This window comes from Hyphomonas oceanitis SCH89, from assembly GCF_000685295.1.
GTDB lineage: Bacteria > Pseudomonadota > Alphaproteobacteria > Caulobacterales > Hyphomonadaceae > Hyphomonas > Hyphomonas oceanitis.
The window spans coordinates 1-57,671 of the sequence record NZ_ARYL01000026.1; the positions used below are offsets into that span (position 1 = coordinate 1).

50 protein-coding genes are annotated in these 57,671 nt (G+C 59.0%); 32 read left to right on the forward strand and 18 right to left on the reverse strand.

All coding sequences use genetic code 11. From position 1 onward, the window contains the following. The first annotated feature begins 84 nt into the window (after positions 1 to 84). The 12 genes from HOC_RS14965 to HOC_RS15020 are packed head-to-tail and all read left to right on the forward strand — an operon-like array spanning position 85 to position 9,777. Complete coding sequence (locus tag HOC_RS14965) at positions 85 to 285, forward strand: hypothetical protein (protein ID WP_156950504.1); 201 nt, start codon at positions 85 to 87, stop codon at positions 283 to 285. Continuing rightward, positions 278 to 1,282 (forward strand): P-type conjugative transfer ATPase TrbB, encoded by a 1,005-nt coding sequence (gene trbB, locus HOC_RS14970; RefSeq protein WP_156950505.1) that lies wholly within the window; start codon positions 278 to 280, stop codon positions 1,280 to 1,282. The genes HOC_RS14965 and trbB overlap by 8 nt, the downstream gene beginning before the upstream one ends. A gap of 14 nt (positions 1,283 to 1,296) precedes the next feature. Next, entirely contained in the window at positions 1,297 to 1,608 is a 312-nt protein-coding gene (locus HOC_RS14975) for a TrbC/VirB2 family type IV secretion system protein (RefSeq protein ID WP_034744347.1), read from the forward strand. Continuing rightward, positions 1,608 to 1,880 (forward strand): VirB3 family type IV secretion system protein, encoded by a 273-nt coding sequence (locus tag HOC_RS14980; protein WP_035540046.1) that lies wholly within the window; start codon positions 1,608 to 1,610, stop codon positions 1,878 to 1,880. Before HOC_RS14975 ends, HOC_RS14980 begins: the two co-directional genes overlap by 1 nt. After that, positions 1,874 to 4,303 carry a conjugal transfer protein TrbE gene (gene trbE, locus HOC_RS14985; RefSeq protein ID WP_034744341.1) on the forward strand — a complete coding sequence of 810 codons (2,430 nt, stop codon included), beginning with the start codon at positions 1,874 to 1,876 and terminating at the stop codon, positions 4,301 to 4,303. The genes HOC_RS14980 and trbE overlap by 7 nt, the downstream gene beginning before the upstream one ends. Then, positions 4,288 to 5,010, forward strand: coding sequence for a P-type conjugative transfer protein TrbJ (gene trbJ, locus HOC_RS14990; RefSeq protein ID WP_035540049.1), 723 nt, complete (start codon positions 4,288 to 4,290; stop codon positions 5,008 to 5,010). Before trbE ends, trbJ begins: the two co-directional genes overlap by 16 nt. Positions 5,011 to 5,015: 5 nt before the next feature. Then, positions 5,016 to 6,344, forward strand: coding sequence for a P-type conjugative transfer protein TrbL (gene trbL / locus HOC_RS14995; RefSeq protein WP_035540113.1), 1,329 nt, complete (start codon positions 5,016 to 5,018; stop codon positions 6,342 to 6,344). A 6-nt stretch (positions 6,345 to 6,350) separates the two neighbouring features. Further along, the gene (gene trbF / locus HOC_RS15000; RefSeq protein WP_034744336.1) at positions 6,351 to 7,040 is read left to right on the forward strand and encodes a conjugal transfer protein TrbF; all 690 of its coding nucleotides are present in this window, start codon (positions 6,351 to 6,353) and stop codon (positions 7,038 to 7,040) included. Positions 7,041 to 7,046: 6 nt separating this feature from the next. After that, entirely contained in the window at positions 7,047 to 8,063 is a 1,017-nt protein-coding gene (gene trbG, locus HOC_RS15005; protein WP_034744333.1) for a P-type conjugative transfer protein TrbG, read from the forward strand. Next, entirely contained in the window at positions 8,060 to 9,322 is a 1,263-nt protein-coding gene (locus HOC_RS15010; RefSeq protein WP_035540052.1) for a TraB/TrbI/VirB10 family type IV secretion system protein, read from the forward strand. The genes trbG and HOC_RS15010 overlap by 4 nt, the downstream gene beginning before the upstream one ends. Then, positions 9,319 to 9,546 (forward strand): DUF2274 domain-containing protein, encoded by a 228-nt coding sequence (locus tag HOC_RS15015; protein ID WP_035540054.1) that lies wholly within the window; start codon positions 9,319 to 9,321, stop codon positions 9,544 to 9,546. The genes HOC_RS15010 and HOC_RS15015 overlap by 4 nt, the downstream gene beginning before the upstream one ends. 36 nt (positions 9,547 to 9,582) lie before the next feature. Further along, entirely contained in the window at positions 9,583 to 9,777 is a 195-nt protein-coding gene (locus HOC_RS15020; protein WP_034744326.1) for a helix-turn-helix transcriptional regulator, read from the forward strand. Positions 9,778 to 9,893: 116 nt separating this feature from the next. Here HOC_RS15020 and HOC_RS15025 read toward each other — a convergent pair whose 3' ends face one another. The 3 genes from HOC_RS15025 to HOC_RS15035 all read right to left on the reverse strand — a co-directional run bounded on the left by HOC_RS15025 (position 9,894) and on the right by HOC_RS15035 (position 13,324). After that, entirely contained in the window at positions 9,894 to 11,126 is a 1,233-nt protein-coding gene (locus HOC_RS15025; protein WP_162174865.1) for a tyrosine-type recombinase/integrase, read from the reverse strand. 608 nt (positions 11,127 to 11,734) lie between these two features. Beyond that, positions 11,735 to 12,802 carry an alkene reductase gene (locus tag HOC_RS15030; RefSeq protein WP_035540056.1) on the reverse strand — a complete coding sequence of 356 codons (1,068 nt, stop codon included), beginning with the start codon at positions 12,800 to 12,802 and terminating at the stop codon, positions 11,735 to 11,737. Between the two features lie 114 nt (positions 12,803 to 12,916). Then, a complete protein-coding gene (locus tag HOC_RS15035; protein ID WP_035540058.1) occupies positions 12,917 to 13,324 on the reverse strand; it encodes a winged helix-turn-helix transcriptional regulator in 408 nt (135 codons plus the stop codon). Positions 13,325 to 13,967: 643 nt separating this feature from the next. On the opposite strand from HOC_RS15035, the gene HOC_RS15040 reads away from it, so the two are divergent. From HOC_RS15040 to HOC_RS15060, 5 genes are all read left to right on the forward strand, one after another. Then, positions 13,968 to 15,395 carry a circularly permuted type 2 ATP-grasp protein gene (locus HOC_RS15040; protein ID WP_035540061.1) on the forward strand — a complete coding sequence of 476 codons (1,428 nt, stop codon included), beginning with the start codon at positions 13,968 to 13,970 and terminating at the stop codon, positions 15,393 to 15,395. Between the two features lie 4 nt (positions 15,396 to 15,399). Then, positions 15,400 to 16,341 (forward strand): alpha-E domain-containing protein, encoded by a 942-nt coding sequence (locus tag HOC_RS15045; RefSeq protein ID WP_035540064.1) that lies wholly within the window; start codon positions 15,400 to 15,402, stop codon positions 16,339 to 16,341. 3 nt (positions 16,342 to 16,344) lie between these two features. Next, positions 16,345 to 17,142: a transglutaminase family protein gene (locus HOC_RS15050; protein WP_035540066.1), complete on the forward strand. Its 798-nt coding sequence runs from the start codon at positions 16,345 to 16,347 to the stop codon at positions 17,140 to 17,142. A 38-nt stretch (positions 17,143 to 17,180) separates the two neighbouring features. Further along, the gene (locus HOC_RS15055) at positions 17,181 to 17,912 is read left to right on the forward strand and encodes a proteasome-type protease (protein WP_035540068.1); all 732 of its coding nucleotides are present in this window, start codon (positions 17,181 to 17,183) and stop codon (positions 17,910 to 17,912) included. A gap of 130 nt (positions 17,913 to 18,042) precedes the next feature. Beyond that, the gene (locus HOC_RS15060; RefSeq protein WP_035540071.1) at positions 18,043 to 19,242 is read left to right on the forward strand and encodes a CaiB/BaiF CoA transferase family protein; all 1,200 of its coding nucleotides are present in this window, start codon (positions 18,043 to 18,045) and stop codon (positions 19,240 to 19,242) included. Between the two features lie 14 nt (positions 19,243 to 19,256). Here the strand turns inward: HOC_RS15060 and HOC_RS15065 are convergent, their stop codons facing one another. Next, positions 19,257 to 20,135, reverse strand: a complete 879-nt coding sequence (locus HOC_RS15065) for a LysR family transcriptional regulator (protein WP_035540073.1) — start codon at positions 20,133 to 20,135, stop codon at positions 19,257 to 19,259. A gap of 107 nt (positions 20,136 to 20,242) precedes the next feature. Between HOC_RS15065 and HOC_RS15070 the strand changes: the two genes are divergently transcribed. The 4 genes from HOC_RS15070 to mmsB are packed head-to-tail and all read left to right on the forward strand — an operon-like array spanning position 20,243 to position 23,942. After that, on the forward strand, positions 20,243 to 21,739 hold the full coding sequence (locus HOC_RS15070; RefSeq protein WP_035540076.1) for a CoA-acylating methylmalonate-semialdehyde dehydrogenase: 1,497 nt from the start codon (positions 20,243 to 20,245) through the stop codon (positions 21,737 to 21,739). A 5-nt stretch (positions 21,740 to 21,744) separates the two neighbouring features. Continuing rightward, positions 21,745 to 22,230 carry a hypothetical protein gene (locus HOC_RS15075; RefSeq protein WP_035540079.1) on the forward strand — a complete coding sequence of 162 codons (486 nt, stop codon included), beginning with the start codon at positions 21,745 to 21,747 and terminating at the stop codon, positions 22,228 to 22,230. A 36-nt stretch (positions 22,231 to 22,266) separates the two neighbouring features. Further along, positions 22,267 to 23,043: an enoyl-CoA hydratase-related protein gene (locus HOC_RS15080; RefSeq protein WP_035540081.1), complete on the forward strand. Its 777-nt coding sequence runs from the start codon at positions 22,267 to 22,269 to the stop codon at positions 23,041 to 23,043. A gap of 8 nt (positions 23,044 to 23,051) precedes the next feature. Further along, positions 23,052 to 23,942 (forward strand): 3-hydroxyisobutyrate dehydrogenase, encoded by an 891-nt coding sequence (mmsB, locus tag HOC_RS15085; protein WP_035540083.1) that lies wholly within the window; start codon positions 23,052 to 23,054, stop codon positions 23,940 to 23,942. Here the strand turns inward: mmsB and HOC_RS15090 are convergent. From HOC_RS15090 to HOC_RS15125, 8 genes are all read right to left on the reverse strand, one after another. Next, positions 23,939 to 24,736 carry a crotonase/enoyl-CoA hydratase family protein gene (locus tag HOC_RS15090; protein WP_034744287.1) on the reverse strand — a complete coding sequence of 266 codons (798 nt, stop codon included), beginning with the start codon at positions 24,734 to 24,736 and terminating at the stop codon, positions 23,939 to 23,941. The two genes, mmsB and HOC_RS15090, sit on opposite strands and share 4 nt — an antisense overlap. 62 nt (positions 24,737 to 24,798) lie before the next feature. Continuing rightward, complete coding sequence (locus tag HOC_RS15095; protein ID WP_241767050.1) at positions 24,799 to 25,626, reverse strand: TIGR03084 family metal-binding protein; 828 nt, start codon at positions 25,624 to 25,626, stop codon at positions 24,799 to 24,801. Beyond that, a complete protein-coding gene (locus HOC_RS15100; RefSeq protein ID WP_035540087.1) occupies positions 25,623 to 26,336 on the reverse strand; it encodes an SAM-dependent methyltransferase in 714 nt (237 codons plus the stop codon). Before HOC_RS15100 ends, HOC_RS15095 begins: the two co-directional genes overlap by 4 nt. A gap of 89 nt (positions 26,337 to 26,425) precedes the next feature. Further along, positions 26,426 to 26,875 carry a ribose 5-phosphate isomerase B gene (rpiB, locus tag HOC_RS15105; RefSeq protein WP_035540090.1) on the reverse strand — a complete coding sequence of 150 codons (450 nt, stop codon included), beginning with the start codon at positions 26,873 to 26,875 and terminating at the stop codon, positions 26,426 to 26,428. A 420-nt stretch (positions 26,876 to 27,295) separates the two neighbouring features. Continuing rightward, positions 27,296 to 28,171, reverse strand: coding sequence for a formylglycine-generating enzyme family protein (locus tag HOC_RS15110; RefSeq protein WP_241767052.1), 876 nt, complete (start codon positions 28,169 to 28,171; stop codon positions 27,296 to 27,298). A gap of 154 nt (positions 28,172 to 28,325) precedes the next feature. Next, positions 28,326 to 29,201: an alpha/beta hydrolase gene (locus tag HOC_RS15115; RefSeq protein ID WP_162174866.1), complete on the reverse strand. Its 876-nt coding sequence runs from the start codon at positions 29,199 to 29,201 to the stop codon at positions 28,326 to 28,328. Between the two features lie 40 nt (positions 29,202 to 29,241). Further along, the gene (locus tag HOC_RS15120) at positions 29,242 to 31,005 is read right to left on the reverse strand and encodes a sulfatase family protein (RefSeq protein ID WP_051624945.1); all 1,764 of its coding nucleotides are present in this window, start codon (positions 31,003 to 31,005) and stop codon (positions 29,242 to 29,244) included. Next, positions 31,002 to 32,363, reverse strand: coding sequence for a glycoside-pentoside-hexuronide (GPH):cation symporter (locus HOC_RS15125; RefSeq protein ID WP_084146354.1), 1,362 nt, complete (start codon positions 32,361 to 32,363; stop codon positions 31,002 to 31,004). Before HOC_RS15125 ends, HOC_RS15120 begins: the two co-directional genes overlap by 4 nt. A 142-nt stretch (positions 32,364 to 32,505) precedes the next feature. On the opposite strand from HOC_RS15125, the gene HOC_RS15130 reads away from it, so the two are divergent. The 4 genes from HOC_RS15130 to HOC_RS21405 all read left to right on the forward strand — a co-directional run bounded on the left by HOC_RS15130 (position 32,506) and on the right by HOC_RS21405 (position 39,488). Then, entirely contained in the window at positions 32,506 to 33,186 is a 681-nt protein-coding gene (locus HOC_RS15130) for a TetR/AcrR family transcriptional regulator (protein ID WP_051624946.1), read from the forward strand. Positions 33,187 to 33,284: 98 nt separating this feature from the next. Continuing rightward, entirely contained in the window at positions 33,285 to 35,576 is a 2,292-nt protein-coding gene (locus tag HOC_RS15135; protein WP_084146355.1) for a TonB-dependent receptor, read from the forward strand. Positions 35,577 to 35,677: 101 nt separating this feature from the next. Beyond that, a complete protein-coding gene (locus HOC_RS15140) occupies positions 35,678 to 37,771 on the forward strand; it encodes a beta-glucosidase family protein (RefSeq protein ID WP_035540098.1) in 2,094 nt (697 codons plus the stop codon). After that, positions 37,710 to 39,488, forward strand: a complete 1,779-nt coding sequence (locus HOC_RS21405; RefSeq protein ID WP_084146357.1) for a carboxylesterase family protein — start codon at positions 37,710 to 37,712, stop codon at positions 39,486 to 39,488. Before HOC_RS15140 ends, HOC_RS21405 begins: the two co-directional genes overlap by 62 nt. A 106-nt stretch (positions 39,489 to 39,594) precedes the next feature. On the opposite strand, the gene HOC_RS15160 is transcribed toward HOC_RS21405, so the two are convergent. Continuing rightward, positions 39,595 to 41,349 (reverse strand): carboxylesterase family protein, encoded by a 1,755-nt coding sequence (locus HOC_RS15160; protein ID WP_084146358.1) that lies wholly within the window; start codon positions 41,347 to 41,349, stop codon positions 39,595 to 39,597. A gap of 532 nt (positions 41,350 to 41,881) precedes the next feature. After that, positions 41,882 to 42,838 carry a LysR family transcriptional regulator gene (locus tag HOC_RS21410; RefSeq protein WP_162174869.1) on the reverse strand — a complete coding sequence of 319 codons (957 nt, stop codon included), beginning with the start codon at positions 42,836 to 42,838 and terminating at the stop codon, positions 41,882 to 41,884. A gap of 111 nt (positions 42,839 to 42,949) precedes the next feature. On the opposite strand from HOC_RS21410, the gene HOC_RS15170 reads away from it, so the two are divergent. The 3 genes from HOC_RS15170 (at position 42,950) to HOC_RS15180 (ending at position 48,054) form a co-directional block, all read left to right on the forward strand. Beyond that, the gene (locus HOC_RS15170) at positions 42,950 to 45,205 is read left to right on the forward strand and encodes a TonB-dependent receptor (RefSeq protein WP_162174870.1); all 2,256 of its coding nucleotides are present in this window, start codon (positions 42,950 to 42,952) and stop codon (positions 45,203 to 45,205) included. A gap of 69 nt (positions 45,206 to 45,274) precedes the next feature. After that, positions 45,275 to 46,534 carry a PA domain-containing protein gene (locus HOC_RS15175; RefSeq protein WP_051624949.1) on the forward strand — a complete coding sequence of 420 codons (1,260 nt, stop codon included), beginning with the start codon at positions 45,275 to 45,277 and terminating at the stop codon, positions 46,532 to 46,534. Next, complete coding sequence (locus HOC_RS15180) at positions 46,531 to 48,054, forward strand: carboxylesterase/lipase family protein (RefSeq protein ID WP_051624950.1); 1,524 nt, start codon at positions 46,531 to 46,533, stop codon at positions 48,052 to 48,054. Before HOC_RS15175 ends, HOC_RS15180 begins: the two co-directional genes overlap by 4 nt. Positions 48,055 to 48,059: 5 nt before the next feature. Here the strand turns inward: HOC_RS15180 and HOC_RS15185 are convergent, their stop codons facing one another. From HOC_RS15185 to HOC_RS15195, 3 genes are all read right to left on the reverse strand, one after another. After that, complete coding sequence (locus tag HOC_RS15185; protein WP_035540107.1) at positions 48,060 to 49,109, reverse strand: YeiH family protein; 1,050 nt, start codon at positions 49,107 to 49,109, stop codon at positions 48,060 to 48,062. A gap of 177 nt (positions 49,110 to 49,286) precedes the next feature. Beyond that, on the reverse strand, positions 49,287 to 51,560 hold the full coding sequence (locus HOC_RS15190; RefSeq protein WP_035540108.1) for a TonB-dependent receptor: 2,274 nt from the start codon (positions 51,558 to 51,560) through the stop codon (positions 49,287 to 49,289). A 183-nt stretch (positions 51,561 to 51,743) separates the two neighbouring features. Continuing rightward, positions 51,744 to 53,048: a serine hydrolase domain-containing protein gene (locus tag HOC_RS15195; RefSeq protein ID WP_051624952.1), complete on the reverse strand. Its 1,305-nt coding sequence runs from the start codon at positions 53,046 to 53,048 to the stop codon at positions 51,744 to 51,746. Positions 53,049 to 53,216: 168 nt separating this feature from the next. On the opposite strand from HOC_RS15195, the gene HOC_RS15200 reads away from it, so the two are divergent. The 4 genes from HOC_RS15200 (at position 53,217) to HOC_RS15215 (ending at position 56,991) form a co-directional block, all read left to right on the forward strand. Next, positions 53,217 to 54,488: a serine hydrolase gene (locus tag HOC_RS15200; RefSeq protein WP_162174871.1), complete on the forward strand. Its 1,272-nt coding sequence runs from the start codon at positions 53,217 to 53,219 to the stop codon at positions 54,486 to 54,488. A gap of 206 nt (positions 54,489 to 54,694) precedes the next feature. After that, positions 54,695 to 55,240: a GntR family transcriptional regulator gene (locus HOC_RS15205; RefSeq protein ID WP_035540110.1), complete on the forward strand. Its 546-nt coding sequence runs from the start codon at positions 54,695 to 54,697 to the stop codon at positions 55,238 to 55,240. After that, on the forward strand, positions 55,237 to 55,983 hold the full coding sequence (locus HOC_RS21415) for a GntR family transcriptional regulator (RefSeq protein ID WP_051624953.1): 747 nt from the start codon (positions 55,237 to 55,239) through the stop codon (positions 55,981 to 55,983). The genes HOC_RS15205 and HOC_RS21415 overlap by 4 nt, the downstream gene beginning before the upstream one ends. Before the next feature lie 198 nt (positions 55,984 to 56,181). Then, entirely contained in the window at positions 56,182 to 56,991 is an 810-nt protein-coding gene (locus HOC_RS15215) for a TauD/TfdA dioxygenase family protein (protein WP_035540137.1), read from the forward strand. Between the two features lie 26 nt (positions 56,992 to 57,017). Here HOC_RS15215 and HOC_RS21420 read toward each other — a convergent pair whose 3' ends face one another. Continuing rightward, positions 57,018 to 57,650, reverse strand: coding sequence for a TetR/AcrR family transcriptional regulator (locus HOC_RS21420; protein ID WP_051624954.1), 633 nt, complete (start codon positions 57,648 to 57,650; stop codon positions 57,018 to 57,020). Positions 57,651 to 57,671: the final 21 nt, after the last annotated feature.

A 57,671-nucleotide genomic window follows, 5' to 3' on the forward strand; every position in this document is an offset into this window, starting at 1 on the left:
TAACGGACCACTTTTCGGGAGGCAGACCACCTCGGCGAGACGGTCTCGACTTATGTCCGCTATTTTCTGACCGTGACGCCGCCGGTGCCGGCCGACCAGCTCGATGCGGCGCGGGCCAAGGGTGACCTAAAGTTCGATTTCTTTGTTCGTCAGGTGGCCGAAAGCGTGCGCTCCGGCGACAGGATCCTGCAAAATGCCATCGAGGAGTTCGTTGCTGCGCCGTCCGACTTTGTCAGCGAAGCCGAGCTCGACCGGCTTGGCGTGCGGAGCGGGATCGATGCGTGAAGCCCAGAGCCTTTCGCGCACCCGTGACATGCTGGCCACCGCGTTCGGGCCCGTCATCATGGCGGCGCTTGCCGACGCCCAGGTCGTCGAGATCATGGTCAACCCCGATGGCCGGCTCTGGATCGAACGGCATGGCGCGGGGCGTACTGCCTGCGGCGCGGTGTTGGCACGGGCCCAGGTCGAGCGCGTGATCCGGCTGGTCGCAACCCATATGCGGCGTGACGCGACGGCGGACGCGCCGCTTGTGTCGGCCGAGCTGCCCATGGGAGGCGAACGGTTCGAAGGCGTCCTGCCGCCGGTCGCGCCGGGCCCCTGTTTCTCGATCCGCAAACCGGCCGGACGCGTCATCCGGCTTGATGAATATGTCGCCTCCGGCGTGATGAGTGGCCACCATGCCGATGCCCTGCGGCGCGCAGTGCTCGACAAGTCAAACATCCTGATCGTCGGCGGCACCGGGTCTGGCAAGACAACACTCGCCAATGCGCTCCTTGCTGAAATGGCCGAGACCGGCGACCGGCTGGTCATCCTGGAAGACACGCGCGAGCTTTCCTGCGGCGCACCGGATGTCGTGCAACTGCGCACGCAGCCGGGATCGGTCTCCCTGTCAGACCTTGTGCGCTCGACCTTGCGTCTCAGGCCCGACCGGATCGTAATTGGCGAAGTACGCGGGGCCGAAGCCCTCGACATGCTGAAGGCCTGGAATACCGGCCATCCGGGCGGGATCGCGACCCTGCACGCAAACTCTGCGCTGGCGGGTCTTTCCCGACTCGAACAGCTGGTCGGCGAGGCGGCCGTGAACGTGCCACATGATCTCATTTCTGAGACGATAGACAGTGTCGTGTTCATCGCGCGCCAACATGGGTCTCGCCGGGTCGAGACCGTCGCCTCGCTCTGCGGGCTCGGTCGGCATGGTTATGACCTTCGCCCGATTGTGCCCGACCTACAGCTCGTCCTGCCGAACCTGCCGTCGCTCCAGCCTTCTGCACTCCACCACTGAAAGGAACACGACCGATGAACCGAGATATGGGCAAAGCCCTCAGCCTGACAGCGCTTGCTGCCCTTCTTGTCCTGCCGGCCCATGCGGCGGGTTCCGGCATGCCCTGGGAAGGACCGCTGCAATCGATCCTGGAATCCATCGAGGGCCCGGTCGCCAAGATCCTCGCCACGATCGTCATCATCCTGACCGGCCTCGGCCTTGCGTTCGGGGAAAGCGGCGGCGGGATGAGGAAGCTCCTGCAGATCGTGTTCGGCCTGTCGATCGCGTTTGCGGCCACTTCGTTCTTCCTTTCCTTCTTCTCGTTCGGCGGCGGGGCGACGCTCTGATGGCTGGCCGTTCGTCCCTCCCTGAAGGCTATGTGACGCCGGTCCACCGCGCGCTCACCGAGCCGATCCTGATCGCGGGTGCGCCGCGCATGGCGACCATCGTGAACGGCACGCTCGCCGCAGCGCTTGGGCTCGGTCTCCAGCTCTGGATTGTGGGGCTCGCCTATTGGCTGATCGCGCACGGGCTCTGCGTGTTTGCGGCGCGGCGTGATCCGCAATTTGTCGACGTTCTGATCCGGCACGTCCGCCACAAGGGGTATCTCGCATGCTGAACCTCCGTGAATACCGCGCCCGCCCGGCGCGCCTCGCCGACCACCTCAAATGGGCCGCGCTGATCGCGCCCGGCATCATCCTCAACAAGGATGGCAGCCTGCAGCGGACGATTGCCTATCGTGGCCCTGACCTTGAGAGCGCGACGCCGGAAGAACTGGTCTCCATCTCTGCCCGGATGAATAATCTGCTGATGCGGTTCGGGTCCGGATGGGCGCTCTGGTTCGAAGCAGACCGGCGGGATTCGACCTCGTATCCGGACAACAGCTGGCGTGATCCGGCCGCCTGGCTGGTCGACGCGGAACGCCGCGCCCAGTTCGAAGAGGTGGGCCGGCATTTTGAAACCGATTGCTATCTGACCCTCAGCTGGATGCCACCAGCCGACCGGACAGCCCGCGTCGAGCAGCTGTTCATCGAAGATCCAGCCGCAGCGCCGCGCAGCTTCTTTGCTGAAAACCTTGACCGTTTCGAAACCGAGACAGTACGGGCGCTGGACCTCATGGCGGACCTTATGCCGGAGGCACGGTTTCTGGATGACGATGAAACGCTGACCTACCTGCATGGCTGCATCTCCCTGAAACGGCATCCAGTTCGGGCACCGGAGGCGCCGATGTTCCTCGACGGCCTGCTTGCCGACACGGACGTGACCGGTGGGCTCGCCCCCATGCTCGGCGGCGAGACGCTGAAAGTCCTGACGGTGCGCAAGTTCCCGGGGACGAGCGAGCCTTGCCTCCTGGCGGAACTTGACCAGCTCGGGTTCCCGTACCGCTGGGTGACGCGGTTCATACCGCTCGACAAAGCGGACGCGGAGAAGATCCTCAACCGTTACATGCGGGCCTGGCTGGCCAAGCGCCGTTCGCTCGTGTCGTATGTCCGGGAAATCCTGACCAATGAACCGGCCACCCAGTTCAACACGGACGCCGACAATCAGGCCTCTGATGTCGACGCCGCCCTGCAGGCGCTCGGCGCAGGCCATGTCGCGTTTGGCTATTACACGGCAACGCTCGTTCTCACCCATGCCGATCCGCTGGTTGCCGAAGAACGTATCCGGGCTGCCGAACGCGTCATCAATGCCCGCGGCTTTACCGCCACCCCGGAAACCCTCAACGCCCTCGATGCCTGGCTCGGGACCCTGCCCGGCGAGGCCTATGCCAATGTGCGCCAGCCGATCCTGAATACGGTCGACCTGTCCCATATGGCGCCGCTGTCGACCCAATGGGCCGGGCCCGAGCGCAATGACCATCTGGATGGCCCGCCGCTCCTGATGGCACGTTCGGCCAGTTCCACCCCGTTCCGGCTGGTGGCGCACCAGGGTGATGTCGGGCACATGATGATTGTCGGGCCGACAGGGGCCGGCAAGTCGGTTCTTTTGTCCCTGCTCGCGCTTCAGTTCCGGCGCTATGAAGGCGCCCAGGTCTTCGTGTTCGACAAGGGAAAGTCGGCGCGCGCCATGACGATGGCGCTGGGCGGTGACTGGTATGACCTAGACCTGGGCGGCAGTCACGCGTTCCAGCCATTGAGTGAAATATCTGATGAAGGATCGCTCGCTGCCGCGCAGAACTGGATCCTGGCACTGATCGAACAGGAAGGCGTCACGATCATCCCGGAAGTACGCCAGGCCGTCTGGTCGGCGCTGAAGAGCCTGGCTGAAGCCCCGCGCCGCCAGCGCACGCTGACGGGGCTGACGGCTTTGATCCAGTCGTCGGCTTTGAGGCAAGCGCTGCAGCCTTACACGCTGGACGGGCCCTATGGCGTGCTACTCGACGCAGATGCGGACAGTTTTGCAGCGTCAGATCTGGCGTGCTTTGAAATGGAAGCCTTGATGTCGGACAGGCGCCTTGCCGCGCCTGTCCTTGCGCATCTCTTCGAGAGGCTGGAGGCGCGGTTCGACGGCCGTCCGACCTTGCTCATCCTCGACGAGGCCTGGCTCTTCCTTGATCATCCGCTGTTTGCAGGACGCCTGCGGGACTGGCTGAAGACTCTTCGCAAAAAGAACGTCTCGGTCGTGTTTGCGACACAGAGCCTGGCGGACATTACTTCGAGCGCGATTGCACCGGCCCTGATCGAAAGCGCGCCCACCCGGATATTCCTCGCCAATGCACGGGCCGAAGAACCCGGACAGGCAAAAACCTATGATGCGTTTGGTCTCAATGCCCGGCAGACCCAGCTGATCGCGCGGGCAACGCCGAAACGGGACTATTACCTGCAATGCCCGGCGGGCAACCGGCTCTTCGATCTGGAGCTGGGTCCCGTGGCGCTCGCATTCTGCGCGGCCGGGTCGAAGGCCGATCAGGTGCAGATGGATGAGGTTATGGACGTCGTGGGACCGGACGGGTTCGCTGCCGCCTGGCTCGCGGCGAAGGGGCTCGATTGGGCCTCTGACCTCATCGCTGACAGGGAGGCCGTGCCATGCGCCGCAGAGTGACCGCTGTACTCGTGGGGATGTTGGGACTGTCCCTGACGGTGCCGCGCGCAGACGCCCTGCTCGGTGTCGGTGACGTCGTGATCGACCCGACGAACCTGGTGCAGAACATCGTGACGGCCACCAATACGCTGGAGCAGATCAACAACCAGATCACGCAGCTCCAGCACGAGGCGCAAATGCTGGTGAACCAGGCCGAGGACCTCAAACGCCTCGACTATGGGTCCATCGAGCATTTGAAACGCCTGCTAGAACGGATCGACACGCTGATGCGTGAGGCCGACGAGATTTCCTACGAAGTTGAAGAGTCAGAACGCCGGTATGAGGAGGCCTTCCCGGAGAGCTACGAGGACGTCTCGAACGCAGAGATCACCGCGCAGGCAAAAGATCAGTGGCGTCTGTCGCGGGGGAGTTTTGCGGGCGCTGTGCAGGTCCAGTCAGGGATCGTGTCGGCCATTGCTGATTCTCAAGGCACGCTGAGCGAACTTGTCAGTGAGAGCCAGTCGGCTTCAGGCAATCTCTCTGTGGCCCAGGCCGGCAACCAGCTGATCGCCCTCTCTGTCGAACAGCAAATGCAGATGCAGCAGCTGATGGCGGCCCAGTACCGGATGGAGGCGGTCGAGGCTTCCCGGCGCGCCGCGCTCGAAGAGCAGGCGCGGGTCCGGCACGAACGCTTCCGCGGCGACGGCGCCGCCTACACCCGGAACTGATGGCCATGGAGGATCTCAATGTCATCGACCGGTTTGTCGCGACCTTCTCCGCCTATATCGATAGCGGGTTCGGCCTCCTACAGGGCGATGTCGCCTGGCTGACTTCGGTGCTGATCGCAATCGATGTGACGCTGGCCGGTCTCTTCTGGGCCATGGGACCGGACACGGACGTCATCGGCCGGTTCCTGAAAAAGGTCCTCTATGTCGGCGCCTTTGCCCTGATCCTCGGCAATTTCGCCCTGCTCGCCGACGTCGTGTTCCGAAGCTTTGCCCAGCTTGGACTCAATGCAACCGGCGGGACACTGACGGCAGACGACATCGTGAAGCCCGGCTTCGTCGCGGCGACCGGATTTGATGCCGCCTATCCCCTGCTGGATGAAATCCGGAAACTGACAGGCCCGATCGCCTTCTTCGAAAATATCGTGATCATCGCGGTCCTCTTCCTCGCCTGGCTGATCACGCTCCTCGCCTTCTTCTTCCTCGCGATCCAGCTCTTCGTGACCATCATCGAATTCAAGCTGACAACGCTGGCGGGCTTTGTCCTCATTCCCTTCGCGCTCTGGAACAAGACTTCGTTCCTCGCCGAGAAGGTGCTCGGCAATGTGATTGCCTCGGGCATCAAGCTCATGGTGCTCGCCATCATTGTCGGCATCGGATCCACGATCTTCACAAGCATCACATCCACGTTCGAGCCGGACAATGTGACGCTTGAGCAGGCGGCTTCCGTTATCCTGGGGTCGCTCGCCTTGCTCGCCCTCGGCTTGTTCGGGCCCGGCATTGCGACCGGCCTTGTTTCCGGCGCACCGCAGCTTGGCGCAGGCACGGCGGTCGGCACGATGGCGGGGGTTGCAGCAGGCACGGTGGCCGGAGGGACGGTTGCGAAGTCAGCCGTTTCCGCCGTGGCCGGGGGTGGCCGCAGCGCAGTCGGTGCCGCAGCCTCGATGGCAGGCGGCGCGCGTACAGCCTATTCGCTCGGCGCGGCGCGCTCCGGCAAGACGGGCATGGGCGCCGCGGCTGCGGGCGCCCGCGGCGTCGCAAGCGCAGGGGTCCAGACCGTGGCGTCAGGTGCTGCTGGGTTCGCCAAGCGCGCCTTCGGCAATCCTGGCGCAAAGGCTCAGGCGGGCAGCCGCGCTGCCTTTGCCGCGACCGGCGGAACAGGCGCCGGCCCTTCCGAGCCCCCAGCCGCCAATGACCGGTCAGCGCCCGATTGGGCAAGCCGCATCCGGCGCAGCCAGACAACCCGTGATGCCGGCATGATGGCCGCCTCTGCCGTCCGAGACGGCGACCAGCCAGGCGGTGGCACATCCGTTCAGCTCCGATCAGACGAGGATTAGACAGAGATGCTTTGGAAACGCACAACCTGCCGATACGGCGACACACCCGAACCTGTCACACCCTACCAGCGCGCGGCTCAGGCCTGGGACGACCGGATCGGCTCCTACCGGGTTCAGGCCGCAAACTGGCGCCTCGCGGCCCTCGGATCGATTGCGCTCGCGTTCGTGCTGGCAGGCGGGCTTGTCTGGCGCTCGACCCAGTCTTTTGTGACGCCGTATGTGGTTGAACTGACGACAGACGGCGCCGTACGCGCCGTCGGCCCGGCCGAGGGGCAGTACGAGCCGACCGATGCACAGATCGCGTATCATCTCGCGAACTTTGTCACAAATACGCGCTCGGTTTCCATTGATCCGGTCGTGGTGCGCCAGAACTGGCTGAAGGCCTATGCCTATGCGACCGACCGGGCCGCCGCGACACTCAACGATTATGCCCGTGACAATGACCCGTTCGCCGATATCGGACACCGCTCGGTCTCGGTCGACGTGACCAGCGTCGTACGCTCCTCCGATGACAGTTTCACCGTGCGCTGGCGCGAGACGGCATTCCGAAATGGCGCCGAGATCGACCGGTCACACCACACGGGCATCTTTTCCATTGTGATCGATCCGCCCCGCGATGTGGAAACCCTGCGAGCCAATCCGCTGGGACTCTACGTCCATGGCCTCAACTGGTCGCAAGACCACAAACAGGAGTAGATTTCCATGAAACGCCTTGCCCTGATCCTTCTCGGTGCGACTTGCCTTACGGCTTGCGAAACCTTTCCCTCTGGCGCTGGGGCGCCCGACATCTTGCTTGATGCGGAGCTGCCGGATGACACAGCGTTCGCCGAAGACCTCTTTCTCGAACCGGAAGAAGACCTGGACGGCGTGCCATCACCTGTTGTGCTGACGACCTACCACCCGGTGCCGATGCCGGGACAATTGAAGCCCCTGCCTGTTGCTGCCGCTGTCGCGTCATCGCTCAAACCCTTTGAGGCGATTGAGACTGCCAACAGCAAGGCGTCCATCGAACCCTCGCTCGACAATTACATGAACGCGATCCAAGTCTATCCCTACACAGTCGGAGCACTCTATCAGGTTTATTGCGCGCCAGAACAGGTGACCGACATCGCGCTCGAACCCGGCGAGGAGCTCTTGTCAGTGTCGGCCGGTGACACGGTCCGCTGGGTACTTGGCGACACCGTGTCGGGCACTGGCACGGCAGCGCAGGCTCACATTCTCGTCAAACCGATCCAGCCCGGCCTCCGGACAAACCTGATTGTGACGACGTCACGCCGCGCCTACCACCTCGAGCTTCAGGCATTCCAGGAGACATATATGGCCGCCGTCTCCTGGCGTTATGCGGACCAGCAACTCGTGACCCATGTTGCCAGTGCCACGTCCCGGGCTGCGGAGCCGCATGCACCGCAGGGCCTCCAGCTGGAACGCCTGAAGTTCCGCTACGAGCTTGCAGGTGACAGGCCGCACTGGCGCCCGGAGCGCGTATTCGACGATGGCCGAAAGGTCTATATCCAGTTCCCCGCCCGGCTTGACCAGGGCGATACACCCGCCCTGTTCGTGATTGGCCGCGACGGGCGCTCCCAATTGGTGAACTACCGCATGTCGGGGAATTATTATGTGGTCGACCGCCTGTTTGCGAAAGCCGAGCTCCGCCTCGGCGAGAAGAAGCAGGATGTCGTGCGGATCGCACGGTCCGATCTGGGAGATGCGGGCCGATGAGCCAGAGGTCTTCCCCAGCCTCTGAATCTCTGGAGATCCGCGGCAAGCCCCGGCCGGTCCGGCGGTTCTCGAAGCGCGCGCTTGCTATCCTGCTAGGGACAGCCAGTGCGGTCATACTCGGATCGCTGGCATTTGCGCTTCAATCCCCGGAGAGGGACAAGGCCACGGCCGGACGCGAGCTCTACGCGACCGCGAGAAAGCCGACGGCCGAAGGCCTGGAAGCGCTCCCGGCAAGCTATGGCGACGTGAAGCCCGAGGCGCCGGAACTCGGGCCGCCGCTGCCGGGTGACCTTGGCGGCCCCATCCTGAAAGCCCGGCGCGAAGGACGCATGACGTTTGATGAGGCCTATGATGCTGCACCGCCGACAGAGGTCGATACGGCCCGCCAGATGCGCGAAGCGGAACTTGCGGCGCGGGAGGCGGCCATGTCCGAAGCCGCACGCGGCAGCGGCGTGTTCTTCTCCGTTGGAGCAAGCGGGGCAAGACTGTCATCGGTGTCAGAAACAGCCGATGACAAGCGTCCCGCGCTGCAAATGCCGGACCTGTCAGCGTTCGCGAACTCTGCGTCTGGCGTGTTTGGCGCGTCGCTCAGCGAAGATCCGAACCGGCAGGAACGGAAGATGGATTTCCTCGGCGAGACGGATGACACGTCGATCTACAATCCGCACCGGCTCGAGACGCCCGTCTCCCCCTGGCAGCTGATGGCCGGGACAGTGATCCCTGCAACCCTGCTCACGGGGGTGAACTCCGACCTGCCGGGCCAGGTCATCGCGCAAGTGACGAACCCGGTCTATGATACGGTGAGCGGCGAGACGGTGCTTGTGCCGCAAGGCGCCCGCGTGATCGGCCGCTATGACAGTGTCATCGCATTCGGCCAGTCACGCGCCCTGCTTGTCTGGACGCGTATCATCATGCCTGACGGCACGTCGATCCGGATCGACAATCTCGCTGGTGTCGATGCGCGCGGATATGCCGGTCTTGAAGACAAGGTCGACTATCACTCCTGGCGCCTGCTGCAGGGCGTTGCGCTCTCAACGCTGCTCGGGGTCGGCTCCGAGCTTGCGAGCGATGATGAGGGGGACATCGCACGCGCCCTCCGCCGGTCGGCCCAGACGGGCGCAAACCAGGCGGGTCAGGACATTGTGCGCCGCAATCTCGACGTCCAGCCGACCATCACCATCCGCCCCGGCTGGCGGCTCGGCATCGTCGTCAACAAGGACATTGTCCTGAAGCCCTATGAAGGAGGCCAACAACCATGAGTGAAGTGAGTTTAAAGATCGGGCCGTTGCCGGACCGAACACCGCAGAAACTATCGATCAGCGTGGAGCCGGCGCAGGCGGCAGACCTCGATGCCTACGCCCGGGTGCATTCTGGCACCTATGGGGCTGAGACATCTGTCGCGATGCTGGTGCCGCTGATGCTCGAGGCGTTCATTGCGAGTGACAGTGGATTTCGGAAGGCACGCGCGCGTAAAGGTGCCTGACCCGACAGTATCAATTCAACAAGTGGAGTGTGAGGAATGGCCAGATTGATAACAGCAAAGCAGGTTCTCGACCTGACCGGCTACAGGAGCAGGACCACCCTTTGGAGAAAGGTGCGCGCAAAAGTCTTTCCAGCACCTGTGAAGCTGCCCGGCGACGCTGTCCGGTGGCGGGAGCAGGAAGTGCAGGACTGGATAGAGGGGGCACCGCGCCAAACCTATTCCGACAAATGAATCAAAATTTTGGTGACCGACACAGTCAGCGCCAAAAACAACCCGTATGTCTTTGACCTGGACAGTCGACTTGCACCTAAGATTTTGGATCTGGGGGGCCCGCCTCCGACACTAGGCTACTTCGCCGACGTGGCGTATTGTGACCAGGATTCCATGAGCTCTCGACGTCGTTCGGTGGCAAGATCACGTCGATAGGCCGCTTCGACAGACCCGAGCTGGTGCGCAAGTGCTTCCTCTGCGAGCTCTCTCGGGAAGGATGTCGCGTTGCCCGCCCAGTCACGAAATGTGCTTCGGAAGCCATGGATTGTATAATCATTGGCGCCAGTACCGCTCATAAGATTTCGCAAGGCAGCTTCTGACACGTGACTCGCAATTGTCGGCGATTTGAAAACGAAACCAGAGGTATCCAGCGAGCGGCGCTCGACCAAAAGCGCCAGACACGCAGAGCTCAGGGGGATGCGCTGTTCCTTGCGGGCCTTCATCCGCTCTGGGGGTATGGTCCAGACAGACTTTTCAAAGTCGATTTCCGACCAGAGTGCACCCCTGCCTTCAGATGATCTGACAGCCGTCAGGATAATAAATCGCAGGCACTGGGATGCGCAGCTGTATCTGCCCGACAGTTCCGCGAAGTAATCCGGTAATTTTGAATAGGGCATTGCCGGATGGTGCTGTCGAAGCGAGCGCATATTAGGCAAGAGCAGATCGAGATTACGCTGCCATTGTGCTGGGTTTTTGCCGTCTCTGAGGCCAAGAACCTCAGCGGCGGCAAGCACGCGTTCGATCCTTTGTTGCACACGGCGGGCTGTTTCCGGTTTCGTTTGCCAGATCGGCTTCAGACAGTTGAGCACATGTTCCGTCTTGATCTCGTCTACAGGCAGACCGGCAATCGGCTTCGCATAGTCGCGAAGCGTATTGTACCATTGCTGTCTTGCCTTTGGATTGGAAAGGCTGACCAGGTTCTTATCCATCCAATCTTTCGAAAATTCGGAAAACGTAACGCGAGCCTCCTCCTTTTGTGCGGCCAGGCGTTTTTCTTCGCGTCGCCTCATCTGTAGCTGGTGATGAGCCTCGCTGAGCGAGGTTTCAGCTGTCACCAGTTCGGCCAATTCGCCCTCTTCGAACTGTTTTCGAAGTTCAAATGCCTTTGTTCTTGCGGCCGCGAGCGTTACTGCGGGATACGCTCCCAATCCGAGGACCTGGCGTTTGCCGCCATACGTCTTCATGAAGATAAAGGTTCGAGACCCACCGGGTTGAACCTGAAGATAAAGACCACCTCCATCAGCGTAACGACCCGCCGCTTTTTTGGCATTGATCGCTCTGTCACTCAGTTTATTTATCCCCTGTGCCATCACCACTCTCGTAATTTTGTCGCAACTGTTTAGGCACGCTAGTGCTTTGCTAGTGCATTTTCTAGTGCACTCGTGACGCTGGTTCGGGATGAAATCAAATGAAACAAGCTGCATCAAAAGTTCCCCACTACGGCCTTTACTGCATTGTTATTTATTGGCTTATTGTCTAATATTGGAACAACAAGGAATGGGATGAGGTTCCTATATGACGGCCTCCTCCTCCGCCACCCCCGCGATTTCCCTCTATGACCCGATATCGCCGCCGATCAGCGCACCACCACCATGCGGTAGAGCGAAGAGCTGTTTCCGCGCTATTGTCCGACTCTTCCGTGTCCAGGCCGACAGCGCGGTAGCTTTCGACCAGATCAAGACCTCCCTTTACGTCCGAGCGAACGACCTCTTCTGATGAAACCGGCCGTCCGCGCCTTGCCGCCCCCCCGGTCGATTGACGCCAAATATGAGCCAACAGCTTAGCCTTTCCCAGAGCGGAAATGTTCTGGGCAGAACGTGACGGCGGGACAAGACTTTTAAAAAATCTCGATCCGACCGCTCGCTTTATCCGTTTGCAACGGGGCGGCTGGATCGAGAAGGCTGCCTCGGCAGAAGCCTCAGCCGAGAAGCGGGTAGTCCGTGTAACCCTGCTCGCCACCCACATAGTAGGTCGCGGTGTCGGAAGGAGCCAAGGCGGCGTCGCGACGGAAGCGTTCGGGGAGATCAGGGTTGCTGATGAAGAGCGTTCCGAACGTCACTGCATCGGCCAGACCGGTGGCTATCGCCCGTTCGGCAGTGTCGCGATCATATCCAACGTTCACGATGAACTTACCGGTAAACCGCTTTCTTGCTTCGGGTGCGAGCAGATCGAGACCGTCCGGAAGTTGGGCCGGTTCCATGAAGTGGAGCATCCCTACCTTCCGCGCCTCGAGGGCTTCGACGGCAAACATGTAGGTGCCTTCCAGGTCGCTATCGCCCATGTCGTTATAAGGGATCCGGGGCGAAAGCCGGACAGACACGCGGGATGGCCCAAAGACCCGGATGGCGGCATCGGTCGCTTCGAGCAGGAAACGGGCTCGATTTTCGACAGGGCCACCATAGGCGTCGGTTCGTTTGTTGGGCCCGTCTTCGAGAAACTGGGCGGGCAGATAGCCATTGGCACCATGCACTTCCACGCCGTCGAAGCCCGCAGCCTTTGCTGCGCGTGCGGCGATCTCGTAGTCTAGGATCGTACTTTGGATCTCCTCCACGGTCATCGCCCTGGGGGTTACGGTAGGCTTCGGCCCCTCGGGCGTGAAGGCTTGGCTGTTGAAGGGGAGCGCCGACGGCGCAACGGGCAGTGCGCCGCCGTGAAAGTCCGGATGCGACGCGCGGCCCGTATGCCAGAGTTGCGCGAAAATGAGGCCTCCGGCCTCGTGAACGGCCTGGGTGACCTTTCGCCACCCTTCGATCTGTTCGTCGGTGTAAATCCCGGGCGTATTCGTCCAGCCGATCGCTTGCTCACTGATCTGCGTGCCTTCCGTGATGATGAGGCCAGCCGTGGCACGTTGGGCATAATAGCGCGCGGTCAGTTCATTCGCGACACGGTCGGGCGACCTGCCTCTCGTCATGGGAGCCATGAAGACGCGATTTCTGAATTCGAACGTATCGGTTTTCAGCGGGGACAGTAGTTTCAGCTCAGTCATTCGACGCTCCAGTTAATCTGGACGTCTAGGTATAACTTGTAAACCTGGTGTCAATTAGGAACCATAAGGTAACCTGGTAGGGCTGAGGTAACCTGACATCCGACCCGCCGGGTTCTAGTCCGTGCGATTCCCCACCTGGACGCCGCCGAAAGCGTCGTCCGATTGTCGATCATCGAAGGTCTCGCGTGCCGCATCGACCTCCGCGAGATTGTCCAGCGTCCACTGGTGCAATGCGCCCAGCGGCTTTTGCAGGCTGCGTCCCAGCGGAGTGATCTCGTACTCGACGGCCACCGGTGAGAGGGAGATGACGCGACGGTTGACCAACCCGTTGCGTTCAAGCCGGCGGAGACATTGTGTCAACGCCTTCTGGCTAACGCCCTCCAATCGCCTGCGAATTACATTGAACCGATGCGGCCGAGCGGACAGGATCGCCAATACCATTGCCGACCATTTGTCGGCAATCTGATCGAAAAGGCCCCGGCTGCGGCAGTCCGACGAAAAGCAGATCGATTCCAGTTCCATGGGGGCGTGCACCTAACGTTTCATCCAAAATCAGTATTTAACGCGCCCTAGTATACATTGTAAACTTCTGTATCTCGGCGCTCCGCTCGAATCTGGAACGTCGAGTTCCTGCCGAGTCAGCACTTGTACTCTCATACCGGCGGACTCCCCCGCCGATGCCTAACGCGTTAAGCTCCATGCTCCGGTGGCGGGAGCGTCAGCTCTCGCCGGAAGCCGCCCTTCAATGGGAGAGGCCGGAATGACGGCTTCGTCCCAGTTATTGCCGTTTGATTAAGCGGTCGCGCAGGTTTGCCAGACCGGCAGATCCAAGGAGCAAGTGCGCGGCCCGCCACGTGGCCTTATGGATACCCGGCAGTCCTTTTACAAATTTCAGATAACGCAAAAGGCGGTTGCAGATTTACAAGACATGATGAGTGGCGCTTCGGTCGGGAGAAAGCGGAACTCCAATCAGTGCCGGGTGGCTGTCAGATCGGCGCCTTAGTTGCAAGGAGCCCGGCAGCACTCTTTCCCAACTGTCGCATACTTGCTCGCTTCTAAATCGCATCTGCATCAGCCTGCTGAAAACCTGCTCAGGCTGATGGCTCTCTTGGGCTCATGGTTCTCCCCCCTTGCAACGATTAAGTATTTGGTGCGTTGTGGATCTATGGGTGGCAGTACAGTTTTCTTTGATGAAATGCGTGGACCGGATGAATCGGCACGTCAGCCCTACGCTGAATACTGTGCCTGGCTCGAATCCGTCAAAATAAACGAGCTTCACAAGAAGTCTCGCGAAGCCGAAACATTCTTCAGGCGCACCGGCATTACTTTTAATGTTTATGGCGAGAAAGATGCTGACGAACGGCTTATTCCGTTCGATCTGGTTCCCCGCATCATAGATGGCAAGGAATGGCGCCTGCTTGTTCGCGGCATCGAACAGCGGGTCAAGGCGATCAATGCCTTCCTGCACGACATCTATCACCGTCAGGAAATTCTCCGTGCGGGTCGGATCCCGGAACATCTTATCGCCAATAACGAGGCCTTCCTGCCCGAAATGATCGGTGTGACCCCGCCCGGCGGCGTCTACACCCACATTGTCGGCGTCGATCTCGTGCGCACCGGGGCCAACGAGTTCTACGTTCTGGAAGACAATGCCCGCACCCCGTCGGGTGTGTCCTACATGCTCGAAAACCGGGAAACCATGCTGAAGATGTTCCCGGAACTCTTCTCGCAGATCAAGGTCCAGCCGATCAGCAACTATCCTACCCTTCTCCGGCGCTCGCTCGGCAAGTGCGCCCCGGTGCGCAGTGAAGGGCGACCCACCGTGGCGGTCCTGACGCCTGGCCTTCACAACTCTGCCTATTTCGAACACGCCTTCCTCGCCGATCAGATGGGCGCCGAACTCGTCGAGGGCCACGACCTGCGTGTGGTGGACGGTCGTGTCGCCATGCGCACCACCCAAGGCTACCAGCCGGTCGACGTCCTCTATCGCCGCATCGACGACGAATATATTGATCCACTGAACTTCAACCGGTCCTCAATGCTGGGCGTGCCGGGCATTATGGACGTCTATCGTTCTGGCGGTATTACCCTTGCCAATGCACCGGGTACGGGCATCGCTGACGACAAGGCCATATATTCCTACATGCCTGATATCGTTGAGTTCTATACCGGCCAGACGGCTATCTTGAAGAACGTTCCGACCTATCGTTGCTCCGAAGCGGACTCGCTGAAATACGTTCTGGAAAACCTGCACGAACTCGTCGTTAAGGAAGTTCACGGCTCTGGTGGCTATGGCATGCTTGTTGGCCCAGCCGCGAGCAAGCGTGAACTCGCAGCTTTCCGCGCGAAACTCATCGCCAAGCCATCAAACTATATCGCGCAGCCGACGCTGGCCCTCTCAACGGTGCCCGTCCTGACCCGCAGCGGCCTCGCGCCGCGCCACGTTGATCTACGGCCCTACGTGCTCGTCTCGCCGGATAATATTGACATAACGCCCGGTGGGCTGACCCGCGTTGCGATGAAACAGGGTTCGCTGGTCGTCAATTCCAGCCAGGGTGGCGGCACCAAAGACACATGGGTGCTGGAGGAATGACGTCATGCTAGGCAAGACCGCCGGTGGATTGTTCTGGCTCTCCCGTTACCTTGAGCGAAGTGAAAATACGGCGCGGCTGGTCGAAGCTGGGTTTCGTATGGCCCTGACGCGCGCCGCCGCTGGGGAAGACGAATGGGCCTCCGTTCTGACCACGGTCGGGTGTCTCAATGCCTACAGGGCCAAGCACGAAACGATCGCGCCCAATAGCGCCGTCGACTTTTTGCTTCGCGACAAGACCAATCCCATGAGCGTCTACAGTGTTATGCAGATGGCGCGCGATAATGCCCGCGCGACCCGTACGGCCCTTACCCGCGAAGTCTGGGAAGCGGTGAATGATGGCTGGATGGTGCTAAAGGAGATGTTGCGGAGGCCGGTCGCTCAGGCCGACCTGCCAAATGTCCTCTCCACCGTGCGTCAGCAAAGCGCGCTTGTGCGCGGCGCCCTCCAGGGCACGATGCTTCGCAATGACATCTTCAGTTTCTCGCGCATCGGTTCGCTGATTGAACGCGCCGACAATACGGCCCGCATCCTTGACGTTAAATACTATGTTCTTCTGCCCACTGGCGCCCCTGTGGGTTCGTCGCTCGACAATGTGCAATGGGAAATGATCCTGCGCTCCGCCTCGGCCGAAAGCTCCTTCCACTGGCTCAACGCCGGCAACGTCACACCGAAGGCGATTGCCGAGTTTCTTATACTTGACGCGCGGATGCCGCGTTCGCTCGCTTTCTGCTATGACGGGCTGATCGATTCACTGCGGGAACTTGGCGTCGAATATGGCGACACGCGCCCAAGCCACGATCTCGCGGCGAAACTGGAAGCGCGCCTAACCGGTCGCACGATCGATAACATCATAGACTCCGGTCTCCACGAATTCATCCGGGAGTTCATCAAGGCCAATGCGGCGCTCGCCTCTCAGGTGGAGCAGGATTACAGGTTCTACGAGTAAATCATGAGACTGCATATCAGCCACACGACACGCTATTCCTATGACCAGCCCGTCCCGTACGGCCTGCAGCAGATACGGCTGACCCCAAAGCCCTGCGACAGCCAGACAATAGACAATTGGACCATCGAAATTGAAGGCGGTCGCGAGGAATGTGCTTTCAATGACCAGCACGGGAATCGCGTGCAACTACTAAGCCTCGACCCCGGTGAGAACGGCATTTCGATCACCTGTACCGGCGATGTCGACACAATTCCGACTAACGGAGTGGTCGGCCTTCATTCCGGGCATGCGCCCCTCTGGTATTACAAGCGCCAGACGGCGTTGACCCAACCCGGCAAACTCATTCGCAAGCTCGCCAGCGACATGCCTGAAAATCCCAATACGATTGAACGTCTGCATGACCTGTCAAGCACGATACGGGAGGCCATCGGCTACGAAACGGACCGGACAGATACAGGTACAACCGCCGAGGAAGCGCTCAAGGTCGGTCATGGCGTCTGCCAGGATCACGCGCACACCTTCGTAAGTGCGGCGCGCCTTCTGGGCTTTCCTGCACGCTATGTCAGCGGCTATCTGATGATGAATGACCGTATCCATCAGGAGGCAAGCCATGCGTGGGCCGAGGCATTTGTGCCTGATGTTGGCTGGATCGGCTTTGACATCTCAAATGTGATCTCGCCAGACGAACGTTACGTGCGCATCGCGACGGGCCTGGACTATGAAGAAGCCGCTCCCATCGCGGGAATAGTCTTTGGGGATGGCGTGGAATCCCTGCTTGTCACCCTTCAGGTCCAGCAGTAACCCTTGATGTCCAATCAGGGAAAATCGGCGGGGATCGTATGACCTACTGTGTGGCACTGCGCCTCGACGAGGGGCTTCTGTTCATGTCCGACACGCGCACAAATGCGGGTGTCGACAACATCTCCACATTCAAGAAGATGTTCACATGGTCCGTCGAAGGTGACCGCGTCATCACAATCATGACCGCTGGCAACCTGGCCACAACACAGGCCGTAATCAGCTTGCTTGATGAGCGATCCGTGATCCCGGCTGATCGCAAGCAGACCTTGCTGGCAGCGCCGACCATGTTTCAGGTCGCGCGTCTCGTAGGTGACACGCTGAAGGAAGTCATCCACTCTCAGGCCGAAGGCCAGCAGGAGTCAGAAAGCACCTTCAGTGCTACCATGATCGTCGGCGGCCAGATCAGAGGCATGGAGCCACGCCTCTTCCTGATCTATCCGGAGGGCAACTTCATCGAGGCCAGTGAGGAAACCCCCTTCTTTCAGATCGGGGAGACCAAGTATGGCCGCCCCATCATCCTGCGCGCCTTTGATCCGTCGATGAGCTTCGAACAGGCCATCAAGCTGCTCTATGTCTCATTCGACTCGACTCTGAAGGCCAATCTGGCTGTCGGCATGCCCCTCGATATGCACGCCTACAGTATCGACACATTTGAAACAGGTATTGTGAGCCGTATTCCGCCGGAAGATCCCTATTTCAAGGTGATCTCCTCGGGTTGGGGCGAAGCCCTGAAGGAAGCCTTCGACAAGCTGCCCGATTTCAAATTCTGACGATCTGCCCCTGGCTCTGTCTTTCTAACGCTGCGTCAATCGCTTCGTGTGAGGGCACAGGACTTCCCTTTTCATTTCCGAGCGTCCAACCTCGTGCCAGAAAATTGAGAACCGGCACAGGGATTGAGGAATGCTCGAAGGATTGAAAGTCATTGAATACGCGACCTACATGGCCGCGCCGGGAGCCGGGTGCATTCTGTCCGACTGGGGCGCAGAGGTCATCAAGATCGAGCCACCGGGCGGCGACCCGATCCGGAATTTCTTCCGCACCATCGGCACCGATTACCAGGACAATCCTGTCTTCGACTTCGACAATCGCGGCAAGAAATCCATCGTCGTCGACACAACCACCGAAGAAGGCCAGGATATCGTCCGCAAGCTTGCCTCCGACGCTGACGTCTTCCTCACCAATGTGCGCCCCGGCGGCCTGGCACGGTCGGGCATGGACCATGAAAGCCTACGCAGCCTGAACCCGAAGCTCGTCTATTGCTCGCTTACCGGCTACGGCCTTGAAGGCCCGGACGCAGACCGCCCCGGTTTCGATATCGCGAGTTTCTGGAGCCGAACGGGCGTTGCGCGTCTCACCATTCCCAAGGGCGAAGATCCCTACGCCCTGCGCACCGCCTTTGGCGACCACACCACGTCCATGTCTGCCGCCGCGGGCATATGCGCCGCCCTTGTCGAGGCCCAACGCACAGGCAAAGGTCGCCTCGTGGAAGCCTCCCTCTTCCGCACCGGCCTTTATGCTATGGGCTCTGACTTTGCGATTCAGCTCTTCTTCGGCCGCATTGCCTCTACCAAAAGCCGCACCGAGCAAATCGTCCCGATCTCCAACTTCTACCAGACGAAAGACGGCCACTGGATATGTACCGTCGCTCGTCAGGGCGACGTCGACTGGGTCCCAATGTGCAAGGTGATCGACCGCGAAGACCTCGCCGAAGACCCGCGTTTCACCACCTCCAAGGCTCGCCGGCAGAACATGGGGGAAGTAATCGCCCTCATCGACGAAGGCTTTGCCAAATATACCAAGGCGGAAATCTCCGAGCGGCTCGACGCGAACTCCATCGCCTGGGCTCCCGTCCAGACGCTGGGCGAAGTTGCCGAAGATCCTCAGGCTTTTGCGTCCGGCGCCATCGTGCAAACGCCGAGTTCCAAAGGTGATGGGTCGACCTATGCGTCGCCTGCGTCGCCGGTCCGCTTCCCGGGCGCAGACGATGGCCCCAAGGGGCCCTCCCCGCGCATGGGCGAGCATACGCGTGAAGTGCTTGCGGGGCTTGGGATGGAGGAAGCCAGGATCGACGCGCTGCTCAAGTCCTCCGTCGTGGCGTAATCGGCCGGTGCGGATCAGAACTCTGCCTGACGCTTTTTCACCAGGTCAGCCAGATAGTCCGACAGGACCCTGATCCGCGCCAGCGACGCCACATCCTCGTGAACGGCGAGCCAGAATGACCTTTTGACGTCGATCTCATGCGCCAGAACGGGCACGAGCTCTGCGTGTCGTGACGCAATGAATTTTGGAAGGATGCAAAGCCCCGCGCCCGCCCGCGTCATTTCCGTCTGCGCGATGATGCTCGGGCTTGAGAGCGCATGATTTAGCCCCGGCAGCACATCATCGAAATATCTCAGCTGTGGCGAATAGATTAGATCGTCTACATACCCGATGAGTTTATGCGAGCCAAGTTCGTCGATGGAATTGATCGTCGGGTGCGCGGCCAGATAGGCTTTGCTGGCATACAGCTGTAGCGAATAGTCGGTCAGCTTACGCACCTTCAGCCGCCCCGCTTTGGGCCGTGTCAGCAGCACCGACATGTCAGCTTCCCGCTTCGGCACGCTGACCAGTCCAGAGAGGGCGATAAGGTCAATCGCAATGCCGGGCCACTCCGCCACGAAATCCGCAAGCGCGGGCGCGACGAAGGCCGTTCCGAAGCCCTCCGTCACGCCAAGCCGTACCTTTCCGATCAACGATCTTTCGCCATCACCAGACTCGCCGACCGCCAGTGCCAGCGCTTCCATAGCTTCCACGCGCGCCGCAAGCGATTCACCTTCAGGTGTGAGTACGTGCCCCCGTCGCGTGCGTTCAAACAGAGTCTGCCCCACATCCGATTCCAGTCGCCGCAGCCTCCGGCTCAGCGTTGTTGGATCCTGCTGGAGCTGGGCCGCCGCAAGGTCGAGCTTCTGCTGCCGACTCACCACAAGAAAGAGTTTAAGGTCATCCCAGTTCATCAAAATCTACCTGCATAAACGCAGCCACAAGCTGCATTTATGTACATTTACCAGACTATACACGGGTCTTAGACTGGCCAAATCAGAAGACAAAGGGAATTCAACGCATGCGCGACGTCCACCATTTCATCGACGGCAAACAGGTCACCGGCACATCGGGCCGCTTCGGCGACATCTACAATCCGAACACCGGTGAGGTTCAGGCGCGCGTGCAGCTGGCAACGGAAGCCGAACTCGACGCAGCCGTCCAAAGCGCTCAGGCCGCCTTCTTCGGCTGGTCCACGACCAATCCCCAGCGCCGCGCGCGCGTCATGTTCGAATTCAAGCGCCTGCTCGAAGCCAATATAAACGAACTCGCCGAACTCCTCTCCTCCGAACATGGCAAGGTCGTCGCGGACTCCAAGGGTGACGTTCAGCGCGGTATCGACGTGGTCGAATTCGCCTGCGGCATCCCGCACCTCCAGAAAGGCGAATATACCGAAGGCGCAGGCCCCGGCATCGACGTCTATTCCATGCGCCAGCCGCTCGGCGTCGTCGCCGGCATCACGCCCTTCAACTTCCCCGCCATGATCCCCTGCTGGATGTCCGCCGTCGCCATCGCCTGCGGCAACACATTCATCCTGAAGCCCTCCGAAAAAGACCCGTCAGTTCCCCTGCGCCTCGCCGAACTCTTCATGGAAGCAGGCGCGCCAGCTGGCGTCCTGAACTGCGTCCACGGTGACAAGGTCTCCGTCGATGCGATCCTCAAGCACCCTGACATCAAGGCCGTCAGCTTCGTCGGCTCGTCCGACATCGCCCAGTACGTCTATGCCACCGGCACAGCTCACGGTAAGCGCGTGCAGGCCATGGGTGGCGCGAAAAATCACGGCATCATCATGCCCGACTGCAACATGGAACAGGCCGTCAAGGATATCGTTGGCGCGGCTTACGGCTCCGCTGGCGAACGCTGCATGGCCCTTCCTGTCGCCGTCACTGTCGGCAAGAAGACCGGTGACGAGTTCGTTGAGCGTATGCTGGATGCCGCGCGCGGCCTCACGGTCGGCATCTCGACCGACACAGAAGCCCATTACGGCCCCGTCGTCTCTGCGGCCCACAAGGCCAAAATCGAATCCTACATCCAGATGGGTGTCGATGAAGGCGCCGACCTGCTTTTGGACGGACGTGGCCACACACTGCAGGGCCACGAAAATGGCTTCTTCGTCGGCCCGTCGCTGTTCGACAATGTGAAGCCGCACATGCAGTCCTACAAGGAAGAGATCTTCGGCCCCGTCCTTCAGGTCGTGCGCGCTGAAACCCTGGAAGAAGCTGCCGCGCTTCCCTCCAACCACCAGTACGGCAACGGCTGCGCGATCTTCACGTCCAACGGGCGCGCCGCGCGCGAGTTCGCTGCGCAGGTCAATGTCGGCATGGTCGGCATCAACGTGCCGATCCCGGTGCCGGTGAGCTATCACACGTTCGGTGGCTGGAAGCGTTCAGCCTTCGGCGACACCAATCAGCACGGCCCCGAAGGCGTCCGTTTCTGGACGAAGATCAAGACAATTACCCAAAGATGGCCCGAAGGTGATATCGGAGACCAGGCATTCATCATTCCGACCATGGGCTAGTCTTTATGCAAATGAATCAACTGCGGAAAATTCACTATTGGTCCACGGGTCTGCTCAAGCGTTTTTTGATTCTCTTCCTCGCTATCCACGCTTCAAGCGCGTGGGCAGAGGAGCGCAATATTACTGTCATAGGTGAGTTGCAGATCGAAAGTTCAGGGAGTCTGACCGTTAGCGATCCAAAAACGGTCATTGATTTTGCGTTGCTCTCCATACTCAGTGAAGACGCGACCATAGGTGGAGCATATGTTGGCAATGCCCCGTCGATCTCTGAGGAGACGATAGAGGTGTCCTGCGCTAATCCCAGTAGTATTCGCTTATATCGAACTGTCGGATCCAGTGACGATCAGATTAGTTTCTTGATGCAGTCTTCAAATGACTGGCCCCAATACGTTCATATTTGGCTGTATTCTCAAAGGGACTTGCCGGAAATCGCTTCTTCAATTGCGTTCAAATTTCAAAATGGCGAACAATGCCTGCTCCCGAAAGAATGACGTCTAAACAATTATCACTGAAAACGGTCCAAAATCATGAGTAACTTTGACACGATCACCTTCGAGCATAACGGGCGCGTCGCCCTCGTCACACTGAACCGTCCCGAGAGCCTCAATGCGCTGAACCAGCAAGTGATGGCCGAAGTGGCGACCCTTTTTGCCGAGATCGACCGCAACCCGGATATCGCGGTCACCGTGCTCACCGGCGAGGGCCGCGCCTTCGCCGCCGGGGCCGACATCAAGGAGATGCAGCCCCAAGGCTTCTCCGACATGTATGTCGAGGACTATTTCGCTGGCTGGGACCGTTTTGCCGCCTGCCGCAAGCCCGTCATCGCGGCCGTTAATGGCTTCGCCCTCGGCGGCGGCTGCGAACTTGCCATGATGTGCGACCTGATCATTGCCTCAGAGAAAGCCAAGTTCGGCCAGCCCGAGATCAAGCTCGGCGTGACGCCCGGCATGGGCGGCTCGGTCCGCCTCACCAAGGCGGTCGGTAAGGCCAAGGCCATGGACATGGTCCTGACCGGCCGCATGATCGACGCCGCAGAGGCTGATCGCATCGGCCTCGTTTCCCGCGTCGTGCCCCATGACGAGCTGATGAGCACTGTGATGGAAGTGGCAGAGACGATCGGCACCTACTCCCTGCCCTCGATCATGGCCGCCAAGGAAATGGTCGGCCGCGCGCTCGAGCTACCCACAACGGAAGGCGTCCGCTTCGAGCGCCGCCTCTTCCAGGGCCTCTTCGGCACGAAAGACCAGAAGGAAGGCATGGAAGCCTTCACCGCAAAACGCGACCCGAAATTCACGGATCGCTAGGAGTAGAAATGACACGCATTGCTTTCATCGGTCTCGGCAACATGGGCGCCGGCATGTGCGCCAATCTCGCCAAGGCAGGCCACACCGTCCGCGCATTCGACCTGAGCAAGGACGCCATAGCCAAAGCCGAAGCATCCGGCGCCAAGGGCGCGGCGAGCGTTGCTGAAGCCGTCGCTGACGCAGAAGTCGTCGTCTCCATGCTGCCCGCCGGCAAGCACGTCCTCAGTGTCTATTTTGGCCCGGACGGCGTCGCCGCCAACGCGCCGAAGGACACGCTCTTCCTCGATTGCTCGACGATCGCCGTCGAGGATGCTCGTGAGGCCGCCCGCCAAGCCGAAGCTGCCGGTTTTATGATGGTCGACGCGCCCGTTTCCGGCGGCACGGCCGGTGCCGAGGCCGGCACGCTCACCTTCATGTGCGGCGGTCCTGATGCCGGATTCGCCCGCGCCAAGCCGCTTCTCGAGAAAATGGGCAAGAACATCTTCCATGCGGGCGCTAGCGGTAATGGTCAGGCCGCCAAGATCGCCAACAACATGCTGCTCGGTATCTCGATGATCGCCACGTCGGAAGCGTTCAACCTGGCTGACAAGCTCGGTCTCGACGCGCAGACATTCTTCGATATCTCGTCCACGGCGTCCGGCCAGTGCTGGTCGATGACCTCTTACTGCCCCGCCCCCGGTCCGGTGCCAACGTCACCCGCCAACCGTGACTACAAGCCCGGATTCGCCGTCGCCATGATGCTGAAGGATCTCCACCTCGCAGCCGATGCCGCCCACGCAGCTGGCGCCGACATCCGGCTCGGCGAGATGGCCGAAACCATCTATGCCAAGCTGGACGAAAAAGGCTTCGGCGGTCTCGACTTCTCCGGCGTCATCAAGGACGTGCGCGGAGAGCTCTAGCGGCCCTTGAACTCGGGCTTGCGCTTTTCGAGGATCGCATTGACGCCTTCGATATGGTCTTCGGTCTCGTGCATCAGTGCTTGTGCCGAGGCCGACAGTTCCATGATCGTGTCATATGAGGCCATGTTGGCCTGACGCATCAGCGTCTTGGCAAGCCGCAGGGCTTGTGGCGGCTGCTGCGCAATGCGTTCGGCCAGTTTCATCGCCTCGTCCATCAGCTGGTCTGCCGGATAGATTTCCGAGACAAGCCCCCATTCCTTCGCCGTCGCCGCATCGATCACGTCGCCGGTGAACAGCAGCTGCGCCGCACGTGATGCACCGATCAGGCGCGGCAGCAGCCACGCGCCGCCATCGCCCGGGATCAGGCCCAGTTTCAGGAACGTCACGCCCAGCTTTGCATGGTCTGCCGCGAGGCGAATGTCCGCCATGCATGCCACGTCACAGCCAAGGCCAATGGCCGGGCCATTGATCGCCGAAATCAACGGCACTTCCATATTGTAGAGCGACTTCACGATGACATGGATATTGTCGCGATAGCCGCTCCGCACGTCATAGGGCGAACCACCGAACGCGCCCGACCGCTCCTTCATTGCCTTCACATCACCGCCCGCCGAAAATGCGCGGCCTGCACCCGTCAGAACGGCGCAGCGGATCGAGGCATCTGCCACCACTTCGGCGCACACGGCAGCAACGGCCGGGCCATCGCCTGCCTGCCCCAGCGCATTCATCATGTCCGGGCGGTTGAGCGTCAGAACGGCAATCGGGCCGCGTTTTTCGAGAAGGAGGATCGACATGTGTTTCAGGTCCCTTGGTTTCTTGCTTTGTCCGCTGTGCTGGCAGGCAGCGCAGCGTTTGTCTACTGCTGGGGCACCATCGTGCGCCGCGCGCCGGGTGCAGGCGGGTTCTCCGGCGCCCCTGCAAAGCACTGGGCAAAACCCATCCATTGCGTGGCCACCGGGCCAGTCACCTTAAGTTTGGTATCGGCAATATTGCGCGTCTGCGTCACCACTTGGGCAAACTCATCAGCGCGCCCCTCAATACGCTCTGCATCATCTGGCTCGCCATACGTCCACACCTCGCCAGACGGCGCCGTCAGCGACACAAACGGCATTGGCTCGGGTACATCCAGCTTCCGGTTCCGGAACGTCCATCCGAACGTATTGATGCCCAGCACGACGATATTGCGGATCCTGTCTTCGTTCTCCCGCACGACGCCCAGCTGGTCATACACTTCCTGCCCATGCGCCCATGTTTCCATCAGCCGCGCCGTGATCGATGAGCGCGCGCTCATGTCCGGCCCGGCCCATTTGAGGCGCGCCTTCGGATCTGCATCGGTAAAGGCCGCTGCGGTGGCTTCTGCCTGCTTTATCCAGATCGCCACCAGGTCCTGCCCTGCCGCGCCATCCACGTGTGCGATCTCGACCGGCCGCATACCGCCTGCTCGCGCCATAGCCTTCATCTGGGCCACCAGCAGCGCTTCGTCATTGAGCTGCAGCCAGGCCATCCAGTTCCAGTAGTGGAGGTGGCGCAGCACATCATTGATCGTCCAGCCCTTGAAGGCCGTCGCCTGTCCGAATGCGGCATCGCCCAGCGGCGCGATCAGTGCATGCAGGGCCTTGCTCTCATCCAGGAAATCCCGCGCCTGCGGCATCTGCTTGTTTAATGTGTCGTTTCCTTGAATCATGTTTTGCGAAATCCCAGCATCAGCGAGACGGACTGGGCGTCGCGGCGCTTTTCCGACAGGGCGGGCACAGAACTGTTCCAGTTGAACATGGCCTGGTCCGGATTGGTCGCAAAATCAGATGCAAAACGAACGCGTGTGTCCGCTGGCGACCGAATGAACGCGATTTGCGGGTTCTCGCTCACGATACTCAGGTAGAGGTCGAGGCGCCGCTGCGCCACGGTATTGTTGTCTTCTGCCAAGCCGGACTCGACATAGAAATCGATCGCGTGAAAGGCCAGTCCGCCGCGTTTCATCACCCGGAAATGATCGGCGAAGAATGCTGGTAGGGCCGGATTGGGGACATGCTCCATGACAGAGACGGAAAACATGATGTCGAACGTCTCGTCGGCGATCAGGCCAGCGGAATCGCCAATGTAGGCATCAATGACCTTCACGCCCTTGATGGAATGAGAGGATTTTGGGCCGTTTCCCTCCCCTTCGAATTTCTCTATATTGAACAATGTATTGGAGCGTTTCAACAAAGGCAGAATGCGCGAAACGCCGCCGCCAATCTCACCGATCGTCTTGCGGTCGGCATCGGCGATCTCCTTGAACACGGCAAGGTCCTGCCATGTTTTGAGGTGTACGGCGTCAGCCTGCCACTTCATTTTTTGCGGGATGCCGGCATGGTACATCCCTTCGACGTCGCGCTTCCTGATAAATTCCAGCATGTCTCGGCAACTCGCTTGTTGATGGCAGGAATGCATCATGGCTTGTGCGCGGGAAAAGACTACCCCTTGTTTGGGTCGACGTCGCGGCGCTAAGCCTCGAGCGCCGAGATCATGTCCACGCGCAGGGCATGTCGCCCACCCTCGAACTCCGCGGCCAAGAACGCATCGACAATATCCAGCGCCAGTCCCTGCCCCACAACGCGTGCGCCGAGGGAAAGCATGTTGGCATCATTATGCTCGCGTAGCATCCGCGCCGAGAACGTGTCGGCGCAAACACCGCAACGGATGCCCTTCACCTTGTTCGCCGCCATCATGATCCCCTGCCCCGTGCCGCAAAGAACAATGCCCAACTGGCAATCGCCCGACGTGACGAGACGCGCCGCCGCTTCACCATGCGTGGGATAGTTTGTGCTTTCCGTTGTCGTCGGTCCAATATCGACCGCCACCCAGCCCCTGGACGTGACATGCGCGGCAATCGCCTGGCGAAGCTCAATCGCGCCATGATCGCTGGAAAGAACGATCCGCTTATTCACTGTCATCTGTAAGTCGTCCGTCTCTTTGGCCTGATCCAGCCTATTCCCACTCGATGATGAACGAGGATAAAATACTAAATCAAATCAGTGTTATACAGAAAGCTGTGGATAAACGTACCGTCATTCCACAGATTATCCAGCTTGGCTGGGTTCTCGATGATGAACGCCCGGATCAAGATACAAGTTGACAGACTTCTGATCAACGCAGCAACCTCTTCACTATCGAAAAGTCATATTGCAGATCACCCAATCTGTGTCTCCAAAACCACAGCCCCTACCCCGCCCTCAATCTCCTCCTGTTTGGACAACTACACGCCGGACAAAGGATGAAATCGCGAGCGGGATATCGATCTATTACCTCTGATTCTGACGGTATCTCTGACTTCTCCGTTCCAATTCGATCACTCGTCATCACGACCTTAGCGGCTATTCCTTATCATAGACGACCCGGAAACCGATATGGTTGGCCGAAAAATCGAGTTCTTGGAAAATCCTTGCCGCAGGGCGGTAGCGGCGGCAAAAATTGTCAGCACAGAGAAAGGATCCTCCCTTGAGCAAGCCCCGATTGTGATCGATATCTTTGTCGGCTACCCACTCCCACACATTGCCCGTCATATCATATAGACCGTAGCCATTTGGTGGATAACATCCCGTTGGAGCGGATTGTACAAACCCATCGCTCCCTGTGTTTGTGAATGGAAATATGCCCTGCCATGTATTGGCACGATATGGCTCTAAGCTTGGCGCCACCTCGCCCCATTCATATGTAGCGCGGTCCAACCCGCCACGAGCAGCATACTCCCATTCCGCCTCCGTTGGTAGACGCCCGCCCCTCCAGTGAGCAAATGCAAGAGCATCGGCGTAGGCGATGTGAACAACTGGATGCGCCCACTTGTCGTCGAGCGATGAGCCAGGCCCCTCGGGTTGCCGCCATGAGGCCGCGCGGACGAAGCGCCATCCACCTGTGTGTCCATCACCGGAAAGAACAAACACGGCTGAGCCCGGCACCAATAGCTCATTGGGAATGTCCGGGTGCATGCCAGTTGAGGGCTTGCGTTCAGCCAGCGTCAGATAGCCAGTGGCCTCCACGAAGTTGGCGAACTCCCTGTTCGTCACTTCTCTTGCATCGATCCGGAATGCTTCAACTTCAACAGTTCTCACCGGTCTCTCGTCAGGAGATCGGTCAGAGCTATCCCGTACAAACCGTCCACTGGGTAAGTCGACAATCGATTGTTCATGTTCTCCTGGACAGGTCTTAGAAACGTCCGCGTTTGCTGCGGCACCATGTGAAATCAAAAACACGCACAGAAGGATGTATCTCCAGACCGTCAGTTTGGTATATCTAGGACTCAATGTCGAAATCCTTTTGAATCTTGGTCCAAGGGCGACATGCACACATGAAGAATCCTCCGGATATATCGGTTCAGCTCATACTGAATTGGCTTTGATTGGCAGGTCAGTTGTCTGCCGCAAGCCATAATATATATTGTTCCAGCCAAGCCGCACTGGTGGTCCCCTTCCTCAATGTACCAAACCCGTGGCCGCCGCGGCTGTATAGATGGAACTCGAGGGATCCCGCCATCTCTGACAGAACCTTTGGGAGGCTGAACCCTCCCTGCTCGAATAGTGGATCATCAGACGCGATGGCCAAGAATATCGGAATTGTCAGGTCAGATTCGATCGATTGTGACATGGGTGGATAGATCAGGGCAGCCTTATCTATGAAAGTTCCGCTCGCACCATTCTCCAAGGCTTTCATCACGGACATACCCCCTGCGGAAAAGCCGATCAGACTTACTTTCCCGGACGTACAATCGTATTCGGGGCAGCTCTCCGACACATAGCGAATGGCAGTTCCAAGATCCTCAATCGCCGGATGATAGGGTTTTCGGTCCTGCTTCCCAAGATTAGCAAACTGCTTGGCCATCTGATCCAGAAACTCGCTAGGCGATCTTGGAGTCTCTCGGGTCCGATATTTCAGAACAAATGCCGTATACCCCTCTTCGGCTAGGCGCTGTGCAACAGGAAAGCCTTCATTCTCAACGGACACGAAGGCATATCCACCACCGGGTACGACAATGACCGACTTGCCATTATTGTTTTTCGCTGAGGGGCGCACTGGATACAAGTCTGGACTGGTGACATTCCGGACAATAAGCTGGTTCAGGAAATGTTCCCATTGCTCCTGATTCTCGGTCCCTAAGCCCAACGTGACGACCTCTGCGTCGGGCGCCGACACTGGAACTGGCACATCAGGCAATTTTATCTGCCGCGCATCCTCCTGGATGGGCGCGAGGGTTTCAGGTGTCTGGCACGATACAATGCCTGCCATGATCAGACCAAGCGCAATGCTTTTGCTCCAAAGACACATTTTATTCGTCCACTTCGTGAGTCCCGCTCGGAAGGAGCACCTCATCCGAATACATGCATTTCGAAGCATTCACGCTGGCTTCATATCCATAACGAACAGCTTTGACATCAATGCAGGCGATTGCCGGTATTCGGGTGCCACCAGTATAGACGCGCCATTCCGTGTCGCTTTCGCCTTCATATCGCCAGGCCAGTGAGGCGCCCTCTGTTGGCGAGGATAGTGTTATATTGACGGCCTGGTCAGACATTTTTTCAATTCGAAGGTTCGGTGCAAGGGTCACAGGCTGATGACCAGCAGGCCACATCATCTCAACCATTTCCCGCTCGGTGACCGCTGACCAGTCCGGTGTCCTGAGCAGCCAGTCGTCAAGTGCTCCCGCCAGTCGGTTCTGGACGGCGGACAGTCTCTCCTCACCCGCAAGATTGCGCGTCTCTTCCGGGTCCCCCAGCGTGTCATACATTTCGACCGTCGGACGAGGTGTATCGAAATAGCTATTCTGCAAACGGCTCAGACCGTTCGTCGCGCTCAATGCACGGAAGGCCTGCATCGACCGGAGTTCTTCCCGAAATGCGATCCGCGGCAGCAATGGAACCTCCGGCCGGTAATTCCGGATTAGCTTGTATCTTTCATCCCGAACGGCCTTCATGCGGTCCATCGCGCTGTCCATGCGGTCACTTGATGCAAATACGTATTGATTTGGGAAATCGCGGTCAGAGCCCAGAAAATCCCGACCCTGAATCCATGCGGGCACGGACGTGTCCGCCGTCGACAGAATAGTCGGAGCAAGATCGACAAAACTTACGAGCTCATCGCGCACCTCACCTGCGTGCTCGCCGCCCGGCAGACGTATCATCAGCGGCACACGAATACCCGAATCGTAGAGGGAGCGCTTTGCGCGCGGAAACCCATCGCCATGGTCCGTCGTCACAATCACAATAGTGTTGTCAGCCAGGCCATCCGCCTCAAGATCGGAAAGCAGAACTTGGAGTTTCTTCTCCGTAAAGGCGATGTTGTCATACTGGGCCGCGATCTCTTGCCTGACCTCGGGTGTATCGGGCAGCCAGGGAGGCACGATGACGTCGGCGGGGCGGGTCAGCTTTTCTTTTCCGGCGAGCAGTTTCGAATTTCGAGCCGCTGTTTTGACGGCAAGATCGGTCGTGCGCACAGCTTGCTCGGGGAACAGGAAGGATTCATGCGTCGTGGCAAGCGTGACCATGCCGAAGAAAGGCTGCCCAGAAGCCCGCCCGCGCCAGCTCGCCTCCACACTGTCGTCATCCCAGATCGTAAATGGCGTTCCGAACTGATAGTCTTTCTTGTTTGAGATGACCCAGCCACCATACCCAGTGAAGGTATAGTATCCAGCCTGTCGCATGAGCTCTGGAAAGGCCTTCACCTCAGGTGGTGGCACGGCCGTATACCCAATCTCGTAGCCTGAAGGCTCGTGGGTCGTTCCAAATGCGTGCGTGCGCATATGCTGCGCGCCCAGGCTTTGCTGATGAACGCCTGTAATGAGAGCCGCGCGCGAGGGCGCACAAACACCCGCTGTCGTGAACGTATTGGGATATAGGATACTTTCCTCGGCAAACGCATCTAGGATCGGTGTTGTGGCAATCGGATCGCCGAAAGCCCCGATTTTCTGGCTCATGTCCTCAAACACGACCAACAGAATGTTAGGCGTCGCCGGCGAGTTCAGCCCAGCGCCCGGTTGAGCCTGGCAGCTGGCAAGCCATGACAGTGCACAGATCAAACATATCCGGAGGCTCATGAATGTATCTCCCTGTCCTTCAACAGTGCCACAATCTGTTCGTGGCGGTCTCTCTTCATGGGATAAAACTGTACAATCAATGCAGCTACGGCCACCCCCATCGCGGGCAGCAGAAAGCTCGTCACCCGCAGGCCGGCAATCGTTTCAGGCGCCTGTTCAACATTCGCTACATACCCTATTGCCTGCAGGATCATGCCAACTGCCCCGACGCCCAGTCCGGAGGCAGCTTTCTGGGAAAACTGGAACAGGCCAAAGAATATGCTTTCATCTCTCACCCCCGTTTTCCACTGTCCGTATTCGACCGTGTCCGGGAGCATGGCCCAGAACGCTACAATTGTGGCGGCCGTCCCGACCCCCACCATCGCGGTCAGGGTGAGAAAGAGAGGTTTCGCCTCAGGCGCCTGAACATAGAGCAGCAGCAGGATCGCGGCATTAATCAGCAGACCAGTCGTCAGCACGAGGGACTTGGATGTGTACCGGGCCATCAGCATCCATCCCAGCACCGCCGCTGAAGCTGCCAATGTGTATAGCGTCAGCGCCTCACGCACGGCACCCACCTCTCCGATGATATAGCGCGCATAATATACGATGGACTTCGTGAAAATCGTGGACGCGACGGTGTTGACCACGACACCCGCAAACAGCACCCAGAAAGCAAGATTGCCTTTCACGGCCCTGAAGGTTGACGAGAGCGTCAGACTTGATCGCTCCGTCTCTATGCGCTCCTGCACGGACGCGAATGCAATGAAGAAGACGATTTGGGCGATGACGGCATAAATCATGGCTGTCAGCAGGTAACCATTGGCCAGATTGCCCCGACCAAGCAGTTCGGCGAGCCAGGGCGTTAGAAAGGCGGTCGTAATGGCCCCAAGCGTCGCAAACTGCATACGCGCGCCTGACAGGGACGTACGTTCCCTGCCGCTTGTCGTCATGGCGGCACTGAGCGAAGCGTAAGGAACGCCGAAAATCGTGTAGACAGTTCGGAAGAAAAGATGCGTCAGAAAGCATGCGAGTACTGCAGCGTCTGGCCAAAGCACGGGACCGGCGAAAAGCAGGACAAAACTCGCCCCTAGTGAAGGGCCGATGAAGAGAATGTATGGCCGGTATCGCCCAAATCGCGAACGGGTGCGCGATGCAACAATTCCCATGAACGGATCTGTCACTGCATCCCACAGGAGGGCGACCATGAAGATGGCCCCTGCCACACCCGGCTCAAGGCCGACGACGTCTGTATAGTAAAACAGAAGATAAAGATTCAGGCCCGTATAAAACAGGTTTAATCCAAAATCTCCTGAGCCGTACCCAATTATGGAGCTCGCCCTCAAAGGTCTTCCACTGTCCGCCATCGGCTTTCGCATCACCCCTAATTATTACTTATTTCGCAGGTTTAGACCAATAGTTCATCCAATTGGAAGGTTTTTCTGTTGCAACCTGCACAAACCGGCAAGACGCTTTAACAACCTATCTATATAAATTTCTGGTGCTGAAGGGAGAAATAAGATGTCCGGCAAAATGGCGCGCAAGCCCGTTCAGGCAAGAGCTGAAGCGACCAAGGCTCGCATCCTTGTGGTCGCGAGACGTCACTTTGCGGAGCGCGGCTTCGATGCCGCCAATACGCGCGACATTGCGAACGAGGCTGAGGCCTCCCACGCAATGATTCGTTACCACTTCGGCACCAAGGACAAACTGTGGCGAGAAGCCGTTACGGATATGTTCGAGCGCCTGCGGGCCGAGCTCGGCTTCGAAAATGGCACCCCTCCAGAGCTCAATACACTTGAAGGCTACAGAGCATTCCTTCGCCGATATATATATTATTGCGCAAAGCACCCTGAACACGCGCGCATCATGATTTCAGAATCAGTTCGCGGGGGGGAGCGGCTGCGATGGATGGTCGAGAATTTCATTAAGCCCGGTCATGCCGTGTATGCTCGACCTACTCGAAAACACATGGAAGATGGCAACCTTCCGAACGCTTGGCACCCATCCCTGATCTTCATGATCACGTCCATCTGCCAGATGCCCTTCGTGCTCGCGGCCGAGGCCCACGAGCTATATGGCGTCGATATTCTCTCCGATGCCGCCATCGAAGCCCATATCGATTCAGTTTTTGCTTTCCTCCTCAGGGATCCCTCGCGCATGCGCAGCGACTGGCCGCCTCTGCCCGCTTGGCTTGGCTCCTGACTTAAAGTCCCGAGATCCTGGTTGACAAAACTTTTTCGACATGAAAACCATCCATTCGGATGAATAACTGGAAAACCAGTCTACCGGGAGGATAATTTATGCTTACTACTCGCCTGGCCCTGACGGCCTCATGCATTGCACTGGGAACCTGTCTTGCAATGCCGACCTCGGCTCAGGACTCTGTAAATGACGAAGAGCGCAAGCTGGACACCGTTATGGTGACCGCTACCAAGCGCGCTGAAACGTTGCAGAATGTTCCTGTGGCTGTATCTGCACGATCCGGGGAAGACCTGGAGAAATCGGGGGTCTCCTCGATTGAGGGACTGGCCACACTGGTGCCCTCCCTGACATTCACTCAGAGCTCGAATGACCTGAACAGCTCGGTCCGAATTCGCGGTGTCGGAACAGAAGTATTTTCTTCTGGCGTCGAGCCAAGCGTTTCCTTTGTCATTGATGATGTTGTTCTCGCCCGTCAGGGCCAGGGCTTTCAGGACCTGGTCGATGTTGAGCGCGTCGAGGTTCTGCGCGGTCCTCAAAGCACCCTGTTCGGCAAGAATGCATCAGCAGGCGTGATCTCGGTCACAACGCAGGCACCAACGGACACAATGACCGGAAAGTTGGATGCCACGATTGCCGAAGGCGATGAATATGCCCTGCGCGGAACGCTCGCGGGGCCTTTATCGGACACCGTTTCCGGAAGGCTCACGGCCTTCACAAAATCCTTGAAGGGGCACATCAAGAATGCGCCCGACGGACGCGACCTGAATGGATATGACAATTGGGGGGTGCGCGGCAAACTCCTGATAGAGCCCGGCAACGCGCTCGATCTGACTTTTATCGCCGACTATCGCGATACCCAGCAGGATTGCTGCGCCTACCAGATACGTGACACGTCTACAGCGCTGAACCCGGTCGTCGGCGCCACCCTGGATGCCCTTCTCGATCCCGTAATTGCCAGCCCCGAGAACCGACAGACCAATCTGAATGCTCCAGTCTACAACAATAGCGAACAGTGGGGCATGTCCGGCAAGGCCGAGTACATGTTTGACAACGGGTTCACGTTCACCTCGATTACCGCCTACCGGGAATGGGATTTCGAAAACAATATCGACGTCGATGCTCTGAATTTTGAAGATCCTATCCCGGGTGTCATCACATTTGATCTGAACAGTGGCCAGACCAGCCTTTCACAGACTTCACAGGAGTTTCGCCTCGCCTCGCCTGAATGGGACCATTTCGACTTCATGATTGGAGCATACCTTTTCGATCTTGATCTCGATCGTTCTTTCCGGCGACGCCTCGAAGCCATGACCGCTCTAGGCATCGCCGGACAGAGTGGCCAGTTCAACGGATCGGTCGGCAACAAGAACTATGCTGTTTTCGCCAGCGGCAATCTTCGCTTTGGGCAGGGCACAACGCTTTTCGGCGGACTGCGCCTGATCGATGAAACGCTTGAATATCAGGTCTTCCGCGATCCCGCGAATACATTGCAACCGGGTGATTTCCCACTCGGCGGAACAGCGGGGACACCCGCTGATATCGATGGAGAAACGTCTGACACCGCACTTGTAGGTAATATTGGCCTGCGCCATCAATGGAATGACGATGTCATGACCTATGTACGCTATGCCCGCGGTTACAAGGGACGTGCTTTTGACGTGATCTTCACCGCGCCGCAGGATACGGAGCCTGTCAATGCCGAACTGTCTGACAGCTATGAAGCAGGGCTCAAAGTGCAGACACCAAATAGTCGCTTGCAGTTTAACGCTGCCGTCTTCTGGACTGAGTATACAGATTTTCAGGCGCAGGAACGGGACGTTGCCGCCTCAACCATCGTCGTCGCCAACGCTGGGGAAGTCAGTACGAAAGGGCTGGAGCTGGACGCCAGCGCGCTTCTGACCGACACGACTCTGCTTCAGGGCGGAATCGCCTATACGGACGCCAAGGTCGAAAGCTTTCCCTTTGCACAATGTTACAGAGGCCAAAGTGAACCGGAAGGCTGTGTAAATGGCGCCCAGGATCTTTCCGGCGAAGACCTTCCGAATTCTCCGGACTGGCGATTCACTGCCAGCCTTCGCCAGGACATCCCGCTTAGCAGCCAGGTCTTTGACGGCTTTATTCAACTCGACGGCAGTTGGCAGAGCGAAGTGCAGTTCCAGATCGATCAGAACCCGAATACGGTTCAGGATGGCTATGGCCTTCTCCACCTTAGCGCTGGGATTGAAGACGAGGACGGCGCCTGGAGTGCCTCTGTTTTCGTTCGCAATTTGCTGGACGAAACTTACGCCGCAAACGTTTTTTCAGATCCGCTCTACGCAGGCGTTATCAGCCAGTATTTGCCGCGCGATTCCGAGCGATATGTCGGCGCGCGGCTCACAGCTTCCTTTTGATCTAACCTCCACTCCCCGGGGCCGGCTGTAGCCGGCTCCGGTTTTTTTAAGGAACCTACATGCCTTCCGATTCACACTGGCGTGAAAGCCCGGCGCACGCCATGGATATCGATGCTATCGTCACTGAGCTGACGCTTGAGGAAAAGATCGCGATGATGTCGGGCAGCGGTTTTTATCGCATCCATACAGAGTCCAAGAAATGGGGTGCAAAACCATATCCTGCTGGCGCTGCGAACGAGCGCCTTGGCATCGAAGGTTTCAAATTCAGCGATGGACCGCGAGGCGTGATCGTCGGTCACTCAACCTGTTTTCCCTGCTCCATGGCCCGGGGCGCGACTTTCGATCGCGACCTTGAGTGGCGTGTTGGCGAAGTGATGGCGATCGAAGCCCGCGCCCAGGGCGTGAACTTGCTTGGGCAAGTCTGCGTGAATTTGCTGCGCCACCCTGCCTGGGGCAGAGCGCAGGAAACCTATGGAGAGGACTCTTACCACCTGGGCGAAATGGGCGCCGCGCTTTCTAGCGGCACACAACATCACAACGTCATTTCTACGGTGAAGCATTTTGCACTGAACAGCCTGGAAAATACGCGGTTCGAGCTTGATGTCCGCGTAAGCGAACGGACGCTGCGCGAAGTCTATCTACCTCACTTTCGAAAGATCATTGAAGCCGGATGCCTGTCCGTCATGAGCGCCTATAACAAGATAAACGGCACCTATTGTGGTCAGAACGCGTATCTGCTGACAGATATTCTGAGACGTGAGTGGGGTTTTGAGGGTTTCGTTCACTCTGACTGGGTTCTTGGTGTTTATAGCCCGCATGGCGCAGAAGCTGGACTTGACATCGAAAATCCCGAACCAGCCTGGTACGGTGAAAAACTCCTCAAGGCTGTTCGCGAAGGTGCTATTGACGAAGCTGTCGTCAACCAAGCCGTGCGGCGCATGCTGCAGACATTGAAAGTCATTGAGGAGACTGCAGATCCACGGGAGAGCTACCCTGCCAGCCTCGTTGCCTGCGACGTTCATACAGGACTCGCATGTGAAGTTGCTGAAAAGTCCGCTGTTCTTCTAAAGAATACTGGGACATTGCCCCTGGACCGAACCACAATACAGAATCTTGGAGTATTTGGCAGGCTCGCCAACTTTGAAAATACTGGCGATCGCGGGTCTTCCCGGGTCAGTCCCCCCTATATTGTAACCCCTCTGGAAGGACTGACCGCCTGTCTTGGTAGTGAACAAGTCACATTTGCCGGCGACGAGTCAGCCCCTCAAGTCGCCGGCCTGGCATCGAGATCGTTCGACGCTGCAATCGTTGTCGTGGGGTACACTGCTGCGGAAGAAGGCGAATTTATCCCGCAGGATATCAATCTCGGGCAGGACGATATTCCTGAAAGTCTGGCCGCCATACTGGACGGTGCACGCGGTCGCAATGATAGCCCCGCCATTGGCGGCGATCGCACTTCCCTTTCGCTGCCTGCAGATCAAATTGACCTGATTTGCAACATCGCCAGAGAAAACCCTCAAACGATCGTGGTCATCGTCGCTGGCTCGGCGGTGATGGTTGAAGAGTGGATCGATGATGTGCCCGCTGCGCTACAGACCTTCTATGCCGGTATGGAAGGAGGTGCGGCCCTCGCACGCCTACTCTTCGGCGATGTGAGCCCCTCGGGACGGCTTCCCTTCAGCGTAGTACGCGATGCTACAGATTATCCGCTTTTCGACGGTACGGCCATCACGCTGGATTATGGCTACTGGCACGGTTACGCACTCCTCCAACGCCAAGATCGCGAACCCCGATTTCCGTTCGGCTACGGCCTAACCTATTCGACATTCGCATATTCCGATCTGCGTTCTCAGCGCGTACTGGACGGAGGGCTGGAAGCTTTCGTGACTGTTGTGAATACAGGAAACCGGCGCGCAATAGATACGCCTCAACTTTACATTGGCTGGCCTGGAAAAGCTGCAGAGCGCCCGCGACTGAGCTTGCGAGGCTTTGACCGGGTCGAACTCGGTCCTGGCGAAAGCCGGCAAGTACGGTTTCGCGTCGAACCAAGAGACCTGGCCTGGTACGATCCTGAAGCGTCCACCTGGAAGATCGAGTCTGGCTCACACAAGATCGTAATTGCAAGATCCGCGAATGACCCTGAAAATCTCTGTGTCGAGGTGGAGTTTGAAGAGGAGACATGCCTTGGACGTTAGGACTATCTGGCTTCCGCTCGTCTTCATTCTCTGGCTTACGGCATGTGGGGGACCTGTCTATGTTCCGCCCCAGCCCCTTGAAGCGTCAGACGAAACAACAATCGAAATCCGGTCGGGAACGATTGTCGGCGGAAAGACCGACAATGGTGCCCGCGCATGGCTGGGTATTCCATACGCCGCGCCGCCCATTGGGGATTTGCGCTGGCGTCCGCCTCAAATCGCAAATACTTGGGAAGAAACCTTTCCAGCGGTCCAGCACGGGACGTGGTGTCCGCAGATAACCAACGGACTAGATGCGCTATCGGGCCTGCCGAAAGGCGAAATGCGTGGAGATGAGAACTGCCTGTTTCTTGATATCTACGCCCCATCCGGTTCGTCTCCTGAAAGCGAGCTGCCCGTCATGTTCTGGATTCATGGCGGCTCAAATGTATGGGGGCGCGCAGAACAATATGACGGAGCGCGCCTTGCCGAGACACAACAGGTTGTCGTGGTCGTCGCCCAATACAGGCTCGGTCCCTTGGGGTGGTTCGCCCATCCCGCGCTCGAAGATGGCATTGCGAACTTTGCCCTGCTGGATCTTGTCATGGGTCTGGAGTGGGTCGCTGAGAATATCCACGCATTCGGCGGCAATCCCGCTCGCGTGACCCTTTTCGGGGAAAGCGCCGGAGGCAACAATGTGCTGGCGCTTCTGGCGATGCCGGACGTTGACGGGCTTTACCGCGCGGCAATCGTGCAAAGCGCGCTTCCATCCAGCTTGCCTCTTGATCTTGCGCGAAACGGCATCGCAGGCGTCGCTATCGGCGCAGTGCCGGCAGCCGAAACCTTTACGGCGGATAGCGATCCCGATGCAGAGGATTTGAGAACAGCCCCATTACAGGCAATATTTTCCGCCTTTAAAACTGGACGTACCCCAACGGTTATTCAGGATGGTCATACCTTACCTGCCATCTCGCTTGGCGAGGCGGTTGTGATACACCAGTCCGGCGCTGATATTCCCGTCATACTCGGCTCGAACCGTGATGAAGCAAAATACCTGTTGGCTTTCGACCCTGCTTTCACAAAAAAAGTGTTCGGCGTTTTCCCGAAAGCCCGAGACGCTGAATATTATGACAGCACATCTACTTACATGACGGGGCTGTGGCGCGTTATCGGTGTTTCATCCTTTGCCAGTGAGCTTGCCCTTCATTCGGCTGGCCCCGTTCGGACTTATCGCTTCGACTGGGACGAGGCAGGCTCCGCAGGCCCGACCGATCTCAGCCATCTGCTCGGCGCTGCCCACAGTCTTGAAGTGCCGTTCGTGTTTGGGCGGTTCAGTAACTTTCTGGGCCGGCTTGACCGGAAGCTGTTCACCAGTGCCAACGAGTCCCGTCGAATTGAACTGTCTGAGATCATGATGGCGTGCTGGGGGCAGTTTGCCCATCAAGGGTCTGGGGAACGGATTTTTTCAGCCCCTTGCCAGCATTGGCCTGTCGTCTCCGATGATCATGACCTTCAGCATACGATGGTTTTCGACACGACCGCCGACGGCGGCGTGCGGCCCGTCCCGGAGACATTGGGATTGGACGCTCTTCTGGATGCAATCGATCGGGACCCTGCTCTCGATACAGACGACCGCCGTTGTGACCTGGTCGAACGCCTGCAGCGAGCCTACGGCATGGTCGCTTCGGCCAACACCTTAGCGGAGCTCGCTCAAATCTGCGACCCCTTGAAAAGATAAGCGGCCCAAGCCAGCAAGGACTGGCCATATATGAGTGCGGCCAGTCCGACCAGTTCAGCGTCGCTCAAGTGCGAGTTTCTTCGCCATCACACCAAGCACCGGCGCCTTATGTATTCGAGCAAAGTTGTTGCGCGAAAGCGGCCAGTTCCGGTGCGGCAAGACCAAATACCTGGTTCATCTCCATTGCCGTGCGGCATTTCTCTTCTGCATTGATTGCGCCGGAGCCGGACAGGTCCGACATAATGTCTTCCAGAGAGTCGTCGTCTGCCGACATCCGCAGTCCTCCATCCCAGCTTGTATCCAGGATCATCGTCTCAGGTCCAAGGACACTCGCCGCAGATTGCCACAAAGGCAAGTTGCCGTTTCGGCCTCTTCCCGGCGCACCGGTATAGGCGAACTGGGCCCAGTATGACATCATCTGCGCGGACAATTCGAGCCGGCGGGCTTCATTGCGCGCATGATAGATCATGGCGGAAGCATCGCCGAAGAAATTATCGAATGTACCGAACACAAATGGAACCTCAATGATATGAGTCGCCCCGAGAAGGCGCGAGACATCCACAATCAAGTAATACCCCTCCTCGTCCCAATCGAACTGATAGGTGTACAAACCATCGAAAGCATCATCGATGAGTTGCTCAGTAGGCTCCACAACACCGGTTACGCGCCATGTGCGGCTAAGCGCTGACGTGAATGTGTCGTAGAATTGCCGGTCCCGGATGAAAGGGATTCCCGCCAGCGAACCGGTAAACTCCTCATCGAAACCGAAGAAGAGTTTGGCTTCGTCCCGGTTCGAACCAATCATCAATGGGCGATTGTCAAAACCATTGGGTGACGCGAGTGTCTCAAAAACACCAGCGTCCGGTATTACAATGCCGTCTTCGATCATCGACGGTACGCTGAAATTGACTTCATCATTTGGGCGATAGGCATCGAATATAGTGTCCAGAGGCAATGTCCTCAAATCATCTCCATCGTGCGCAGGGTTTTCAGGGAACCAGCTATCAATAACCTGAGAGGATGGATTTTTGGTTCCGCTGCCACCGTTCTCTGCACGATCCACGGAGATGCTTATCGGCACGCCGCTCTGTGCAATTGCGCCCTGGAACAGGGTCTGGGTAAGCGGGGAGACGTGCAGGCCGAGCGTCGCAATAGCTCCCGAACTTTCGCCAAACAGGGTCACACGTGCGGTATCGCCACCAAATACCCCAATGTTGTCTTCAACCCATTCCAGCGCGGCAACGGCATCGAGCAAACCGAAGTTGGGTGAAACATCGTGCGGATCTTGCGGTGATTCACGCAGAGCTGGCGTTGAAAGCGCACCCAAAGGGCCAATCCTGTACTGAGGAATGACAACGACCAGATCCTGCTCCTCGGCGAGGATAGACCCGTCATACTGTGACGCGCGTCCCCAGATATTTGCACCGCCATGCAACCAGACCATAACCGGCCATCCTTCTGGCGGCGGCGTGCCGGACGGCGCATAGATGTTCAGGTAGAGACAATCTTCGTTGCCCCTGAGCTCGCCCTGGGTAATCCCGTAAAACTCATCGAGCTGATTGGTAATCTGAGGACACCAGTCAGGCTGTACGACAGCTTCCATGACCCCTGTCCACGCTGCTGGTGAACGCGGTGCCCGCCAACGCAAATCCCCTACAGGGGGTGCGGCATAAGGGACACCCAACCAGGCGGGGCCGCCATTGCCAGTCCTAAATCCAATCAATTCTCCCTGCCCTATGGTCCTCGATGTCGTCGGGTCCTGCGTATGAACGGTGTCCGCTTCCTCGTCGCGGCACGCGCCGAGCAGTGCAATCCCAGCTGCCGCCACGATTACTTTTGTTTTCTGCCATTTATCAGTCATTTTTGCTCCTCCCTAAGGGCATTTTTTTGTCGTCCCAAAAGACCTTTGCCGTGATCGCTTGTTCACGCTTTGCAGGTAGCCATCACTGGAATACCCGGCATTTCGCGACACTTTACACTAGCAGGACTTAAAACCATCCAATAGGATGAAAATATAAAATGTCGTGCAAAGTTACGCTTTCTGAGCATGTATTGTCTGGGTGTATAAGGGATTGGTTCGTCAGCAGAGCGACCCGCAAACAGGCGGCCGAAACTGTTCCGTAAGTAACGTTGCGCAGTGTCTATCTATGTACTGATTTCCGTAATTGTTGCATCACCATGATATGCGGAGTGGTCTCAACCTCCTCCGAGGACTGACTGATAACTCGCCGACATGGGAAAGAGTTGCAGTATAGCTATGCGCTAATCTTCAGCCGTGCTTCCCGACGGTGAAATGATCTATCCCCAGCAGGTCAGAAATAACGGACAAGCGCTATTTAGCTGTATGTACAGGGCAGAAAATTCCGCTAGACCGGCACGCATGCGCATGGAGTTTATGCCCCCATTGTGGTCTCTGTCTCGGGCCAGGCAATGATATGCATCAGCTTTTCCCGGAGCCATAATTCTGCAGGCTCATTGTCCGTCTGCGCATGCCAAACCAGGTAAAGCACGATGCGCGGCAAGGGAAAATCAGAAGTGCGTGCCTTCACCGCGTAACGGCGTTCGCAACTTTCCGCAAAACGTGCCGGAATAGTGGCGAGAGATCCGGTCCTTTCAACGACCGCAGGGATTGAGGCAATCGTCGGCATCCGGAACCGTATATCGCGTCTTACACCTTGTAAGGCCAGACTGCGGTCGAGGACACGGGCCCTGCTGACCGGTAGCGTGAAACCGACATGCCAGCGTCCGGCATATGTTTCCAGCGTCATCGGCATATCGCTTGCCCGCTTGGCTGCGTCCAGGATGACAAGATCCTCTTCGTAGACTTTCGCCCATCTCAGAGCGCGATTGTAGCGTGGTAATCGGGCTTTTTCGCCGGGAGCGACAAGGGCATAGTCGATAACGAGATCGACACGTCCGTCTTCCAGTTCCCTCTCAAGGTCAGCGGGGCTCGCCGCAAGCGTCGAAAGTGAGATGTCAGGAGCCTCACGGGAAAGAAGCTGCATTAAGGCGGGCACAACGATGTCGTCTCCGCCGCCGGATATGCTGATCGTGTAAGTTCGCGATGCCTGCACCGGATCGAAGGGAGCCGGTTTCGCAAGCGCCGCAGTCAGCGACTCCAGTGCGGGCCGGAATTTCCGTGTCAGTTCCAGCGCATAAGGCGTCGGCTGCATCCCCCTCCCTGTCCGCACCAAAAGCGGATCCTTCCAGAGCTTGCGCATGCGCGACAAGGCCTGGCTGACGGCTGACTGAGTCATCCCCAGCTTGTCGGCGGCAACCGTCACGCTGCGGTCCTCTACGACCGCGGTCAGGATGGGCAGCAGGTTGAGATCAACACTCCTGATATGCATAATGCTCATAACCTTGCAACTTCATATTCATTTGAATTCATTAAAGGCATGTCGGAGGCTTCCTGCCAAGACAACCGCGAAAAATGGCGGAACGATTGGGGAGGAACAGCTTTGAACACCCGTAATACATGCAGCGTGTTGGCGATTATGCTGTCGCCCGCATTGCCGGCCTACGCTCAGGACAGTGCGCAGCAGCCGGTATCAACCAGCCAGCCAGATCGTGAAGATTCCACCCCGGCAGAAACGGCTAACACGCTTGACGTCGTCTATGTCACGGCGCGGCGCCGCACCGAGCGGCTGACGGACGTTCCCGGCTCTGCAACGGCTCTATCATCAGACTATTTGCAACAGCGTGGCAGCCCGCGCACAGCTCGCGACATTCTGGCCGGCAAGGCGGGTGTCCGCTTTTTCGACACGTCGTCTCCAGTCAATTCAGAAGTGTCCATCCGCGGCTCGTCAACTGCACGGGCAACCAATGCGGATCCGAGTGTCGGGCTCTATCGTGACGGTGCCTATATCGGTGGCGGGCTGATCGGCGGGCGCAGTTTCGCCCGGGTCGATATCTTTGACGCCCAGCGCATCGAGGTGCTTCGCGGCGTACAGGGAGCTCTTTATGGCCGAAACGCCGTCGGCGGAGCGGTCAACCTCATCACCACCAGGCCCCAGTTCGAGACTGGCGGCTATGTGGACTTTAAGTACACGGCGGAAACCGAGGCCGTCGAGGGTCAGGCGGTGGCCAATTTCGCACCTTCGGACTCGTTGGCCTTCCGGCTGGGCGTCGATGGCGTCACCCAGGATGATGGGCTGTTCTATGACCGGCCGAATGACGTCTTCTTCGACGACCGGGATGGCGGAAGTGTGCGGGCGCAGATGCGCTATCGCAACGACCGCCTCGATGTGACCTTCCTTGGAGAGCATCAGGATCTGGACGTGCCCGGCATTACCTACCGCGTTTCGATCGCCCCCGGCGGCGTCTTTCCCGTCGGCTATGTCCAGGATCCGTACGAATACCCGCACAGCACAGCACCAACGGCCACACAGGATATTACGACCGGACAGATCAATCTCGAATACGATCTCGGCTGGGCCTCGCTGTATTCAACGACGATGTACCGTGAGCGGAAATCCGACTACGTCTTCGATGCGGATGGAGCCACCCCGGAGATCCTGGCGCAGCTCTTCGCCGAGGGCGTCATTCTCGTCCCCTTGAATGGCGGCAGTTTCGGCGGCGCGCAAGACAAGACGGAAATCTTTACGGAAGTTGCCTATCTGAGCGGGACGGCCTGGCAGGACAGTGTCGAATGGCTGGCCGGCATAGAATACCTGACCCAGACGAGTGAGGGGTCCGATCTTGGCGGCACGACCAATCCGGTATCCGGAACCGTCACGGGTTTTCGTGGTCCCCTCGTCGTCGATTATGATTCCTACGCGGTTTTCGGTTCTCTCCAAGTCGATCTGAGTGATCGTCTGACCGCGACAGGAGAACTGCGCTACACGGATGATGAACGCAGTGTCGATGCCAGCCGTTTCGATTTTGCGAGCGGCGCGCAGATAGGCGGGGATGCTTTCAATTTCATGGCCGACCGCACATCTGATAATGTGTCCTACACTGGTACCCTCGCCTACCGTTTCGCTCCCGATTGGCAGGTCTATGGCAAAGCCGGGACAAGCTATCGCGCCGGCGGCTTCAATGCCAATCTAGGCGTGCCGGAACAGCCCATCCCTATCCCGTCCTCATATGATGATGAAACCTCGACGGCTTACGAGGCAGGTCTCAAGGGGCGCGTAGACAAATTCTATGTGGCGGTCGCTGCCTACCTGTCCCAGTCTGACGATCTCATCGTCCAGCGCGACAATGGATGCGGTGCCACCGTTCCGGAATGCCCGGTCCTGTCGACAAGCTTCCTGACCAATACGGGCCAAGCCGAGACATGGGGCGTCGAACTGGAAGCAAACAGCCAGTTCGAGATCGCTGGCGGCGACCTGGCCGCGGCCTTTTCGCTGTCGCGCCAGGATGGTGAAGTGACCGGCGGGCCACTTGAAGGCCTGGCCACGGCCCAGACACCTGAATGGATCGGCTCGCTGAACCTAAATTACAGCCGCCGTCTGACTGACTCTGTCAACCTGATCTCGAACGCCTTCTACTATGGTCAGTCCGGCGGAGTTCAGGAGCTCACAGCAGCAACTCCCGACCTGGATGACTATCAACTTCTGAACCTTAGGCTCGGGTTTCAGATCGCCAATTTCGAGCTCGCCGCCTTTGCGAACAATATTTTCGACGAAGAGTATGTGATCTTCGAGAGCGCGACGACCGAGCGGCTCGGGCAACCCAGAACGACGGGCCTGGAGCTTCGATATGAATTCTAGCCGCCGGATTTGTCGATGACTGAACGATGGCCTCGAGAACACCTGTTACGTCGCACATTGCTTAAACAAATGACCATCGGCGGCCTCACAGCGATGAGCCCGGTCAGCTTTGCTGAAGGCCCCAAGGACATGAATGCCCAGTTTGATGCCGACCTCAGCAGTCTGGCCGCATTCGGAATCCTGAGGTCTGGAGGTGCAGGCGACGAAGCCTGCGGAAACTGGATCGGTCAGCGACTGGAAAAAGCCGGTTTCAAAATTGGCGAGCAGGCATTCAGCGTTCCCTGGTTCAAGGCAGAACAGGCCGTCCTTTCTGTCGGGGAGGCCACCCTGCCTGTCTGGCCGCAGGCTGTTGTGACGCAGCCGGGACCGAACGGGCTTGTAGCTCCGCTTGGCATCTACAGCACGGATGACGATCGTTCGCGTCTCGCGGACGTCATTGCGGTTGTCGATCTGCCCTACGCGCGGCATTCCTCCCTGAAGCAGCCGAATATTCTGAATCGCATAAGGGCTGCCGAAGAAGCCGGTGCGAAAGCCATTCTTCTCGTCACCAATGGTCCGACGGGCGATCCCCTGATGCTCAATGCTCACGCAGAGACACCTGCGGCGCAGGTACCGATTTGCATATTGGGTCCCTCCGTGGCGGGCCCGGTATTCGAAGCCGCTGCGCGAGGCGACAGTGCCCGTCTTATGGTGAGGGGGCAGAGCGGGCACCGACTTGCCCGGAATATTTTCGGTTGGCGTGACGGCACGGGTCCAGTTCTAGTCGTTTCAACACCGCGCAGCGGATGGTTCACCTGTATCGGTGAAAGGGGGCCAGGAATTGTGAGCTTCCTGCAACTGGCCGACTCCTTGCCCCGGCTGGCCGGCGGGCGTCCGGTCCTGATGGTTGCCACAAGCGGTCACGAATATGAGAATCTTGGCGCAGCAGAGTTCCTCAGTGCAAAAGCGCCCGATCCTCAAGGTGTCGAACTCTGGCTGCATCTCGGCGCAGGTTTTGCGGCGCGTAACTGGCATGAGGCTGCAGGAACTCTTGCCCCGCTTGACAGTCCGGATCCGCAGCGATTCCTGCTCGCATCCGAAGGGCTTGTTCCCGTCCTCCAGCAGGCATTCTCCAAGCTTAGTGGCCTGCGTGCACCTTATGAGCTAGACAATACTGCCGCTGGCGAAGTCGGAACAATTGTCCGTCACGGCTACAATCGGGTCTTTGGCCTGCTAGGCGCGCATCGGTTTCACCACTCTCCCAATGACGACCTAAGAATGACAAATGGCCATTTCATTGCGCCGGTCGTCGCCGCCATTCAAAATTCGCTGAAGGAGTTACTGCCATGAAAAGGTTCGCTTCCCTCGCCGCGATACTGTTCGCATGTCTGTCGACCGCGCATGCCGACTCCGACGCGCCCACTGCGATGACCAAGACCGGCATGGTCATGGGCAAATCCGACGCAGGTATGTCCGCATTTCTTGGCATACCTTATGGCGCTTCGCCTGCCGGTGAGCGGCGATGGACTGCACCGCAGAAACCTCAAGGATGGGAGGGCGTGAGGCAGGCGCAGGCATTCGGGCCAGCCTGTCCGCAACCGGTCTCCCAAGCTGTCCTCTTGAACGAGGATAACGACCAGAGCGAAGATTGCCTGTCCCTGAACGTGTGGACGCCCGATACCGACGCGGAGGATCTGCCCGTCATGGTGTGGATCCATGGCGGTGCCTTCTATCTCGGCGCGGGCGGGGCGCCGATCTATGATGGTTCGGCACTTGCACGCGAAGATGTGGTTGTGGTCACGCTGAACTACCGGCTCGGCATGCTCGGTTTCTTCGGCCATCCAGGCCTGGCAGACGAACAGGCCAATGCTCCGCGCGCCAATTACGGCTTCCTGGACCAGGTCGCGGCACTCGAATGGGTCCGGGACAACATCGAAGGGTTTGGCGGCGATCCGGACAATGTCACCATATTCGGGGAATCGGCGGGCGGTGTGAGTGTGCTCCTGCATCTCTATTCTCCGCTGTCGGAAGGCCTGTTCGACAAGGCCATCATCCAGTCGAGCGGCGGCTGGCGGCCACTGAGCGGTGCAGCCGATCTCGACAGCGACGGGGCCGCGCTGGCCGAAGCGGTCGAAGCCAGCACCCTCACCGAACTGCGCGATGTGCCCTTGCCTGACCTTCTGTCCGCGCAAGCAGGCAGCGGGACCGAGTGGTGGCCCGTTGTCGAGAAAAACTCGGTGCCAATGCAGGTGCCCGCTGCGATACGCAAGCGCAAAATTGCTGATGTGCCGCTCATGATTGGGACGAATAACTGGGAGGCCAGCCTCTCTCGCGCCAGGAAGACAGATCCCGGGAGCATCATTTCAATAGTGCCGGAAGACATGCGCGACGAGGCTCGGGAAGCCTACAAGGCCGACCACCTGAGCGATCAGCAATTTGCCGACGCACTTTACACTGATGCCGGGTTCGCCGCGCCAGCTCGCTGGATTGCCAGGCTGACATCCAAGGGAAAACCGGCCTATCTCTACCGCTTCGAGCAGGTGCGCGAAAGCCTGCGCGGCAACGTTCCGGGTGCCGCCCATGGCGTGGATGTTGTTTATGTCTTCGGCTCTGCCGGAACGCTCGCTTCAGCTGCCGAATTCGGCGAAGCCGACACGAAGATGTCCGATATCATGATCGATTGCTGGACAGGCTTTGCAAAAGCAGGCGAGCCTGCATGCGGGACCGAATGGCCTGCCTACAAGCGAGGGACCGACAAGCTCATGATCTTTGACAATGGCATGGCAAGCTTCGAGAAGGACAAGCAGACCGAGCAACTGAACTTCCAGGAGAAGCTTGCCCTGCGGCTCGCCCGCTCCTCTCGCCGGTAATCACGTCAACCGGGCTGGAAAGCCGTAATGCCGGGCATCAGCGCCATTCCGGCCAGGACCAGCCCAAGGATCAGCAAGGTCTGCAATATCAGCACCAGAAAGGGGCCTGCGCCAGAGGCCATGACCCCCGAAACCGACATCCTGACACCGAGCGCTGAAACAGCAATCACCAGGAACCATTCCGACAAGCTGGTCATGCTCTCCGCGACCGCATGCGGAATGATACCAAGACTCCTTGCCGCCATGGCCGCAAAGAAGCCGATCACAAAAAGCGGCACCATGGTGAAACGCTTCTTCTCCGCGCCGGCATGATTTCTGAACATGAGCGCAACAATAAAGATCACGGGCGCCAAAAAGCTGACACGGACCAGTTTCACGATGGCTGAAATGGCGCCTGCCTCGTCCGAGATGATGTAACCGCCGGCAATGACCTGAGCGACACCATGGATGCTTGCTCCGAGGAAAAGACCGGTCTGGCCATCTGTCATGCGCAGAGCTGTGGCGAGCGACGGGTACAGGATCATGGCCAGAGTGGAGAGCGTGGTTACCCCCGCCACGACGATCACGACACGCCGCTCATTGTCCTTCGTGGCAGGCAGGACAGACGCAATGGCCATCGCTGCGGAGGTTCCGCAGATCGCCACGGCCCCTGCCATCAGGATGGCATAGGACCAGTCGAACCGGGCCAGCCGGGCGATCAGCGCGCCGCCCGCGAGCGTTCCGGCGACGGCCAGCGCGATGACGCCAAGTGCCGGCAGGCCAAGCGTGGCCGCGTCGGAAAAGGTCAACGCCGCGCCGAGCAGGGCCACCCCGGCCTTGAGGACTGTCCGGCTGGCAAAGGCCAGGCCGGGCGCGCAACGGGGCTCATGGGACAGGAAGTTGAAAGCCACACCAAGCACAAGGGCGAGCAGCATGACCGGTCCGCCATACTGGGCCGATACGAACCGGGCGGCAAGTGCGATGGTCACGGTCAGCAGAAGTCCGGGCGCGAGCGCCCGCACGCGGCGCACCCTCTCTGCCGCTGCGGGGCGTCCGACACGGAAGTGCTTCAGCATTGTATCGCCGCCCCCTTACAACGCGCCCGGAATGTCCTTTCGGCCTGCAAACCGTTTGAACCGGCCGTCCCGCGGACCGGGAGGCGCCCACAGGACAACCGGTCTGGACGGGCCGTCACCGGCCGCCGCATAAGGACGGCCACCGGATCCGGGCGGCCGCCCTGTCATGCCTCCGCCTCAGAACCGTACAGTCAGCGTGGCGCCATAGGTGCGCGGCGGATTGTAGTTCTCGTAGCCGAAGCCGAGGCTGGTCAGGTCGACCCCCTGGACCTTGTAGGCTTCATCGAAGAGATTCTTGCCCCAGAGGGCCAACTCCCAGCCATTATCCGCCGAGGCGATGGCAAGCCGGCCGTTCCACAGATTGTAGGCGTCGGCGGCGATGACCGGATTGTTCAGCGCATCCTTCTGCGTCTCGCCCGAATAGCGCCCGTCGACCTGGATGATGCCGCGCAAATTGTTGCCGACCGGGCGTTCATAACGGACCATCGTGTTGAGGGTCAGCCCCGGCGCGTTCGGGAACTCCTTGCCTTCATCCACCGGACCGGCCACGGCGAGGAAGGCGCCAAGTTCCGATTCCAGCAGGCCGAGCCCGCCCGTGATCGTCAGGCCATCAATGGCAGGCGGCAGAAAAGTGGCTTCCAGATCGGCCCCGTACAGGGTGGCTTCATCGACATTGCCGAGCCGCTGGAAAGGTACGGCACCCGACTCGTCGCGGACATAGGTCTGGATGTCGGAATAATCGTAATAGAACGCGCTCGCGGCAAATTGCAGCGCGCCATTCGCCGTGCGGTTCTTCATCCCGACTTCATAGGAAATCAGGCTTTCCGGATCGAAGGGTTGGAAAGAGCCGCTATTCGTCGTGAAGCCGAAGAAGAAGCCGCCGGATTTCACCCCCTGCGACACGCTCGCATAGTAAAGCGTATTGGCGGACGGCTTCCAGTCGAGGCCGAGTTTCCAGGACAGGTTATCGTCTTCGATTTGTAGATTGTCCGCCGACGCAAGCGTCACGCGGCCCGTCGGTCCGGGCGTGCAGGTCGCGCTGATCAGGCAGCTCGTGCCGAATGGATTGTCGTCAAAGACGCGCGCGGTGTATTCCTTCTTCTCCCAGCTGAAGCGCAGGCCGGTGATCAGCGAAAGCTGGTCTGTCAGGGCATATTCCCCGTGGCCGAACACAGCAGCCGCATCAGTGGTCTGATCGCCGAAGCCGCTGGTGCGCGTGCTGAACAAGTCATCCGAATAGCCCGTTGAACCGACCTTGATGCGATCATGCGATCCGAAAACACCAAGCAGCCAATCCAGGCGGTCATTCATCGTGCCCGACAGGCGGAACTCCTGCGAATATTGCTCGACATCCGTGGTCGGCACGAATTCCAGAGCGGTCGCAGGCGATGCGTCGAGATCGGTATAGGCCTCGCGGTAATGGTCGATATAACCGGTGACACTCGCCAGTTCGGCGCCGCCCAGATTGAACGTGCCTTCCAGGGTCGCCGCGATCTGGCCGGCATCATAGAACGGGGCTTCAGCCCAGTCGCCTGTGAACGGATCGCCGTCCGGATCGCTATAACCCTGGGCGTTGGTACAATCCGGGTCGGTTTCACCGCGTGCCAGCGCGGCACAGGCAAAACCTGGCGGATTGGTAAAATCCAGTGCACCGAAGAAGGCCCCCTGGCCGAGCTCTGAATCATTGTCGAAACCGTCAATCTTGAACGTGACATCGGTATTGCTGTCAGGACGCCAGCGAAGCTGGGCGCGTCCGAGGAAGATGCTCTGCTCACCAAGATCCCTGCCGGTCGTGCGGTTGTGGAAAAAGCCTTCCGTTTGCCGAATGATCTTCCCGCCCAGCCGCACTGCGAGCTGATCATTGACGGGGAGGTTCGAGACGCCCTGCACTTCCTGCGTTCCGTAATTGCCATAGGTCGCCGAAACGCTCGTCGAGGCACCGTCAAAATTCGGTTTCGCGCTTATGAAATTGATGGCGCCGGCCGTGGAGTTGCGCCCGTAAAGGGTGCCCTGCGGGCCTTTCAGCACTTCGACTCGTTGCAGATCAAAGAAGTCGAAGCTCAGAAGCCCGAGCGATGAAAGATAGACACCATCGATATAGACACCCGCGCTCGGATTGTTGGTATTGCTGAAATCGTTCAGGCCCACCCCGCGAATGGTAATCACCGGCAGGGTGCCGGCGGCCTGGTTCCGGATATCGACATTGGGCACGTGCGCCGGCAGGTCACTCATCGTGTTGACCCGCGAATCCTTCAGGGTCTGCTCGCCGATTGCGCTGACCGTCGCCCCGACATCAAGAATGTCCTGTTCCCGCTTCTGCGCGGTCACGACAACGACGTCGAGGGCTCGTGATGCCTCTGTATCCAGCTCCCCTTCCTGTGAAAGGGCGAGGCCCGGAAAAGACGTGGCAAATGCGATGCAGGCGGATGTCGCCATTAGCCTTGTTTTCATTGTTTCCTCCCTTGCCCCTTGGTGGGGACTATCCCGTCCCGATGTGCCCGGAGACGTCTGGACAAGTGTTTATAGATTTTATGTCGATTATTGACAATATGCTTCAGGCCGGATTTTTCCTTTTGTCTGCGAGACCGGAAATTGCCGCCAGATAGTGGACGGCTCTGCGGAGTCCCGCCCGTGTCAGAGAATCGCGTCGTAGACGGCTTTTTTCATCAGGTCCCGCAGCGGCAGCGTCCCTGACGGGAACAGCTGTGTCATCAAGGTCGCTTCGAGCCCGATCTCCGGTACCGCAATGAAAGTGGTGCTTGCCGCGCCGCCCCAGGTGTATTCACCCCTGACCCCCGGCACACGGGACGCCGCCGGATCAGTGAGAACGGCGCCGCCGAGCGCCATTCCCATTCCCTTGCCGGATCCGCCGGTCGCAAAGCCCATGAAACGGCCGAAGACGGGACCGAGAACAGCCTCGTCCACATGCGGCGACATCATCGCGCGCGCGCGATCCTCGCTGAGAACGCGCACGCCGTTCACCGTCCCGAGGCCGGCAAGCATGGCGGCGAAGCGTCCATAATCATCCAGCGTCGTGACCAGGCCCGCCGATCCGGACTCGACATAAGGCGCCTTGAGGAAAGGCGAGCTCTCAGCCGGTTCCTGATGGACAAGCTTGTCCTCCTTCAGGGCGTAGACCGCCGCAAGGCGACCTGCTTTCTCCGCAGGGACATGGAAACCCGTATCCGGCATGCCCAGTGGATCGAACATCTTTTCCTGGAGGAAAGCCCCGAAGCGCTGACCTTTAATGCGCTCAACGACAAGCCCCGCAATATCCGGCGAGATGGAGTACAGCCATTGCGACCCCGGCTGAAATTGCAGGGGAATCTCCGCCAGCTGCCTTGCCACTTCCGTAAGGCCGCCCGCGAAATCCGGGTCGTAGGGATAGGACGCCGAGACCAGCCCAGCTTTTTGGTAGAGCGGCGCGAGCGGTCCGGGCGTCCAGCTATTGCTCAGCCCCGATGTATGAGCGAGCAGATGGATGATCCGCATCTCACCAGCCGGCACTGTCTTCACAGGTTCGCCATCCGGCGAAGCAAGCACGCGGAGATCTGAAAACTCCGGCACGTATTCCCTTACCGGGTCATCGAGGGACAGTTTGCCTTCATCGGCCAGCATCATGATGGCTGCGGCGGTCACGGGCTTGGTCATGGAATAGGCGCGATAGATCGTGTCCGGCCGGATAGCCTTGCCGGACGCGATGTCCGCCTTGCCGGCATGGTGCGTGTAAAGAACCTCGCCCTGCTGCGATATGCGCAAGGCCCCGCCTGCGATCTGACCGGTCTCGACCAGCTGATCGAGGAATTGCCCCGTCCCCTGGAAGCGGACACCACGCAGGGGAACAGGCCCCCGTCCGGGTGATGCGCAGCTCGCAGCCCATCCCGCAAAAGGCGACGATGCCGCAAGAGCCAGCATTCGCCGGCGGCTGGTCAATTCCATGATGATGTTCCTTCCACTTTCGGCCTCTCTTAACTCTTATTGTCTATTATTGACAAAAAATGTCGCGCAATGGAAGAGTTCTGTCCGGGCATCGCATGTGACCCCGAAACGGTCGCCCGCCCCCTGCCCCCTTACGGGCAGGAAACAAGAACAGACATGGAGGAAACGATGACCCTGATCAGGATGAGCTGGCGGAAAGCGTCCGGCCTGTGTGCCGCGATATCGTTGATGGCAGGCCCTGCCCTCGCGCAGGACACAGCCAATTGCCCGCCCGCCCAAGGGGCCCTGCCGGACGGATATGACTGGAGTGATGTCGAGGACGCCCTCGACAATTCGTCCTTTCTGCGCGGCGCCCTCATCATCTATCACAAGGGAGATGTGGCCTACTGGGGCGGTTTTGGCGGATGGAGCGGCGACGATACCTGTGCGGAAATGCTGAGCCACAATTTCAACGTCGCTTCCCTGTCCAAGACCATGACGGCGGCAATCGCCCTTTCGGAAACCGGCGACACAACGACCGGCTTCTCTCTGGACGACCTTGTGAAGGAACACATTACAGACGCAACGACACTCAATTCATCGGAATATGATGACGGCATCAGCCCGCCCGAACAGGGAGAACCCGCCTATGACCACATGACGATCGGCCATCTGATGAGCATGACGACCGGACACGATCCGATCCAGGCGTTCCCGCTCAACCCGCTCTCCTGCATCAACAATACGGCACCTCTGCTCGGTTCCGATTTCGAGACCTGCGGCGAAGCGATGATTGCACGCGCCATCGAGGCGGATGCCGACCCGAACAATGATCCGGACTATGTCTTCAAGCCGGGCGATGCCTTCTCCTACGGGCCGATGGCCTGGCAGATACTCGGGCTTGCCAGCCTCAACGCCCATAATCTCAGCTACACTGAGGACGTCACGTTCACCGAACTGGTCGAACACTATCTGACCGGCCCGGATGCCTGCAATCTTCCCAATACGGTGATCATGCCGGAGGACAATGAATGGCCGGCGGGCGGCTTTGAAACGGATCTGTTCGATGGCGGCGTCTTCGCCCAGGCCCTGCTTAGCGGCCAGTGCAACGGGAAGACCCTGCTAACACCCTCCTCGCTGAACGATATGAGGATCACCCAGGCACCGCTGACAAGCAGTCCGGAGGATATCGAAGTGGTCAGCACCCCGGCCAAGAAGCTGGATCTCGACTATGCACGAGGCCTGTGGGTCTATGAGCCGGAGGATACCGGTCTCTCGAAGCTGTATCTCGGCGTTGGCGCCTTTGGGGCGATCGCGTTCTTCTCGCCAGACCGCGACTGGGCCGCCTACATCCATCTCAACGACCAGTTGCTCACCGGCTATGTGGATGCGACCGAGCTGATCATCCTCGATGGCGGGCTCGGCGAACTGATCGATGCGCAGGCTGATGCCAATCCCTAGGCGCCTGCCTTGACATGGCCTGATGGGGGACGGCGCACCCGTGCGGCGTCTTCCCCCGCATCAGGACGCAGAGCTGTGGCAGGAACATTTTCTTCAGAGGACAGCCCGATACTGTATTGCAGGATAAATCAGTATGGAAAATCGGGCACTCCGGTCATAATCACAGGTTCCGCCGGACCCGTCCTGAAGGCAATAACGCAAACGACATGATGAAAAAATCGCCCGAGACCCATGCCTCTGCCGAAAGCCCGCCCGGCCAGGACGGATCGAGCGCGGCTGCCGTGGCTGAGGGTCTGCGGGCGCTGATCATCGATGGCGAGCTTCCAGCGGGTGCACGCATTACCGAACGCGCCGTCGCCGAACGCTTCGATTGCACCGCTTCCACGACCAGAGAAGCTTTTCACCTGCTCGAAAAGCAGGGCGCGATCATGGTTTCGGCCCGGCGCGGTGCCCGCGTCATCGATGCAGACTATGCCCCGCCGAGAGAACTCTTTGTGGTCTGGGACCGGCTGAGATGGCTGCTCGGAGAAGAGTTGCGGCGCCACGATGCCTCGGCGGAGCCGGCAAGCCAGCCGGAGAAAGCCGCCCGGACACGCTCGCAACGTCTGAAACTTGTCGAAAGACAGCTCGCATTGCTGAGCAGAGTGTCCGGCAATCCGCGGCTCGCCGATGTCATGGGCCAGGTTGCCCTGCATGTCTGTATCGTCGCGCCTGAACGGCTTGCCGAACTGGAGGAAAGCCTGAGCCAATGAGCGCTTTCGACCCCGATATCCGCGCTTTCGCCGCGCGTGCCGAAGCCATCGCAGGCGTTGGCCAGTTTCCGCCCCCGACCCTGCCCGGCCACATTGCCGCGTGGATCGCCGACCGGATCCAGTTCGGCGACTTCAAGCCGGGCGAAGCCATCCGGGAGCTGGCGATTGCCGACCATTTCGACGTCAGCCGCGGCCCCGTGCGCGAGGCCCTGCGTCTACTCGACCGCGACAGGCTGATCACGCTTCGCGGCCGCAAGGGAGCGATCGTGCGCGAGCTGACGCTGGAGGAAACCCGATGCCTGTTCCTGATCCGCGCTGAACTCTTTGCCGCCCAGGCCGGTCTTGCCGCATCGGCCCCGGCGCCCAGTCCGGCAGCCCTCGAGGCGATGACCGATGGCATGGATCTGTTGATGAAACTGGCCAATGCCCCGCAGGAAACGAATGTGGGAGAATATATCATGGTCCGGCGGGGGATTGCCACGCTGATCGTCGGCATCTCAGGAGCCTGGTATCTGGCAAAATTCTCCCGCGCCTTTGAAAACGAAGTCGCCATGCTCTGGGCGAGTATCCTGCGCCCGGAACGGCGCCGCGAATCGGCCTCACGATGGGCCGGCCTCTGCAAGGCGATCGCGAATGGGCGCCGCGGCGAGGCCGAACGCCTGGCCCGCGATCTTGTTCTGGAGAGCCTTGCGGAGATTCATCGGCTTACGGCCGAAGCCGAACACGCCGCTTCCGCCCCCTGATCACGCCCGGCCGGTGCAGGGAATCCTTTGACAGAAGCCCTTATTGTCGATTATTGACAATAGTTGTCGGCGCCGCGCCTGGCTGACCGCACCCATCTTGGCTTTTACGATACGGACCCAACAGGAATGCAGCAGAGCACGCAAAAACCCGGCAACGCCCCGGTGCAGGGGAAGGTCGAGTCAGAAGGTTACCGCCATATGGAGGTCAGGAAGGTGACCCCCGTCATTGGCGCCGAAATTCACGGCGTCGATCTCTCCCGCAATCTGCCCGATCGGGTCGTGGAGGAGCTCCACCGCGCCTTCACGGAAAACCTCGTCATCTTCTTTCGGGACCAGACCCTCACGCCAGAGCAGCAGATTGCCTTTGGCCGTCTTTTCGGAGAGCTGCACACCCACCCCGCCGCCCCGGGTCTGGGCGATTACCCGGAAATCATGATCATCGCAGCGGACGAAAATTCGGTCCGTGCCAATGGCGAAGCCTGGCACACCGATGTCTCATGCGAGGAGGAGCCGCCGCTTGGCAGCATCCTCTATATCAAGGAGTCGCCCCCGGCTGGCGGCGACACGCTCTTTGCCAGCATGTATGCGGCCTATGAGGCGCTGTCTCCCCGGATGAAAACCTATCTGGACGGTCTGACCGCCACCCATGACGGCGAACATGTCTATCGCGGCCTCTATGCGCATCAGAATGTCGAGGACAAGCCGAGCTATCCCAAAGCCCACCACCCGGTCATCCGCACCCACCCCGTCAGCGGCCAGAAATCCCTTTACGTCAATTATGCCTTCACCACGGCGATTGACGGGATCCCGCATGAAGAGAGCGACGCGCTTCTGCGCTTCCTCGTCCGCCATGCCACCCATCCGGCCTTCCAGTGCAGGTTGCGATGGCAACCCGGCTCGATCGCATTCTGGGATAATCGGTGTACGCAGCATCATGCGATCTGGGATTACTGGCCCCATCGCCGCTATGGGAACCGCGTCACCATAAAAGGAGACCGGCCTTATTGACTTCAAATTTGCTTTTCTCTTTAGATTCATTCACCTGTGTGGTATTCAGCGTTCATTAGGCTGTATCTATCGAATATCAGGCTGACTAGACGGCTGGTACGCTCGACAAGCAGCAGGCGGTCCGGCAGACTTGGCTCGTCGACCAGAGCGCGGCAAATGCCGAGAACGGCTCGCGACGCCACGAACATGGTCAAGTCGTCATGACTACCTTCTCTTTCCTCTCTTACGAGACTGACGATCCGTTTGATCATTGATTGGGCGCGGTGCGAGTGTTCATACGCATACCCCGCTCCAATATGCCACGACATCACAATACGCCTGAGCTCGCGATCTGCCATGTGCCTGTCGACGAGCACTTCAATGAGTGATCGGATTGGTTGATCACAGTGTTCGACGGCTTCTAGTACTGCGGCCTCATCCGCAGATAGAATGTCTTTTGCAAGCGCCAGAAGGATCGCCTCCTTGTTGGGAAAATAACCATACAATGATCCAATCCCGATACCGGCCGTTTCTGCAATGCGGTTGGTATTGAGGCCAACCATACCGTCCTGTCTCAAAATCCGAGCAGACGCCTCCAAGATCGCTGCCACAGTCGCGCGCGAACGCTGCTGCTGCGGCTTTCTCCTTTGGTTATATTGATTTTTTCTCTCAAAACTCATGTTCAAAGGGTCACACGATCA

Bases quoted from the DNA above. Each gene is read 5' to 3' on its own strand.
- HOC_RS15205 (WP_035540110.1), top strand. From the start codon at position 54,695: ATGATGAAAAAATCGCCCGAGACCCATGCCTCTGCCGAAAGCCCGCCC.
- HOC_RS14975 (WP_034744347.1), top strand. From the start codon at position 1,297: ATGAACCGAGATATGGGCAAAGCCCTCAGCCTGACAGCGCTTGCTGCC.
- HOC_RS15080 (WP_035540081.1), top strand. From the start codon at position 22,267: ATGAGTAACTTTGACACGATCACCTTCGAGCATAACGGGCGCGTCGCC.
- HOC_RS14980 (WP_035540046.1), top strand. From the start codon at position 1,608: ATGGCTGGCCGTTCGTCCCTCCCTGAAGGCTATGTGACGCCGGTCCAC.
- HOC_RS15100 (WP_035540087.1), bottom strand. From the start codon at position 26,336: ATGCTGGAATTTATCAGGAAGCGCGACGTCGAAGGGATGTACCATGCC.
- HOC_RS15075 (WP_035540079.1), top strand. From the start codon at position 21,745: ATGCAAATGAATCAACTGCGGAAAATTCACTATTGGTCCACGGGTCTG.
- HOC_RS15195 (WP_051624952.1), bottom strand. From the start codon at position 53,048: ATGGAATTGACCAGCCGCCGGCGAATGCTGGCTCTTGCGGCATCGTCG.
- trbJ (WP_035540049.1), top strand. From the start codon at position 4,288: ATGCGCCGCAGAGTGACCGCTGTACTCGTGGGGATGTTGGGACTGTCC.
- HOC_RS15135 (WP_084146355.1), top strand. From the start codon at position 33,285: ATGCTTACTACTCGCCTGGCCCTGACGGCCTCATGCATTGCACTGGGA.
- HOC_RS15060 (WP_035540071.1), top strand. From the start codon at position 18,043: ATGCTCGAAGGATTGAAAGTCATTGAATACGCGACCTACATGGCCGCG.
- HOC_RS15040 (WP_035540061.1), top strand. From the start codon at position 13,968: ATGGGTGGCAGTACAGTTTTCTTTGATGAAATGCGTGGACCGGATGAA.
- HOC_RS15015 (WP_035540054.1), top strand. From the start codon at position 9,319: ATGAGTGAAGTGAGTTTAAAGATCGGGCCGTTGCCGGACCGAACACCG.
- HOC_RS15045 (WP_035540064.1), top strand. From the start codon at position 15,400: ATGCTAGGCAAGACCGCCGGTGGATTGTTCTGGCTCTCCCGTTACCTT.
- trbE (WP_034744341.1), top strand. From the start codon at position 1,874: ATGCTGAACCTCCGTGAATACCGCGCCCGCCCGGCGCGCCTCGCCGAC.
- HOC_RS15095 (WP_241767050.1), bottom strand. From the start codon at position 25,626: ATGATTCAAGGAAACGACACATTAAACAAGCAGATGCCGCAGGCGCGG.
- HOC_RS15175 (WP_051624949.1), top strand. From the start codon at position 45,275: ATGACCATCGGCGGCCTCACAGCGATGAGCCCGGTCAGCTTTGCTGAA.
- HOC_RS15030 (WP_035540056.1), bottom strand. From the start codon at position 12,802: ATGACTGAGCTGAAACTACTGTCCCCGCTGAAAACCGATACGTTCGAA.
- HOC_RS15035 (WP_035540058.1), bottom strand. From the start codon at position 13,324: ATGGAACTGGAATCGATCTGCTTTTCGTCGGACTGCCGCAGCCGGGGC.
- trbL (WP_035540113.1), top strand. From the start codon at position 5,016: ATGGAGGATCTCAATGTCATCGACCGGTTTGTCGCGACCTTCTCCGCC.
- trbG (WP_034744333.1), top strand. From the start codon at position 7,047: ATGAAACGCCTTGCCCTGATCCTTCTCGGTGCGACTTGCCTTACGGCT.
- HOC_RS15130 (WP_051624946.1), top strand. From the start codon at position 32,506: ATGTCCGGCAAAATGGCGCGCAAGCCCGTTCAGGCAAGAGCTGAAGCG.
- HOC_RS21405 (WP_084146357.1), top strand. From the start codon at position 37,710: ATGACCCTGAAAATCTCTGTGTCGAGGTGGAGTTTGAAGAGGAGACAT.
- HOC_RS15215 (WP_035540137.1), top strand. From the start codon at position 56,182: ATGGAGGTCAGGAAGGTGACCCCCGTCATTGGCGCCGAAATTCACGGC.
- HOC_RS15055 (WP_035540068.1), top strand. From the start codon at position 17,181: ATGACCTACTGTGTGGCACTGCGCCTCGACGAGGGGCTTCTGTTCATG.
- HOC_RS15120 (WP_051624945.1), bottom strand. From the start codon at position 31,005: ATGAGCCTCCGGATATGTTTGATCTGTGCACTGTCATGGCTTGCCAGC.
- HOC_RS15160 (WP_084146358.1), bottom strand. From the start codon at position 41,349: ATGACTGATAAATGGCAGAAAACAAAAGTAATCGTGGCGGCAGCTGGG.
- HOC_RS15070 (WP_035540076.1), top strand. From the start codon at position 20,243: ATGCGCGACGTCCACCATTTCATCGACGGCAAACAGGTCACCGGCACA.
- HOC_RS15115 (WP_162174866.1), bottom strand. From the start codon at position 29,201: ATGGCAGGCATTGTATCGTGCCAGACACCTGAAACCCTCGCGCCCATC.
- HOC_RS21410 (WP_162174869.1), bottom strand. From the start codon at position 42,838: ATGCATATCAGGAGTGTTGATCTCAACCTGCTGCCCATCCTGACCGCG.
- HOC_RS21415 (WP_051624953.1), top strand. From the start codon at position 55,237: ATGAGCGCTTTCGACCCCGATATCCGCGCTTTCGCCGCGCGTGCCGAA.
- HOC_RS15010 (WP_035540052.1), top strand. From the start codon at position 8,060: ATGAGCCAGAGGTCTTCCCCAGCCTCTGAATCTCTGGAGATCCGCGGC.
- HOC_RS15025 (WP_162174865.1), bottom strand. From the start codon at position 11,126: ATGGCACAGGGGATAAATAAACTGAGTGACAGAGCGATCAATGCCAAA.
- HOC_RS15190 (WP_035540108.1), bottom strand. From the start codon at position 51,560: ATGAAAACAAGGCTAATGGCGACATCCGCCTGCATCGCATTTGCCACG.
- HOC_RS15200 (WP_162174871.1), top strand. From the start codon at position 53,217: ATGACCCTGATCAGGATGAGCTGGCGGAAAGCGTCCGGCCTGTGTGCC.
- HOC_RS15185 (WP_035540107.1), bottom strand. From the start codon at position 49,109: ATGCTGAAGCACTTCCGTGTCGGACGCCCCGCAGCGGCAGAGAGGGTG.
- mmsB (WP_035540083.1), top strand. From the start codon at position 23,052: ATGACACGCATTGCTTTCATCGGTCTCGGCAACATGGGCGCCGGCATG.
- HOC_RS15020 (WP_034744326.1), top strand. From the start codon at position 9,583: ATGGCCAGATTGATAACAGCAAAGCAGGTTCTCGACCTGACCGGCTAC.
- trbB (WP_156950505.1), top strand. From the start codon at position 278: ATGCGTGAAGCCCAGAGCCTTTCGCGCACCCGTGACATGCTGGCCACC.
- rpiB (WP_035540090.1), bottom strand. From the start codon at position 26,875: ATGACAGTGAATAAGCGGATCGTTCTTTCCAGCGATCATGGCGCGATT.
- HOC_RS15140 (WP_035540098.1), top strand. From the start codon at position 35,678: ATGGATATCGATGCTATCGTCACTGAGCTGACGCTTGAGGAAAAGATC.
- HOC_RS15065 (WP_035540073.1), bottom strand. From the start codon at position 20,135: ATGAACTGGGATGACCTTAAACTCTTTCTTGTGGTGAGTCGGCAGCAG.
- HOC_RS15050 (WP_035540066.1), top strand. From the start codon at position 16,345: ATGAGACTGCATATCAGCCACACGACACGCTATTCCTATGACCAGCCC.
- HOC_RS15125 (WP_084146354.1), bottom strand. From the start codon at position 32,363: ATGCGAAAGCCGATGGCGGACAGTGGAAGACCTTTGAGGGCGAGCTCC.
- HOC_RS21420 (WP_051624954.1), bottom strand. From the start codon at position 57,650: ATGAGTTTTGAGAGAAAAAATCAATATAACCAAAGGAGAAAGCCGCAG.
- HOC_RS15180 (WP_051624950.1), top strand. From the start codon at position 46,531: ATGAAAAGGTTCGCTTCCCTCGCCGCGATACTGTTCGCATGTCTGTCG.
- trbF (WP_034744336.1), top strand. From the start codon at position 6,351: ATGCTTTGGAAACGCACAACCTGCCGATACGGCGACACACCCGAACCT.
- HOC_RS15090 (WP_034744287.1), bottom strand. From the start codon at position 24,736: ATGTCGATCCTCCTTCTCGAAAAACGCGGCCCGATTGCCGTTCTGACG.